49 protein-coding genes (1 of these 49 running past the window's edge) are annotated in these 55,835 nt (G+C 68.8%); 18 read left to right on the top strand and 31 right to left on the bottom strand.

Annotated features, from left to right (window positions below; all coding sequences use genetic code 11):
• Positions 1–140: 140 nt before the first annotated feature.
• A complete protein-coding gene (locus tag ACFOLG_RS04860; protein ID WP_386089008.1) occupies positions 141–2,117 on the top strand; it encodes a TniQ family protein in 1,977 nt (658 codons plus the stop codon).
• Between the two features lie 219 nt (positions 2,118–2,336).
• Here the strand turns inward: ACFOLG_RS04860 and ACFOLG_RS04865 are convergent, their stop codons facing one another.
• Positions 2,337–3,032, bottom strand: coding sequence for a hypothetical protein (locus ACFOLG_RS04865; protein ID WP_386089010.1), 696 nt, complete (start codon positions 3,030–3,032; stop codon positions 2,337–2,339).
• Between the two features lie 173 nt (positions 3,033–3,205).
• Positions 3,206–4,096, bottom strand: a complete 891-nt coding sequence (locus tag ACFOLG_RS04870; RefSeq protein ID WP_386089012.1) for a LysR family transcriptional regulator — start codon at positions 4,094–4,096, stop codon at positions 3,206–3,208.
• Between the two features lie 181 nt (positions 4,097–4,277).
• On the opposite strand from ACFOLG_RS04870, the gene ACFOLG_RS04875 reads away from it, so the two are divergent.
• Complete coding sequence (locus ACFOLG_RS04875) at positions 4,278–4,610, top strand: DMT family transporter (protein WP_386089014.1); 333 nt, start codon at positions 4,278–4,280, stop codon at positions 4,608–4,610.
• Between the two features lie 85 nt (positions 4,611–4,695).
• Here ACFOLG_RS04875 and ACFOLG_RS04880 read toward each other — a convergent pair whose 3' ends face one another.
• The gene (locus ACFOLG_RS04880) at positions 4,696–5,466 is read right to left on the bottom strand and encodes a class I SAM-dependent methyltransferase (RefSeq protein WP_386089016.1); all 771 of its coding nucleotides are present in this window, start codon (positions 5,464–5,466) and stop codon (positions 4,696–4,698) included.
• A gap of 190 nt (positions 5,467–5,656) precedes the next feature.
• Between ACFOLG_RS04880 and ACFOLG_RS04885 the strand changes: the two genes are divergently transcribed.
• The 3 genes from ACFOLG_RS04885 (at position 5,657) to ACFOLG_RS04895 (ending at position 12,115) form a co-directional block, all read left to right on the top strand.
• Positions 5,657–6,511, top strand: a complete 855-nt coding sequence (locus ACFOLG_RS04885; protein ID WP_386089018.1) for a DMT family transporter — start codon at positions 5,657–5,659, stop codon at positions 6,509–6,511.
• 67 nt (positions 6,512–6,578) lie between these two features.
• A complete protein-coding gene (locus ACFOLG_RS04890) occupies positions 6,579–8,297 on the top strand; it encodes an autotransporter assembly complex protein TamA (protein WP_386089020.1) in 1,719 nt (572 codons plus the stop codon).
• A gap of 8 nt (positions 8,298–8,305) precedes the next feature.
• Positions 8,306–12,115, top strand: a complete 3,810-nt coding sequence (locus ACFOLG_RS04895) for a translocation/assembly module TamB domain-containing protein (protein WP_386089023.1) — start codon at positions 8,306–8,308, stop codon at positions 12,113–12,115.
• Positions 12,116–12,778: 663 nt separating this feature from the next.
• Here ACFOLG_RS04895 and ACFOLG_RS04900 read toward each other — a convergent pair.
• Positions 12,779–16,045: a DNA translocase FtsK gene (locus ACFOLG_RS04900; protein ID WP_386089026.1), complete on the bottom strand. Its 3,267-nt coding sequence runs from the start codon at positions 16,043–16,045 to the stop codon at positions 12,779–12,781.
• A 133-nt stretch (positions 16,046–16,178) separates the two neighbouring features.
• Complete coding sequence (locus ACFOLG_RS04905) at positions 16,179–16,367, bottom strand: Lar family restriction alleviation protein (RefSeq protein WP_349584587.1); 189 nt, start codon at positions 16,365–16,367, stop codon at positions 16,179–16,181.
• Positions 16,368–16,456: 89 nt separating this feature from the next.
• On the opposite strand from ACFOLG_RS04905, the gene ACFOLG_RS04910 reads away from it, so the two are divergent.
• Positions 16,457–16,915, top strand: coding sequence for a hypothetical protein (locus tag ACFOLG_RS04910; RefSeq protein ID WP_386089029.1), 459 nt, complete (start codon positions 16,457–16,459; stop codon positions 16,913–16,915).
• A gap of 92 nt (positions 16,916–17,007) precedes the next feature.
• Here the strand turns inward: ACFOLG_RS04910 and ACFOLG_RS04915 are convergent, their stop codons facing one another.
• The 5 genes from ACFOLG_RS04915 to ACFOLG_RS04935 form a co-directional block, all read right to left on the bottom strand.
• Positions 17,008–17,514, bottom strand: coding sequence for a M48 metallopeptidase family protein (locus ACFOLG_RS04915; RefSeq protein ID WP_386089031.1), 507 nt, complete (start codon positions 17,512–17,514; stop codon positions 17,008–17,010).
• A 31-nt stretch (positions 17,515–17,545) separates the two neighbouring features.
• The gene (locus ACFOLG_RS04920; protein ID WP_386089034.1) at positions 17,546–19,099 is read right to left on the bottom strand and encodes a sensor domain-containing diguanylate cyclase; all 1,554 of its coding nucleotides are present in this window, start codon (positions 19,097–19,099) and stop codon (positions 17,546–17,548) included.
• Between the two features lie 192 nt (positions 19,100–19,291).
• Positions 19,292–20,299, bottom strand: a complete 1,008-nt coding sequence (locus ACFOLG_RS04925) for a class I SAM-dependent rRNA methyltransferase (RefSeq protein ID WP_386089037.1) — start codon at positions 20,297–20,299, stop codon at positions 19,292–19,294.
• Positions 20,300–20,477: 178 nt separating this feature from the next.
• Positions 20,478–20,825 (bottom strand): DUF1304 domain-containing protein, encoded by a 348-nt coding sequence (locus ACFOLG_RS04930; RefSeq protein ID WP_386089040.1) that lies wholly within the window; start codon positions 20,823–20,825, stop codon positions 20,478–20,480.
• Between the two features lie 18 nt (positions 20,826–20,843).
• Complete coding sequence (locus ACFOLG_RS04935; protein WP_386089043.1) at positions 20,844–21,296, bottom strand: acyl-CoA thioesterase; 453 nt, start codon at positions 21,294–21,296, stop codon at positions 20,844–20,846.
• 66 nt (positions 21,297–21,362) lie between these two features.
• Here ACFOLG_RS04935 and ACFOLG_RS04940 point away from each other — a divergent pair, with 66 nt between their 5' ends.
• Positions 21,363–21,953 (top strand): TetR/AcrR family transcriptional regulator, encoded by a 591-nt coding sequence (locus ACFOLG_RS04940; RefSeq protein WP_386089046.1) that lies wholly within the window; start codon positions 21,363–21,365, stop codon positions 21,951–21,953.
• On the opposite strand, the gene ACFOLG_RS04945 is transcribed toward ACFOLG_RS04940, so the two are convergent.
• The 4 genes from ACFOLG_RS04945 to pobA all read right to left on the bottom strand — a co-directional run bounded on the left by ACFOLG_RS04945 (position 21,938) and on the right by pobA (position 25,287).
• Positions 21,938–22,660, bottom strand: a complete 723-nt coding sequence (locus ACFOLG_RS04945; RefSeq protein ID WP_386089049.1) for a hypothetical protein — start codon at positions 22,658–22,660, stop codon at positions 21,938–21,940. The genes ACFOLG_RS04940 and ACFOLG_RS04945 overlap by 16 nt on opposite strands.
• Positions 22,661–22,706: 46 nt before the next feature.
• Positions 22,707–23,258 (bottom strand): YaeQ family protein, encoded by a 552-nt coding sequence (locus tag ACFOLG_RS04950; protein ID WP_386089052.1) that lies wholly within the window; start codon positions 23,256–23,258, stop codon positions 22,707–22,709.
• A 72-nt stretch (positions 23,259–23,330) separates the two neighbouring features.
• Positions 23,331–23,939 (bottom strand): FMN-binding negative transcriptional regulator, encoded by a 609-nt coding sequence (locus ACFOLG_RS04955; RefSeq protein WP_386089055.1) that lies wholly within the window; start codon positions 23,937–23,939, stop codon positions 23,331–23,333.
• Between the two features lie 157 nt (positions 23,940–24,096).
• Entirely contained in the window at positions 24,097–25,287 is a 1,191-nt protein-coding gene (gene pobA, locus ACFOLG_RS04960) for a 4-hydroxybenzoate 3-monooxygenase (protein WP_386089057.1), read from the bottom strand.
• Positions 25,288–25,427: 140 nt separating this feature from the next.
• Between pobA and ACFOLG_RS04965 the strand changes: the two genes are divergently transcribed.
• The 3 genes from ACFOLG_RS04965 (at position 25,428) to ACFOLG_RS04975 (ending at position 28,552) form a co-directional block, all read left to right on the top strand.
• On the top strand, positions 25,428–26,294 hold the full coding sequence (locus ACFOLG_RS04965) for a helix-turn-helix domain-containing protein (protein WP_386089060.1): 867 nt from the start codon (positions 25,428–25,430) through the stop codon (positions 26,292–26,294).
• Positions 26,295–26,383: 89 nt separating this feature from the next.
• On the top strand, positions 26,384–27,169 hold the full coding sequence (locus tag ACFOLG_RS04970) for a substrate-binding periplasmic protein (protein WP_386089063.1): 786 nt from the start codon (positions 26,384–26,386) through the stop codon (positions 27,167–27,169).
• Between the two features lie 57 nt (positions 27,170–27,226).
• Positions 27,227–28,552 carry an aminotransferase-like domain-containing protein gene (locus ACFOLG_RS04975; RefSeq protein ID WP_386089066.1) on the top strand — a complete coding sequence of 442 codons (1,326 nt, stop codon included), beginning with the start codon at positions 27,227–27,229 and terminating at the stop codon, positions 28,550–28,552.
• Here the strand turns inward: ACFOLG_RS04975 and ccoG are convergent.
• The 5 genes from ccoG to ACFOLG_RS05000 form a co-directional block, all read right to left on the bottom strand.
• Positions 28,549–29,913 carry a cytochrome c oxidase accessory protein CcoG gene (ccoG, locus tag ACFOLG_RS04980; RefSeq protein WP_386089069.1) on the bottom strand — a complete coding sequence of 455 codons (1,365 nt, stop codon included), beginning with the start codon at positions 29,911–29,913 and terminating at the stop codon, positions 28,549–28,551. The genes ACFOLG_RS04975 and ccoG overlap by 4 nt on opposite strands.
• 284 nt (positions 29,914–30,197) lie before the next feature.
• Positions 30,198–32,036 (bottom strand): diguanylate cyclase, encoded by a 1,839-nt coding sequence (locus ACFOLG_RS04985; protein WP_386089071.1) that lies wholly within the window; start codon positions 32,034–32,036, stop codon positions 30,198–30,200.
• A 143-nt stretch (positions 32,037–32,179) separates the two neighbouring features.
• Positions 32,180–32,809, bottom strand: a complete 630-nt coding sequence (locus tag ACFOLG_RS04990; RefSeq protein WP_386089073.1) for a LysE family translocator — start codon at positions 32,807–32,809, stop codon at positions 32,180–32,182.
• Between the two features lie 181 nt (positions 32,810–32,990).
• Positions 32,991–33,332 (bottom strand): GNAT family N-acetyltransferase, encoded by a 342-nt coding sequence (locus tag ACFOLG_RS04995; RefSeq protein WP_386089076.1) that lies wholly within the window; start codon positions 33,330–33,332, stop codon positions 32,991–32,993.
• A 318-nt stretch (positions 33,333–33,650) separates the two neighbouring features.
• A complete protein-coding gene (locus tag ACFOLG_RS05000; RefSeq protein ID WP_386089080.1) occupies positions 33,651–34,796 on the bottom strand; it encodes a GGDEF domain-containing protein in 1,146 nt (381 codons plus the stop codon).
• Between the two features lie 145 nt (positions 34,797–34,941).
• Here ACFOLG_RS05000 and ACFOLG_RS05005 point away from each other — a divergent pair, with 145 nt between their 5' ends.
• Positions 34,942–35,655 (top strand): pseudouridine synthase, encoded by a 714-nt coding sequence (locus tag ACFOLG_RS05005; protein ID WP_386089084.1) that lies wholly within the window; start codon positions 34,942–34,944, stop codon positions 35,653–35,655.
• Positions 35,656–35,718: 63 nt separating this feature from the next.
• On the opposite strand, the gene ACFOLG_RS05010 is transcribed toward ACFOLG_RS05005, so the two are convergent.
• From ACFOLG_RS05010 to ACFOLG_RS05030, 5 genes are all read right to left on the bottom strand, one after another.
• Positions 35,719–36,927 (bottom strand): heme biosynthesis HemY N-terminal domain-containing protein, encoded by a 1,209-nt coding sequence (locus ACFOLG_RS05010; protein WP_386089087.1) that lies wholly within the window; start codon positions 36,925–36,927, stop codon positions 35,719–35,721.
• Positions 36,924–37,955 (bottom strand): uroporphyrinogen-III C-methyltransferase, encoded by a 1,032-nt coding sequence (locus ACFOLG_RS05015; RefSeq protein WP_386089090.1) that lies wholly within the window; start codon positions 37,953–37,955, stop codon positions 36,924–36,926. Before ACFOLG_RS05015 ends, ACFOLG_RS05010 begins: the two co-directional genes overlap by 4 nt.
• Before the next feature lie 125 nt (positions 37,956–38,080).
• Entirely contained in the window at positions 38,081–38,809 is a 729-nt protein-coding gene (locus ACFOLG_RS05020) for a uroporphyrinogen-III synthase (protein ID WP_386089093.1), read from the bottom strand.
• A 1-nt stretch (position 38,810) separates the two neighbouring features.
• Positions 38,811–39,746 (bottom strand): hydroxymethylbilane synthase, encoded by a 936-nt coding sequence (hemC, locus tag ACFOLG_RS05025; RefSeq protein ID WP_386089096.1) that lies wholly within the window; start codon positions 39,744–39,746, stop codon positions 38,811–38,813.
• 151 nt (positions 39,747–39,897) lie between these two features.
• Complete coding sequence (locus ACFOLG_RS05030) at positions 39,898–40,791, bottom strand: AEC family transporter (RefSeq protein ID WP_386089099.1); 894 nt, start codon at positions 40,789–40,791, stop codon at positions 39,898–39,900.
• Positions 40,792–40,841: 50 nt separating this feature from the next.
• Between ACFOLG_RS05030 and ppc the strand changes: the two genes are divergently transcribed.
• On the top strand, positions 40,842–43,550 hold the full coding sequence (gene ppc / locus ACFOLG_RS05035) for a phosphoenolpyruvate carboxylase (RefSeq protein ID WP_386089102.1): 2,709 nt from the start codon (positions 40,842–40,844) through the stop codon (positions 43,548–43,550).
• Between the two features lie 152 nt (positions 43,551–43,702).
• The gene (locus tag ACFOLG_RS05040) at positions 43,703–44,290 is read left to right on the top strand and encodes a DUF1003 domain-containing protein (RefSeq protein WP_386089104.1); all 588 of its coding nucleotides are present in this window, start codon (positions 43,703–43,705) and stop codon (positions 44,288–44,290) included.
• Here the strand turns inward: ACFOLG_RS05040 and ACFOLG_RS05045 are convergent.
• Together ACFOLG_RS05045 and ACFOLG_RS05050 are read right to left on the bottom strand one after the other, a co-directional pair.
• The gene (locus tag ACFOLG_RS05045) at positions 44,287–44,622 is read right to left on the bottom strand and encodes a DOPA 4,5-dioxygenase family protein (RefSeq protein WP_386089107.1); all 336 of its coding nucleotides are present in this window, start codon (positions 44,620–44,622) and stop codon (positions 44,287–44,289) included. The genes ACFOLG_RS05040 and ACFOLG_RS05045 overlap by 4 nt on opposite strands.
• Positions 44,623–44,694: 72 nt before the next feature.
• Positions 44,695–44,835, bottom strand: a complete 141-nt coding sequence (locus ACFOLG_RS05050) for a hypothetical protein (RefSeq protein ID WP_386089110.1) — start codon at positions 44,833–44,835, stop codon at positions 44,695–44,697.
• A 94-nt stretch (positions 44,836–44,929) separates the two neighbouring features.
• On the opposite strand from ACFOLG_RS05050, the gene ACFOLG_RS05055 reads away from it, so the two are divergent.
• Together ACFOLG_RS05055 and rarD are read left to right on the top strand one after the other, a co-directional pair.
• Positions 44,930–45,826, top strand: coding sequence for a LysR family transcriptional regulator (locus ACFOLG_RS05055; RefSeq protein WP_386089112.1), 897 nt, complete (start codon positions 44,930–44,932; stop codon positions 45,824–45,826).
• 179 nt (positions 45,827–46,005) lie between these two features.
• A complete protein-coding gene (gene rarD / locus ACFOLG_RS05060; protein ID WP_386089115.1) occupies positions 46,006–46,902 on the top strand; it encodes an EamA family transporter RarD in 897 nt (298 codons plus the stop codon).
• 27 nt (positions 46,903–46,929) lie between these two features.
• Here rarD and ACFOLG_RS05065 read toward each other — a convergent pair whose 3' ends face one another.
• A complete protein-coding gene (locus ACFOLG_RS05065) occupies positions 46,930–48,123 on the bottom strand; it encodes a winged helix-turn-helix domain-containing protein (protein ID WP_386089118.1) in 1,194 nt (397 codons plus the stop codon).
• 241 nt (positions 48,124–48,364) lie between these two features.
• Here ACFOLG_RS05065 and ACFOLG_RS05070 point away from each other — a divergent pair, with 241 nt between their 5' ends.
• Positions 48,365–50,224, top strand: coding sequence for an ABC transporter ATP-binding protein (locus ACFOLG_RS05070; RefSeq protein ID WP_386089121.1), 1,860 nt, complete (start codon positions 48,365–48,367; stop codon positions 50,222–50,224).
• Positions 50,225–50,553: 329 nt separating this feature from the next.
• Entirely contained in the window at positions 50,554–52,377 is a 1,824-nt protein-coding gene (locus ACFOLG_RS05075) for a phosphoenolpyruvate carboxykinase (GTP) (RefSeq protein ID WP_386089124.1), read from the top strand.
• A 186-nt stretch (positions 52,378–52,563) separates the two neighbouring features.
• On the opposite strand, the gene ACFOLG_RS05080 is transcribed toward ACFOLG_RS05075, so the two are convergent.
• Together ACFOLG_RS05080 and ACFOLG_RS05085 are read right to left on the bottom strand one after the other, a co-directional pair.
• Complete coding sequence (locus ACFOLG_RS05080; protein ID WP_386089127.1) at positions 52,564–53,199, bottom strand: tetratricopeptide repeat protein; 636 nt, start codon at positions 53,197–53,199, stop codon at positions 52,564–52,566.
• Between the two features lie 116 nt (positions 53,200–53,315).
• Positions 53,316–54,923 (bottom strand): response regulator, encoded by a 1,608-nt coding sequence (locus tag ACFOLG_RS05085; protein ID WP_386089130.1) that lies wholly within the window; start codon positions 54,921–54,923, stop codon positions 53,316–53,318.
• 210 nt (positions 54,924–55,133) lie between these two features.
• On the opposite strand from ACFOLG_RS05085, the gene ACFOLG_RS05090 reads away from it, so the two are divergent.
• On the top strand, positions 55,134–55,409 hold the full coding sequence (locus ACFOLG_RS05090) for a hypothetical protein (protein ID WP_386089133.1): 276 nt from the start codon (positions 55,134–55,136) through the stop codon (positions 55,407–55,409).
• Between the two features lie 70 nt (positions 55,410–55,479).
• On the opposite strand, the gene ACFOLG_RS05095 is transcribed toward ACFOLG_RS05090, so the two are convergent.
• Complete coding sequence (locus ACFOLG_RS05095) at positions 55,480–55,695, bottom strand: YdcH family protein (protein ID WP_386089136.1); 216 nt, start codon at positions 55,693–55,695, stop codon at positions 55,480–55,482.
• A 76-nt stretch (positions 55,696–55,771) separates the two neighbouring features.
• Positions 55,772–55,835: the 3' end of a phosphorylase family protein gene (locus ACFOLG_RS05100; RefSeq protein WP_386089139.1), read on the bottom strand. The gene runs 572 nt beyond the window's last position; only the last 64 of its 636 coding nucleotides appear in the window; the start codon falls outside the window, past its right edge — the gene reads right to left on this strand; it ends in the stop codon at positions 55,772–55,774.

Below are 55,835 nucleotides of genomic sequence, written 5' to 3' on the forward strand. Positions count from 1 at the left end.
GAACCCGTTCCATCCAGAGTCACCGATACGGCCGTTGACGCAACCCGGAGAGGTTTTTTACCAGCATACGCGCAAAGATCCCGTCGGCTCACCCGTCGCCGTGAAACTCGGACTACGGGCAAACAAGGGAGGGACAAGCAATGCATGACAGTGCTACCCCACAACTACCAGTACCGACACTATTGATACGTCCTCATCCCTCGCGGACCGAGGGCCCCACTGGCTATCTGTTCAGACTGGCTGAAGCCAATTTCATGAATTTGCGCGACCTGGAGCAGATTGGCATTGCCTTCAATCCGGAAGCCCTGCAGCAACAGCAGCTGCTGCCGCATCCGCAGCTCTACCCGGAGCTACATGAGCAGGTGCGGTACGTGGCCAAGCTTCTGCAAGAGCAACCGGGTATCTGGAATCGGCAGCACGCCCGGTTTTGCCCATACTGCTTGGGGGAAGACCCGCGCTGGCGGCTTGGCTGGGAAGTTTTGCACTTTGACACCTGCCATAAGCATGGCGTGTGGCTGATCGACCAATGCTCAAGCTGTGGCGAACGCCTGACCTGGCAGCGGGATAGCCTGCTGCGCTGCAACTGTGGTGCGGATCTGCGGCAGGAAATTCCGGAGGATGCGCCCCCTGCAGGCATCCTGCTCGGCGAGGTACTAGAGCAGATACTGTTCAGACAGGACATCCGCTACCAGCATGGCTACCCATTCCAAGGGATGACGATTGCTCAAGTGCAATTGCTGATCCGATACTTGGGGGTGTATCTGGATCCGGCGGCCAGTCAGAAGCCGCTCAAGATCGCCAACTCTGGTGCGATGGTTGTGTCCTGGACCATTTCGTCACTGGCGGCAGAGATGCTGGTCTTTTGGCCTGAGAAGTTCCACCAGGCCCTCGACGTGCTGCAAAACACCGGCGGTGAGGCCAGGATCAGTCTGAAGGCCGTTTTCAAGGAGGCGTACCAGTACCTATATAAAGGAGGTTTGCGCGGAGGAGTCTACGGTCCGGTGCGGGAAGCCTTTGAACTGTGGGTCACCCATAACTGGAAAGGTGCGCTTGCCAAGCGCAACCGACGCCTGACCAACACCGTACTGGAGAACGTACAGTGGATTCCTGGCAAGGCAGCAGCTGATCGACTGGGTATCTCGATGGCCAGGCTGCGGTATCTCGTCCGCTCAGGGCAACTGGATGGCCAAGAGACGATCAGTGCCAAGAGCAGACACTTCCTGATGGTGCGGAAAGACCAGCTGGCACGAGTAGAGGAGGAGCTGGCGGGCGAGATCACCATGGCCAAAGCCATGGAAATCCTCGGGCTGGGCAAGGTCAGGCTGCGACGGATACTGAAGCTGCTTTTCCCATCTGCCAGGCGTGTGAACGACCAGCAGCACCTGCCATGGTGCATCTCCAGCACGGAGGTGTATCAGCTATCAGAACTGGGCGAGGAACTGCCACGTGTCTACTGCGTAGATGATGACGAGATTTCGCTCGCTGACGTGCTGCATTACTGGCAGTGGAACGCGGACGAGATTGTGTCGTTGGTGGAGGAGGTCAAGGCAGGGACGCTGGTGCTGACCCGGACGCTCATCGGCAAGGCCGGTATCAGCCGCTGGGTGTTCAAGCGCAAGGATCTGGTCCAGTGGCGAGCCGCCATGCAAACAGATCGGGTCAACTGGATTACGATTCCCGAGCTCGCGGAAGTGTTGGGGGTGAAACAGCAGGTGGCTTACTGGCTCACCCAGAACGACTACATCCGCTCTCACAAGTTAGGGAATAGTAAGCACCATGGCTCGCGGGTCCGTAAGATCGATGTGGACCGCTTCCTCCGACAGCACATCTTCGGCACTGAGATTGCTGACAGGATTGGTCACTCGCCCAGAAAGGCCATGCTCATGTTGAAGGCTGTATCGATCTATCCCCTTCGGGGGACCAGCATCGAAGCATGCCGCCAGCTGGTATATACTCGTTCTGAAGCGCTTGACCGGTTCCTCGCCAAGCACAGCGTCGGTGACCTGACGAAGTGGCACGACACGGTGAAGCGACGTGAGAAAGCCTGGGAGAGGATCATCTACGAAAATGGGACGCCAGTGCCCGATCCGTCCCACTTTCGACTAGAACCCCGTTGATTTGGCAAAGTCCCAAATCTAGATGGAAATGGGATCCTACAAATTTTTAAAAATCACAAAAATTCCTAGATATTTTTCATTACGCTAGAGTTTTTGGATTTTTCTTTCTGTAATCAGCTTAGCAAATGGCCTCCAGCTTTGGAGGCCATTTTTCATTTTCAGGCAGGACAGGCGATCCGTCGCATGCGCTGCCGCTTACCGCTTATCTCGCGATTCCGGCTAAAACGCCTGCCGCGAAATCTCCTGCGTCGGCAGGTTTCCCATGGGTTGCTTAATCAGGCTGACGATATGCCCCTTCAAATGCTGACCCTCCTGGGTGAAATTGAAGACGCTATTTGCCTCCATGAAGGTGGTCTGCGGGCCGAAAAAGTGCTCGCTGCCGTACCAGATTGGCCCATGGGCGTAGCGTAATTTATAAGCGCCTAGCGGCACGGTGCTGCGGTATTCCTGCGCCGGGAACACGAACAGGCTCATCACCGGCTGGTTGGTATTGGCATCTACCAGCTTCAGGTAGTAGCTGTTGCTGCCATCCGGCGTCTTGACAGTAAACGGTGCCACTCTGGGGGCCTGGGTCCACATTTCCTGATCGCCTTGCGTGATGGCGACAGGCGGCGGCAAGGGCGCTGCTGGGGTGGGGATGGCTTGGATGGCTTGCGGTGGCATGACTACCGCTGGCGGCTGCGCGGGTCTGGCGGTGTGCGGCCAGTTCTGCAGGCCCCAGATGAAGGCCAGGCCGCCCAGTGCCCACGGGGCAAGCCTGCCTATGGTCCAGTTGGACGGCTGCTCCTTGGCTGCTGGCGAGTAAACACGGCAACCGCAGTTGGGGCAGTAGCTGGCCGTTTTGCCGGCCATGGTGATGTGCGAGGTGTGACCGCAGCTGCATTGCACCCGTGTGGTCAGTTGTCTGTCCGGCATGGCTATCCACCTTGAATCGACCTAACTTGACTATGGCATGATACCGCGGCCATACAATTGTCGTGACCTGTCGGCGGTGGCGGATGGCGCTGCAGCGCAGCGCGGGATGCGGCCAACGTTGGCCGCAAGGCGGGCAGCGCATGTTCTACTGCTCGCTGCCGCACTTCCCCGCTTCAGCCCACACTGCGCGCAAACACCGCCCCCGCCAGGTAGCGCCGCAGCCAGCGCAGCAGCGGGGCGTCTTCCTGGCCGGCGCGCCAGTACAGGTGCACCTCCAGCGCCGGGAAGGCCAGGTCGCGGGCGTGGATTTCCACCAGCTGGCCGTTCAGCGTCGGGTAGCGCGCGATGTTCAGCGGCAGCACCGCCCAGCCCTGGCCCATGGCGGCCTGTTCGGCGATCACGTACAGGCTGTCGGTGCGCCACAGTTGCGGGCTGATGCGTTCGGCGGCATCGTCCTGCATCAGGCGTGGGGTGACCAGCAGCTGGCGGTGGCGCGCCAGCGTCTGGCGGTTGATGTCCGGCTCCTGCAGCAGCGGGTGGGTGCTGCCCACCACCAGCACGCGCGGCACGGCGCCGACCGGTTCCGAGGCCAGCGTGGCGTCGGCGGGGATGCGGCGGAAGGCCAGGCCGACGTCGGCGTGGCCGGCGCGCAGCCAGTCGGCGATGTTGGCCGCAGAGCCGTGGCACAGGGTGAGTTCCAGCTGCGGAAAGGCCTGGTCCAGCGCCTGCACCAGTTCCAGTTCGGCCGGGTAGGGCAGGCCTTCGTCCAGCGCCAGCGTCAGCTGTTCCGGCCGCCGGCTGCTCAGGCTCAGCGCGCGGTTGTCGAAATGGCGGCATTGCCGCAGCAGTTCGCGCGCCTCCGCCAGCAGCAGCGTGCCGGCGGGGGTGAGGCTGGGCAGGCGGCCGCCACGGTCGAACAGCTCGATATCGAGGCTGGCTTCCAGCAGGGCGATCGCGGTGCTGACCGCGGACTGGGCGCGGCCCAGCTGGCGCGCGGCGGCGGAGAACGACGGCGCTTCCGCCGCGGCGACGAAGGTGGCCAGTTGTTCCAGCGTCCATTTCATCTATCTGTCTTTCAGATGGTTTCTATCTTTAATGTACCTGATTACCAGATATAAGATGCGGCCAACTGTTTGCGGCTGTGCGGTTGTGGCCCAGCAAGCGGCGGGTGCCGGCGCTGAAGACGCGCCGGCACCCGCGCAGATTTCGAACAGGTTCCAAGGACGAGCCCACGGGAGGTGCAGGATGAACAACTATCTGATGCTGGCGATTGCCATCGTGGCCGAGGTGGTGGCCACCAGCAGCCTGAAGGCCAGCGACGGCTTTACCCGCCTGCTGCCCAGCGTGCTGGTGGTGGTGGGCTATGTGACCTCGTTCTACCTGCTGCCGCAGATCATGAAGACCCTGCCGGTGGGCATGGTGTACGCCATCTGGTGCGGGGTCGGTATCGTGGCGGTGGCGCTGGTGGGGCAGCTGCTGTACAAGCAGCTGCTGGATGGCCCGGCCTATCTCGGCATCGGCCTGATCGTGGCCGGTGTGGTGGTGCTGCAGGGCTTCTCGAAAACTTCCGGGCATTGACGCGGCTGCCGCGCGTAATGCGGTAGCCCGGCCATTGCACCGCCCCCGTTGCCGGGGGCGGTTTGCATTGCGCGCGCGGCGCCGCTCAGGCCGGCACCCGGCCCCACCACAGCCCGGTGGCGGTGCTGAAGCTGCCGTCGGCCTCCAGCTGCAGCGCGCTGGCCACTTCCTGCGGCGCCTCCTGCTGCAGCTGGCGCAGCAGCGCCACTTTTTCCGGCGGCGTGCGCATGCGCGCCACCCAGCTGGCGAACTCCAGCCGCAGCGGCCAGCTGTGGTGGGCGATGAGCTCGATGCCGCTGGCGGCGAACAGCTCGCGCCATTCGCGGTCGCTGCGGTTGCGCACGTGCGAGCGGTCGCGCAGCAGCTCCCAGCATTGCAGATGGGTGTCGGCCAGCGCGTCTTCCGGCGCCTGCACATCGATGAGCAGCACGTAGCCGCCGGGGGCGGTGACGCGGCGCATGTCGGCCAGGCCGGCGGCCAGGTCCAGCCAGTGGTGGGCGCTGTAGCGGCTGGCCACCAGCGCGAAGCTGGCGTCGGCAAACGGCAGCGCGCCGGCGTGGCCGGACTGGGTGGCGAGGTTATTCAGGCCGCGGCTGGCGGCGCTGGCGGCCACGGTGTCCAGCATCGCCGGCGCCGGGTCCAGCGCGGTGATGTGGCCCAGCAGCGGCGCCAGCTGGAAGGCGAGGTGGCCGGCGCCGCAGCCGACATCCAGCGCGCGGGCGTGGCCGGCAACGTTGGCCGCCAGCAGCTGGCAGGCCTGCGCCAGGTCGGGGCCGGCGGCGTGCACCGCGCTGGTGAGATAGGCTTGTGCCTGCGGGTCGAACTGCTGGGTGGTGGCTTGCTGGTGGGCTTGCATGGCGGGGCTCCGCGGGGTTGGATGCCGCCACCGTAACCGGGCTTGGATACCGGTACAAGCTGGGTAGTTATCCTGTTATAAACAGTAACAGCTTGCGCGCCAGCACCAAAGTCGCAGCCGCCGCGACCATGCCGGCGGCGAAATATGCGCTATGGTAGGGCCATCGCTATCGTCATTCCCGGAGCCGAGCATGCCCGTGTCGCCACACCGCCGTACCCTGCTGCTGACCTGGATCGCCATGCTGGCGTTTGCCGGCAACTCGCTGCTGTGCCGGCTGGCGCTGGCCACCACGCGCATCGATGCCGCCAGCTTTACCCTGCTGCGGCTGGCCAGCGGCGCGCTGGTGCTGGCGCTGCTGGTGCGCGGCCGCGACGGGCTGTGGACGAAGGCCGGCAGCTGGGCCGGCGCCGGCGCGCTGTTCGGCTACGCGGCGGCGTTCTCGTTCGCCTACCGCCACCTGCCCACCGCCACCGGCGCGCTGTGCCTGTTCGGCGCGGTGCAGGCCAGCATGATCGGCTACGGCCTGTGGCAGGGCGAAAGGTTGGCCGCACGGCAGTGGCTGGGCTTTGCCTGCGCGCTGGGCGGGCTGCTGCTGTTGCTGCTGCCGGGGGTGTCGGCGCCGCCGCTGGACGGCATGCTGCTGATGCTGCTGGCCGGCGTGGCCTGGGGCGTGTATTCGCTGCTGGGGCGCGGCGGCGGCGACCCCACCCAGCTCACCGCCGGCAACTTCCTGCGCGCGGTGCCGCTGGCGCTGCTGCCGCTGCTGCTGTGGCCGCCGGCGCAGCTGCCGGCGTGGGACGGCGTCGCCTACGCGCTGGCGTCCGGCGCGCTGGCCTCCGGCATCGGCTACGCCATCTGGTACACCGCGCTGCGCGGCCTGGGCGCCGCCACCGCGGCCACGGTGCAGCTGAGCGTGCCGCTGCTGGCGGCGGTGGCCGGCTGGCTGCTGCTGGGCGAGGCGCTGGGCTGGCGCACCGGGCTGGCGGCGCTGGCGATCCTCGGTGGCATCGCGCTGGTGATCGCCGGGCGCGCGGTGCGCGCCTAGCCGGCGGTGGCTGACGCTGCCGCGGCATCTGCACTACCATAGCGCGATTCACCCCGGATATTCCTTGATGCGCTATTTGCCCCTGTTGCTGCTGTGCCTGCCGCTGCCTGTCCTGGCGCTGGATTATCAGGTCGAGATCGACGCGCCGCTGCTGCTGCAGCCGCTGCTGGAGGAAAACCTCGACCTGGTGCAGCTGCGCGCCGACGACACGCTGCAGGAGCGCGACCTGGCGGCGATGCTGGAGGCCACGCCGGCCGAGGTGAAGACGCTGCTGGAAACCGAGGGCTATTTCGCGCCGGAGGTCAGCGTGCAGCGTAACGGCCAGCAGGTGCGGGTCAGTGTGCGCCCCGGGCTGCCGGTAACGGTGGCGCAGGTAACGCTGCAGTACCGCGGCGCGGTGACGCAGGAGGCCGATTACGCGCGCTTCGTCGCCGACGCCGAGGCGGGCTGGAGCCTGCCGCAGGGCGCGGTGTTCCGCCAGGGCGACTGGGACGACAGCAAGAAGGCCGCGCTGCGCCCGCTGTTGCTGGAGCGCTTCCCGCAGGCGCGCATCGTCGCCTCGCGCGCCGAGATCGATCCGGCCAGCCGCCGCGCCACGCTCAGCGTCACCATCGACAGCGGCCCGCGCATCCGCTACGGCGCATTGGTGGTCAGCGGTGCCGCGCGCTACCCGGAAAGCGTGATCCGCGGCCAGGCCAACTTCAGCGCCGGCAGCGATTTCCGCCAGCAGGACATCCTCGACTACCAGAGCAGCCTAGAAAAAGACAGCCACTACAGCGGCGTGGTGGTGGCGCCGCTGTGGGAGCAGCTGCAGGACGGCAGCGTGCCGATCGGCGTCAGCGTCAGCGAGGTGCAGCGGCAGAAGCTGGACCTGGGCCTGAACTACAGCACCGGCGACGGCCCCGGCGTGCGGCTGGGCTACGAGCACTACAACCTGTTCCGCCGCGGCTATACCGGCTCGGTGGTGCTGGACTGGAAGCGCGACAAGCAGCAGCTGGACCTGGGGCTGGGCTTCCCGCGCGAGGTGGGCGGCTATTCGCACGCCATCAACCTGCACGCCAGCCGCGAGGACAGCAACGGCGTGCTCACCGACGGCCGCGAACTGGGGGTGTTCCGCATCCGCCAGAACGGCAATGTCGAATCGCGGCTGGGGCTGGAATACGTGCTGGAGCAGGAGCACGAAAACGACGTGCTGACCCGCGACAGCAAATCGCTGATCGCCTCCTACGGCTGGACGCAGCGCGCCATCGACAACCTGCTGCGCCCCAGCAGCGGCTACCTGCTGGAGGCACAAGTGGCGGCCACGGTGGGCGACCTGGGCTCGGACACCCGCTTCCAGCGCGGCTATGTGCGGCTGGCCAATTACTGGTCGCCTAACTGGCTGCGCGGCACGCTGGTGTCGCGGCTGGAAGGCGGCCAGGTGTTTGCCGCCGATACCACCGAGGTGCCGACCTCGCGGCTGTTCAAGGCCGGCGGCGTCAACAGCGTGCGCGGCTACGAATACCAGAGCCTGGGGGTGGAGGAGAGCGACGGCAGCATCAGCGGCGGCCGCGTGCTGACCACCGCCAGCGTGGAATACCAGTACCCGCTCACACAGAACTGGCGCGCGGCGGTGTTCGTCGATGCCGGCGACGCCGCCCAGTCGTGGCAGAAACTCAACCTGGCCACCGCCTACGGCGTCGGCGCGCGCTGGCTCAGCCCGCTGGCGCCGCTGGCGTTCGACATCGCCCACGGCAACCGCGACAAGCGCTGGCGCTGGAACCTCAACCTGGGTCTGGCGTTCTGATGCCGCAGATGACTCCGCCCGAACTCGATCCCGCCACCGAAGCCGCCACCGCGCCTGCGCCCGCGCCGCGCCGCCGCTGGTGGCCGTGGCTGCTCGCTACGCCGCTGTTGCTGCTGCTGGCCGCCGCCGTGTTGTTGGCCTGGCTCAGTGCCACCCCGGCCGGCTTCGCCACCCTGTGGCGCTGGGCCGACAGCGTCAGCGGCGGCAGCCTCAAGGTTGGCCGCAGCGATGGCACGCTGTGGCAGGGCTTTACCCTGCAGCAGCTGTCCTGGCAGCACGCCGGCACGCGGCTGGACATCAGCCGGCTGCGGCTGGACTGGCAGCCGGCGGCGCTGTGGCGCGGCCAGCTGCATATCCGCCAGCTGGCCATCGGCGACATCCGCTATGCCGGCAAGCCGGCCGCCAGACCGGCCGCGCCGCCGCAGGTACCGCGCTCGCTGGCGCTGCCGCTGCCGGTGCGGCTGGATGCGCTGGCGATCGACAGCTTCAGCCAGCCGGGGCAACCGCTGCTGGCGGCGCTGCGCGCCACCTACCGCTACGACGGCGGCCGCCACCGGCTGACGCTGCGCCAGCTGGACACGCCGTGGGGCGGCGCCACCGTCGGCCTGACGGTGCGGGACGCGGCGCCGTTCCAGCTGGCCGGCCAGCTGCGCTATCAGGGCGAGCTGGAAGGCGTGGCCGCGCGCGGGCAGCTGGCGCTGGCCGGCTCGCTGCTGCAGCCGCGGCTGGCCGGCGAGATCGCCGCCCGCGGCCTGCTGATCAAGCTGACGAGCGAACTGCAGCCGTTTGCCGCGGTGCCGCTGCAGCGGCTGCGGCGGCTGGACGCGCGCGTCGGCGGCGTCAACCCGCAGGCGCTGCTGCCGGGGCTGCCGCAGGCGCGGCTGGCGCTGGCGGTCAGCGTGGAGCCGCAGGACGCCGACTCGGTGCGCGGCGGCATCTCGCTGCTCAACAGCGCGCCGGGGCCGGCCTCGGCGCAGCAGATGCCGCTGTCGCTGCTGTGGGGCGAGTTCCGCATCGATGGCGACACGCTGCGCCTGCCCGGCCTGCAGGCACAGCTGGCCGGCGGCGAGCTGACCGTCAGTGGCAGCGCCGCGCCGGACGCGCTGGCGCTGGACGCGCAGCTGCGCCATATCGACAGCCGCCAGCTGCACGCCGCGCTGCCGTCGCACCTGATCGACGGCGAGCTGCATGCCGCCGGCCGCGCGCGGCTGCCGCAACTGCGCATCAAGCTCAGCAGCGGCGAGCTGGGGCTGGATGGCCGCCTGCGGCTGGCCGAGGCGCCGCGGCGGCTGGAAGTGGCGGAACTGGCGCTGCGCACCGGCCTCGGCCGGCTGCAGGGCGAGGGCAGCTGGCAGTTCGACAGCCGGCAGCTGGCGTTTGCCGGCCGGCTGCTGGGCTTCGACCCGGCCCGCATCGACCCACGTTGGCCGCATGGCAGCATCAACGGCACGCTGGTGAGCCACGCCAATCTGGCCGCCGCGCCGCAAGGGGACGTGGCGCTGCAACTGGCCGGCAGCCAGCTCAGCCGCGCGCCGTTGGGCGGGCAGCTGCGCCTGCAGTGGCAGCCGCAACGGGTGACGCAAGTCCTGGCCGACCTGACGCTGGGGCGCAACCGGCTGCAGGCCAGCGGCGGCTACGGCCGCGCCGGCGATACGCTGGCGCTGCAGCTGGCGGCGCCGCAGCTGTCGCTGCTGGGGCCGGCCTTCGGCGGCGAGCTGAACGCCAGCCTGCAGCTGGCCGGCACCCCGGCGCGGCCGGACGTGGCCGGCAAACTGGCGGCGCAGGCGCTGCGGCTGCCGGGCGGCGTCAGCATCGGCAGCCTGCAGGGCGAGGGCAGCAGCGGCCTGCAGCAGGACAGCCCGTTCCGCCTGCAGCTGAACGGCCACGAGCTGCAGGCTGGCGGTCAGCGGCTGGACAATCTGCAGCTGAGCGCCAGCGGCAACCGCGCCGCGCACCAGCTGCAGCTGGAGGCGCGCGGCCAGCTGGGCGACAAGCCGCAGAGCATCGGCCTGGCGCTCAGCGGCGGGCTGGCACCGCAAAGCCTGCGCTGGCAGGGCCGCCTCAACAGCCTGCAGGCGGCCGGCGGCGTGGCGCTGCGGCTGGAGGCGCCGGTGGCGCTGCAACTGGCCGCCGATAGCGTGGCGCTGGGCGCCAGCCGCTGGCAGGCGCTGGGCACGCAATGGCAGCTGGAGGACAGCGGCTGGCAGCGCGCCGCCGGCTGGCACAGCAGCGGGCGGGTGAACGGCCTGGCGCTGACGGCGCTGGCGCCGTGGCTGAAGCTGCCGCTGCAGCAGGATCTGGTGCTGGCCGCCGACTGGGCGCTGGCCGGGCAGCAAGGTTGGCCGCAGGGCCGCCTCAACCTGCGCCGCGAGCGCGGCGACGTGCTGCTGCCGCAGCGGCAGCGCGGCCCGCAGGCGCTGGGGCTGAGCCGCGCCGAGCTGCAGCTGGGGCTGGGGCCGGCGGCGCCGCTGAAGCTGGCGCTGGACAGCCGCTTCGGCCGCCTCAATGGCGAGGGCACGCTGCAGCTGCCGGCCGGCGGCACGCTGGCGGCGGCGCAGATTGCCGCCCGGGTGCAGCTGGCGGTGCCGACGCTGGGTGTTTTCCAGCAATGGCTGGGCAATGGCTACGACCTGGACGGCGCGCTGACTGCCGACGTGCGGCTGTCCGGCCCCTTGCTGGCGCCGCTGTACAACGGCGACATCAACGGCCAGCAGCTGCGCTTTAGCGAGCGCAAGAACGGCATCCGCCTGGAAGACGGCGTGCTGCTGGCGCGGCTGCAGCAGCGCGCGCTGCTGGTGGACAAACTGAGCTTCGGCAAGCAGGGCGAGCTGCAGGCCAGCGGCAACCTGGCGCTGGACGGCGACCAGCCGGGGGCGGCGATCAACCTGCGGCTGGCGCGCTTCGCGCTGATCGAGCGCCCGGGGCGGCGGCTGACGGTGTCCGGCAACAGCCGCATCACCCTGGAGCAGGGCAAGGTGTTCCTGCGCGGCGAGCTGGGGGTGGACCAGGCGCGCATGGAGCTGCCCAAGCTGGGCGGGCCGCGGCTGTCGTCCGACGTGAGCGTGGTCGGGCGCGAGGTGGTGGTGGACGGCGACAGCACGCTGCCGCTGGGGGTGGACCTGAACATCGCGCTGGGCAAGGATTTCCGCTTCAGCGGTAACGGGCTGGATGCCTGGCTGGGCGGCAATGTGCGGCTGCTGGCCGAGCCTGGCGGCGCGCTGCAGGCGCGCGGCCAGGTGCGGGTGGACAAGGGCCGCTTCAAGGCCTACGCCCAGGATCTGGACATCGACAAGGGGCTGATCACCTTCAACGGCGCGCTGGACAACCCGTCGCTGGACATCCGCGCCACGCGGCGCAATTCCAGCGTCGGCGCCGGGGTGGAGATCGGCGGCTCGGTGCTGCTGCCGTCGGTGACGCTGGTGGCGGACGAGGCGATGTCGGAGAAGGACAAGCTGTCGTGGCTGGTGCTGGGCCGCGCCGCCACGCTGGGCGACAGCAGCAACGGCATGGGCGGCGCCGCCTCGGCCGGCGGCCTGCTGGCCGGCATGCTCAACGACCGCGTCGGGCTGTTCGACGACGTGGGGGTGCAGTCGCGCGCCGCCAGCACCAGCAGCGACGGCACGGTGAACCCGGCCGAGCAGGTGGTGACGCTGGGCAAGCAGCTGACGCGCGAGCTGTACGTCGGCTACGAGTACGGGCTGAAGAGCGCCGAGCAGGCGGTGCGCATCAGCTACCAGTTGTCGCAGAAGCTGTCGCTGATCGCCCGCGCCGGGCGCGAGGCGTCCAGCGAGTTGCGTTACACGCTGCGCTTTGATTGAGGCTGCCTGGGCAGGGCGTTTCGCCGCGATGCGGCCAACCTTGCGCGGGTCTGGTCCGAGGCCAACCCGCCCTACACGGGGTGATCCACCTCCGCCGCCAGCGGGCGGTAGGTGGGGTCGAGCGCAGCGAGGCCCAACGTTTACCGCGTCTGGTTTTGTATCCGCTGCGCGGATGCTATTTGAAATCGCCGGTTCCGCCCGGCGTACGGGGAGGGGGGCGTGCCGCCGCCCCCCTCCACCCCCGCTCGCCCCTTATGGTCCGCGAAACCCCGCCAAAAACGGCAGCCGCAAGGCGCGGCCGAACTCGCCGCGCGCTAACGTCGCGCGGCTCAGACAAAGCGGCCGCTTAAAACCTTGCGGATACCGTTTTTGCCGGCGCTCCCCGTGGGGCAGTTTGGGTGCTACACAACGTTGGCCGCATGTTGTGGGCGTGGGTTGATGTGGCCAACGTTTTTGTTCCGTATGTTGTAGGGCGGGTTGAACCAGCGGTTCATACCCGCGCAAGCCGCCAACGTCGCGCGGGTATGGCCTGCGGCCAACCTGCCCTACGAGGTTAGGCACACTAAGCGCCCACCTGCATCGGGCTTCCGCCCTACCGTGTACGGTCCAAAAACATGCCGCCCACCTTGCGGTTGGGCGGCATGTTTGCCTGGCGGGTCGGGTTCAGTAATCCCGCTGCGGTACCAGCACCGTGCGGTTGCCGTTGCTTTCCATCGCCGAGACGATGCCGGCGGCCTCCATGTCCTCGATCAGCCGTGCGGCGCGGTTGTAGCCGATGCGCAGCTGGCGCTGCACCGAGGAGATCGATGCCTTGCGGGTGCGCAGCACGATCTCCACCGCCTCGTCGTACAGCGGGTCGGCCTCGCTGCCGGCGGCCGCCTTGCCCTTGGCCTCCAGCTGCTCCTCGTCGGCTACCGATTCGCCGGTGAGCAGGCCTTCCACGTAGTCCGGTTCGCCCCACTGCTTCAGGTACTCCACCACCGCGTGCACTTCCTCGTCGGTGACGAAGGCGCCGTGCACGCGCTGCGGGTAGCCGGTGCCCGGCGGCAGGAACAGCATGTCGCCCTGGCCCAGCAGGCTTTCGGCGCCCATCTGGTCGAGGATGGTGCGGCTGTCGATCTTGCTGGACACCTGGAACGCCACGCGGGTGGGGATGTTGGCCTTGATCAGGCCGGTGATCACGTCCACCGACGGCCGCTGCGTGGCCAGGATCAGGTGGATGCCGGCGGCGCGTGCCTTCTGCGCCAGGCGCGCGATCAGTTCCTCGATCTTCTTGCCGGCCACCATCATCAGGTCGGCGAACTCGTCCACCACCACCACGATGAAGGGCAGCGTGGTTAGCGGTTCCGGGGTTTCCGGCGTCAGCGTGAACGGGTTGGTCAGGCGCAGGCCGGCGGCCTCGGCGGCGCGCACCTTGTCGTTGTAGCCGGCGATGTTGCGCACGCCGAGGTGGCTCATCAGCCGGTAGCGCTTTTCCATCTCGCCCACGCACCAGTTCAGCGCGTTGGCGGCCAGCTTCATGTCGGTGACCACCGGTGCCAGCAGGTGCGGGATGTCGTTGTACACCGACAGCTCCAGCATCTTGGGGTCGATCATGATGAAGCGCACTTCGTCCGGCGTGGCCTTGAACAGCATCGACAGGATCATGGCGTTGACGCCCACCGACTTGCCGGAGCCGGTGGTGCCGGCCACCAACAGGTGCGGCGCCTTGGCCAGGTCGGTGACCACCGGCGCGCCGGTGATGTCCTGTCCCAGCGCCAGCGTCAGCTTGGAGGCGTTGCCGGTGAACACCTCGGCGCCGAAGATCTCCGACAGGCGGATCATCTGCCGCTGCGGGTTGGGTAGCTCCAGCCCCATGCAGGTCTTGCCGGGGATGGTTTCCACCATGCGGATCGAGGCCAGGCCCAGCGCGCGCGACAGGTCCTTGCTGAGGTTCACCACCTGGCTGCCGCGCACGCCCACCGCCGGTTCCACCTCGTAACGGGTAATCACCGGGCCGGCGTAGGCATCCACCACCGCCACCTTGACCTTGAACTCGGCGCACTTTTCCTCGATCAGGATGCCGCGCTCGATCAGGTAGTCCTCACTCTGCACCGCCTTGCTGGTTTCCGCCGGTCGCAGTAGTTCCAGCGACGGCAGCGTCACGTCGCCGTACACCACCGGGATGTGGCGCGGCGGTGGCATCAGCGGCAGCTGCTGCGCTGGCGCTGACCACGGCGTGGCGGCCAAGGTGGCGGGTTCGGCGCTGTCCGCATCAGGCGGCTGGCGGCGGTCATCGTCGCTGTGCGTGTCGGTGGCGTCGGCGCTGCTGCTGTCGGCAACGGCGCTGTCGTTCAGTAGCTGCCACGGCAGCGCCGGCTTGGCTGCCGGGCTGGCGCTGTCGGTCGCATCGTCGCTGGCGTCCAGCACATGCCAGACCAGGTCGCCGCTGCGCGACGGCTGTTGCTGCCAGCCGCCGGCGGGCGCGGCCTGCTCCCACGGCGCCGTGGTGGCTGCCGGCGGCGAGGGTTCGCCGGCGACCGTGGCGGGTTCGGGCTGTGCGCTGCTGGCCTGCGTGGCGCTGGCCGGGCGCGGTTCGACTACGGCGTCGTCATTGCTGCCGTGTTCCGGTTGGTGATGTGCCGTGCTGTCGGTGGCGGCCGCTACGCTTGCCACGCTGCTGAAGTGGCTGGCGGCTTGCGGCGCGGCGTGCCAGCTGCCCGCCTGGCGCTGCTGCCAGGGCGAACGCGGCGCACGGCTGGCCGCCGGCAGGGTTAGCGGCGCTGCCGGCTGGCTGGCGGGCAGAGTGGGCGCGGGGTCTGCGGCGTGAGCTGGCGCCGGCGCTAGCTCGGGCGTGGCGCTGGTCGCGTAGTCGGCAACGCCGATGGTGGTTGCCGCGTGCTGTGCGGCCAGGCTGGCTGCGGCCGGTGGCGTGCTTTCCTCGGCCGGTGGTAGTGCCGCAGGCGCGCGGTCCGGCACAGGCTGGGCCTCGGTCGCGGTGTACGACGGCCACGGCTGCGCGGCCAGGCTGGCTGCGGCCGCTGGCGCGCTTTCTACGGCCGGCGGCAGTGCCGCGGGTGCGCGGTCTGGCACGGGCTGGGCCTCGGTCGCGGCGTGCGGTGGCCACGGCTGGGCGGCCAGGCTGGCGGCGGCCGCTGGTGCGCTTGCCACGGCCGGCGGTAGTGCCGCGAGTGCGTGGTCCTCTAGCGGCAAGGCTTCGATCTCGGTCTCGGTCTCGGCGGGCAGCGGCTCGCGCCCGGCGCTGAAGCGCGATTGCGGGCCGAACAGTGCGGCGGCGGCGCGTTCGCGTTCGTCCTGCGGCAAGGGCGCGGTGAAGCTGGGGGCCGGGTCCGGCGGATAGTACGCTTCGCTGGCGGCCACGGGCTTGCCGGCGGCTGGTGCTGCCGGGCGGCTGCCGGCGGCGGGCGACGGCTTGCCGTGCAGCTGCTGCAGGCTGGCGCGCACTTCGGCCGGATCGATCAGCGGCAGGTCGCGCGCGGGCTTGGCTTGCGGCGGCTGTGGCTGGCCACGTTGGCCGCGGCGTTTGAGATCGCGCTGCAGGTTGTGCTGCACCTCGTCCAGCCCGATCACCGGCAGCGGCGCCGCCGGCGGCGGTGTGGCGCTGTGCTTGTAGCGCGGCAGCTGGCTGGGCAGCTCGCGGATGATCTCGGGCTGCGGCGCAGGCGGCGCCAGCGGCTTGGGCTGCCGTGGCGGCAGGGTGATGATTTCCGGTGCCGGTGCCGGTGCGGTCGCGGCGGGTTCGCTGGCGGCCGGGGCGGCGTCGGGCATCTCGCTGAGCAGGTTGCGGCGGGGTTTGGCGGCCGGGCTGGCGCTGGGGGCGGGCTCGGCGGCCGCGGGCGCGGCCGGCTGGTCCACGCCGTCGCCTTCTTCCATGCTCAGGGTGTCGCGCACACGTTGTCCTAGCGTGTGCAGCAGTTTGAACAGCTCCATGCCTGTGTTCGCTTCCGGGGGCGGGCCGCGCGGCTGCGGGCGGCCCGGTGCTGGTTTCTGGGGTGGCCGTCGGCGGCGCTGCTAGTCGCCGGGCAGCGCGCGGCGCAGCCGTAGGCCGGAAGACAGACCGCGTTTAGCGGATCTTGTTCCAGCCGGCGACGGCCTCTTTCTTGTTGTCGGCCTGCGGGCCGATGGCGCTGCAGTTGCCCTGGCCGGCGTAGCGCGTGCACTGCACCCAGAAGCGCCGCGAGCCGGCTTTGACCAGCTCGGCGGGGGCGCCGCATTTGTAACAGGGTTTCGGGCTGGCGCTGGTGTCGCTCATGGCGGCTCTCCTCGATGGCAAGGGGCAGATGATACCGCAAAGGTGTGGCCGGGTTTGAGCCGTGGCGGCGCTTTTGGCTACACTGCAGCATGACTTTTGCTGATGGCGCGACGACGATGCAGGCTCATGGCGACTACCGCATCCACACGGCCGGCCGCGTGCTGTGGATCGTGGTGTCCGGCGGTATCAATTACCAGTTCGCCTGCAATTACCGCGACGCGGTGCGCGCGGCGGCCGAGGCGCTGGGGCCGGGGCCGTGGCTGCGGGTCAACGATATCCGCCACTGGCAGCTGGGCGGGCCGGAGGTGATCCCGCCGCTGCAGGAGCTGATGCAGTGGTGCGAGGCGCATGAGCTGGCACACAGCATCAATATCGTGTCGATGGTCAATCTGCAGAAACACATGCTGGACCGGATGATGGCCGGCGTGGCGCGCCACTCGCAGCGCCATCTCACCCACGGCGTGGATGACACCTGCCAGCTGCTGCTGCAACTGGCGCCGACGCTGGAGCTGGCGCCGTTGCTGGCAGCGGTCTACCCGGCGCGCTGACCGCCCGCCCTGCCCCGCCCTGCCCCGCCCTGCCCCGCGCTGGCGCCGCTTTGCCGCGCCAGGCGGCAAGGTTGGCCGCAGCGGCTGCGTCATCAGCCGCTGGCGCCGTCGCCCTGCTCGCGCGCCAGCAGCCACAGCCGCAGGTCGAATTCCAGCTGGTGGTAGTGCGGCTCCATGTGGTTGCACAGCTGGTAGAAGGCCTTGTCGTGCTCCTTCACTTTCAGGTGCGCCAGCTCGTGCACCACGATCATGCGCAGCAGTTGCGGCGGGGTGTCGCGGAACAGCGTGGCGATGCGGATCTCGTTCTTGCGCTTGAGCTTACCGCCCTGCACCCGCGACACGAAGGCATTGCTGCCCAGCGTGCCTTTCACCGGGTGCAGGGTGTTGTCGTACTGCACCCGCGCCAGCGCGGCGGTGTTCTTCAGGTAGCGCTGCCTGAGCTCGCTGACGTAGTCGTACAGCGCGCGGTCGGTCTGGATGTCGTGGCGGTCCGGGTAGCGCCGGGCCAGCCAGCTGCCCAGCTGGCCGCTGTCCAGCAGCGCCGCCACTTGTTGCAGCAGGGGTTCCGGGTAGCCGGCGAGGTATTTGATCTGGAGCATGGCCGCATTGTAACGCGCGGCAGGCCGCCGGCTACTCGTCGGCCTGCAGGCAGCGGTTGCGGCCGGCCAGCTTGGCGGCGTACAGCGCCTGGTCGGCGCGCGCCAGCAGGGTGTCGATATTGTCCTGCGGCGACAGCATGCCGGCCACGCCGATGCTGACGGTGAGCTGGATCATGCGCTCGTGCCAGCTCAGCTCCAGGTTGGCGATGGCGTCGCGCAGGCGGTTGGCCAGCTGCAGCGCGCGCTCGCCGTCCTCCTGCGGCAGCAGGATGCAGAATTCCTCGCCGCCCCAGCGGGCGATCTGGTCGGTGTCGCGCAGCTGCTGGCGCAGCAGCTGGGCAATTTCGCACAGCACGTAGTCGCCGGCGGCGTGGCCCAAGCCGTCGTTGATCAGTTTGAAGTGGTCCAGGTCCAGCATTAGCACGCTGAAGCTGGTCTGGTAGCGCTGCAGCAGCTGCAGCGCGCCCTGGCAGCGTTCGAGGAAGGCGCGGCGGTTGGCGAGGCCGGTGAGCGGGTCGATGCTGGCCTGGCGCGCCAGCTCGGCCTCGGCGGCGTGCCGCGCCAGCTCCAGGTCGCGCACGTGCAGCAGCGAGCCGATGGTGTCGGCCAGGGTGGACAGCTGCGCCACCAGCTCCGGCTCGTAGCCGCCGGGGCGGTCGGCCAGCACCATCAGCCCCTTGACCGTGCCGTGGCAGAAGCAGGGAATCGCCAGCAGCGAGGTGAGCTGCGCCAGCCGGGTGTCCTCCTCGGCGAACAGCCGCGGCTGGTTGATCACCAGCGGGTCGCCGTCGCTGAGCGCCGAGGCCAGGATGTGGTCGAAGCCGTACAGCCGGTAGCTGCTGTCGTGCTTTTGCAGCAGCGGCAGCAGCCAGGCCATGGCGATGGCGTCGTTCTGCGCCAGCCCGAGGATGTCCAGGTACAGGTTGCCGTCGTGGTCCAGCTGGCAGCTGGCGATGAAGCCCAGCCGGCTGCCGCTGCTTTCCAGCAGCGGCGCCAGGATGGTCTGGCTGGCGGGCTCCATATTGCGGTCCAGCAGAAAGCCGGCCTGCGCCTGGTTGACGCTCACCAGCCGCTCGCATTGCTGGGCGATGGCCTGCTGCGTCATGCGCGTGCGCAGCAGCTCGCACACGGTATCGGCCAGCAGCTGCAGCTGCTGCTGCTCGCTGGCGCCGAACGGCCGCGGCCGGCGATCGTTGATGCACAGCGTGCCGATGGTGTGGCTGCCGTCCAGCCGCAGCGGCGCGCCGGCGTAAAAGCGCAGCCCCAGCTCGGTGACCAGCGGGTTGTCGGCAAAGCGCGGATCCTGCAGCGTGTCTTCCACCACCAGCATGCTGCCGCTGGCCACCACGTGGCCGCACAGCGACACCTCGCGCGGCGTCTCGTGCAGCGCCATGCCGTGGCGCGCCTTGAACCACTGCCGGTCGTGATCCACCAGGCTCAGCAGCGCGGTGGGCGCATCGAATATGGCGGCGGCCAGGCTGACGATACGATCCAGCTCCGGCTCCGGCGGGGTATCCAGCAGCGCGGTACGCTGCAACAGGGCGAGTCTGGCCTGCTCGCCGGCAGGTGTGGGGGGAGCTTGCATGGGCTTTCTCCGGGTACCAGTCTTAAGTGTAGGAAACCCGTGGCCAATCATGAAGTTGACTGTGGCATGCCCTGCCCGCGACCGGCCGCCGCCGCGGCGGCGCGGCCATGAAAAATGCCGTCCACCGGTGACGGTGAACGGCATTGCTGGCCGGCCGGCAATGCGGCCAACCTTTGCCGGCGCGACGCCGGCTCAGACGTGCAGCAGCACCATCTTCAGCGGCGGCTGGCCGTCGAAGCTGGGGAAGTCGTCTTCCGGCGTAATCCACTCCGCATCGCGCACCGGGCGGCCGGCTTTTTCGGCGCTGCGCTTGAGCTGTGCCAGCCAGGCCTCGCGGTCCACCTGCGCCACATTGTTGCAGCAGATCAGCACGCCGCCGGGCGCGGTGGCCAGCAGCGCCGGCTTGAACAGCGCCGGGTAGTCGTTGATCAGGTCCACCACGCCGAACGGGCTCTTGGCGTAGCGCGGCGGGTCGAGGAACACCACGTCGAACTGGCGTGCTTCCAGCACCGGGAACGGCGGCATTTTCTTGCCGCGCACCACCTTGGGCTGGCCGATGCCGGCCAGCTGGCGCAGCGCGGCAAAGCAGTCGCTCTGCACGCAGCGCGGGCGGGTGGCCAGCGCGTTGAGCTTGGCGTTGGCGCGTGCCACCTGCAGGCTGGATTCGGCGAAGTCCACGTTCATCACGAAGCTGGCGCCGGCCTTGGCGGCGGCCACGCCCACGCCGCCGGTGTAGGCGAACAGGTTGAGCACGCTCTTGCCGGCGGCCAGCTGCATCACGCGGCGGCGGCCGGCGCGCAGGTCGAGGAACAGCCACGGGTCCTGGCCCTGGTGCCGCGCCTGGAAGTGGTAGTTCACCCCCAGCTCGCTGACGGTGCGCGGCAGCTGCGCCTGCTCCAGCTGTTCCGGCGGCAGGCGGTTGCCGATGCGCGAATTGGCGCCGCTGCGGTCGTTGTACACCGGCAGCAGGTCCAGCGGCGCGTAGTGCGCCACGATCGCCGCGTACTCGTCGTCGGACAGCGGGGTGTGGAAGGTCTGCAGCAGCAGCACATCGCCGTAGCGGTCGATGGTCAGGCCGGGGCGGCCTTCGGCGCTGCCGTGGAACAGGCGGTAGGCGGTGGTGTTTTCTGCCGCCAGGCGGGGCAGCAGCGCGGCGCGATGGCTATCGGCGGTCTGCAACAGTTCGGTGAGGGTGGACATGGCTTCTTTCCGGAAAAAAGGGCGGCCGGTAGCACAGGCTCCGGCCGGATGGCGGCATTGTACGCGTTTGCCCGCCGCCCTGCCGCTTATGCTGTCACCCCCCGCCGCGGCCAGGCACCGCACGATGCTGACGGCTGCGCCTGCCGCCGGGCCGTTGCGGCCAACGTTGGCCGCAGCGCTACAGCAGCAGCGCCAGCGCGATGGCCGCCGGCAGCGCCTGCACATACAGGATCTTGCGGCTGGCGGTGACGGCGCCGAACACCCCGGCCAGCAGCACGCAGCCGAGGAAGAACGGCGCGATGCCGGCCGGGCTGCCCGGCAGCAGGCTCCACAGCAGGCCGGCGGCCAGGAAGCCGTTGTACAACCCCTGGTTGGCGGCCAGCACGCGGCTGTCGGCGGCGAACTGCGGCGTCAGGCCGAAGGCGCGGCGCCCGGCCGGGCGTGTCCACAGCAGCATTTCCAGCACCAGGATATAGACGTGGATCAGCGCCACCACGGCGATGGCGATCATGGCTGCAACAGGCATGGCGAGACTCCGGCGGGGTTACTTGTAGACCGGCTGCGGCAGCAGCGCAAAATCGGCGCTGTGGCTCAGCTCGGCCAGCAGCGGCTGCAGTGCGGCCGGCGGCGGAATCAGCTTGCGCGCCGCCAGGCTCATCCAGGCGCCGGTGACCTCGTGGATGGCGGCCAGCTGGCCGTCCGGCTTGTACAGCTCGTGGCGGAAGGTCCAGCGGCCGTTGTCCGGGCTGGCGGCGGCCAGGCTCAGGCGGATGTCGATGCGCTCGCCGAGGTGGATTTCGCGGCGATATTCGGTACTCTCGCGGAACAGCACCGGGCCGAACGCCAGCGCCTGGAACTGCTGCGGGCCGAAGCCGGCCGCCTGCAGCCATTCGATGCGGCTGTGCGCGCACAGGTCGGCATAGGCGCTGTGGCGCAGGTGCTGGTTGGCGTCGATGTCCGCCCAGCGGATTTCCACCTGTTTGTGGAACACGGTCATGATGGGTGCTTCCAAAAAAGTACGATCGTGCTATTTTGCACGTAAACCCCGGCAAGGCAAGCAGCAATGAGTAAAAAAGCGGTTACCCGAGAGGCAATCCTGCAACAGGCGCTGGCGCTGGCCAGCCAGAGCGGCATTGCCGCGCTCACCATCGGCGAGCTGGCGGCGGCCAGCGGCATGTCGAAAAGCGGGCTGTTCGCCCACTTCGGCAGCAAGGAGGCGCTGCAGCTGGCGGTGGTGGAGGCGGCGCAGGCGCAGTTCGTCGCCGAAACGCTGCAGCCGGTGCTGGTGCTGCCGCGCGGGCTGGCGCGGCTGAACGCGCTGTTCGATGCCTGGGTCGGGCGGCTGGAGGGCGGGCGCTACCCCGGCGGCTGCCCGCTGCTGGCGGCCTGCTACGAGTTCGACGACCAGCCGGGCATGGTGCGCGAGGCGCTGCTGGCCGGCCAGGCGCGGCTGCGCGACTCGCTGCAGCGCATGCTGCAGGATGCCGCCGACAACGGCGAGCTGCCGGCGGGCAGCGATCCGGCGCTGCTGGCCTTCATGCTGTTCGGCCTGGTGCAAAGCGCACACCACGACCGCCAGCTGCTGGGGCGCGGCGACGGCGGCCAGCTGGCGCGGCGCGGCCTGGCGCTGCTGACCGCTCAGCGCAGCGTCTGACGCTGCCGCGCCTGGTGCAGCGGCACTTCCGCCTGCGCCACGATGCGCTGGATCTCGCCGCGCTGCCGCATGGCGCGCAGCACGCGGCTGATGCGCGGCAGCAGTGCGGCGTGGCGGCGGTGCAGGTAGTGGTACAGCGTCATGTGCAGCAGCGGCGGCGCCAGCAGGCGCAGCGGCCCGCCGTTGGCCGCATCGATGGCCAGCCAGGAATACTGGCTGAACAGCGCCACCTGGCAGCGGCCGGCGCGCAGCATCGCCAGCGACTGCAGATCGCTGTTGGCGGCAAAGCGCGTCAGGCCGGCGGTGTAGTCATCGGTGGGCTGGATGCCGCGGCGGATGCACAGGCTGTACGGCGCCAGGCTGGCGCGGCCGCTGATGGCGAAGCGTGGCCCGGTGGTCACCGCCGACACCTGCAGCTGCATGATGGCCACCGGCACCCGCAGCAGGTTGCGGTTGTCGCGCTCGATGTCGGGATAGCGCGCCACGTCGCCATCGGTGTCGCCGCCGTTGGCCGCCGCCAGCGCGCGGATGGCCGGCAGGTGTACCAGCTCGGGCTCGATGCCCAGCTGGCGGTAGGCCCGCTGCAGCACGCGGAAGGCGGTGTCGCCCACCGGCTCGTGGCTGATGGTGGATAGCCGCAGGATGCGCGGCGCGGCCGCCGTGGCGTGCGCGGCCAGTAGCAGCATCAGCAGCGCAAGCAGGCGCATGGGGGCACCGTGGCGGTGGCTCAGGGCAGCGGCGTGATCGCAGCGGCTAGCGTTCGCCGCCGCCGTACAGCCGCTGCGGCGTCACGGTGACGCTGCCCTGCTCGCTGGACAGCCACAGCGCGCCGTCCTGGATGGTGGCGGTGAGCTGCATATTGCGCTGGCACAGCGTGGTCAGCTCGGTCAGCGTGTCCGGCGCCACGCTCATGATGTTGAGGTGGTCGAAGCGGCTGGCCTTGCCGGCCATGCCGTCCCACCAGATGTCGGCGGCGCGGCCGCCGTAGCTGTAGATCCATACCGCCTCGGCGCGGCCGCACACCTGGCGCAGGCGCTTCTCGTCCGGCTCGCCCAGCTCGATCCACTGCTCCACTTCGTCGCCGTAGTTCTTGCGCCACAGGTCCGGCTCGTCGTCGGCGCTGATGCCCTTGCTGAACGCCAGCCGTTCGTCGGCGTGCAGCGCGAACACCGCCAGGCGCAGCATCATGCGCTCCAGGGTTTCCGACGGGTGCTGCGCCATTGTCAGGTTGTGGCTGGCGTAATAGCCGCGGTCCATGTCGGAGATGGCGAGGTCGGCTTTGTAAATGGTGGCTTTCAGGGCCATGGCGGGCTTTCGGCAAAGGCTGGGAAGGCCGGCAGTATAGACCCGCGGCCCGGCGACGGCACCTTTGCCGTGTCAACCGCCGCTGGCGGCCAACATGCGCGCGGCCAGCTGTTGCTGCCCGGCATCGCCGGCCTGCAGCGTGGCGATCACCGCGGCCACGTCTGCCGCGCTGCGGTTCTGGCTGAGCTTTTCCTTCACCTCCCAGCGGCTGACCCGCAGCCGGAAGCCGACGATGCCGCGCTGCATCGCCGCCAGCGCGGCGGCCGGCAGTTGCGCCGGCGACCAGCCATCGGCGCCTTCGAAGCGCGCCGCCAGCTGCGTCAGCAGCGAGCTCAGCTCGTCGCCGCTCACCGCTTCGGCCTGGCCGTGGGCATGCGCCACGCGGTAGTTCCAGGTCGGCACCATGCCGGCGCTCACGTACCAGCGCGGCGAGATGTAGTCGTGCTCGCCGTGAAAGATCGCGATGCTAGGCGCTTGCAGCAAGGCCTGGCTGTGGCCGTTGGCGGCGGCCAGGTGGCCGAGCAGGCAGTCCGGGTCGCTCGGGTCCGGCAGCAGCAGCAGGTGGCTGAGCCACGGCGTGTCCGGCTGCTGGGTGAGCAGGGTGGCAAACGGGAAATCATGGGCCAGGCTGCGGCCAACGTTGGCCGCAGCGGCAAAGGACGGGGGCTGGTAGAACGGCATGCATCGCTCCTGGGCGGACAAGGACATGGCGTGATGCTGCCGCACGGGTGGCTCCCTGGTAAGTGCCACTTTTCCGGCGGTAGGGGGAACCAATAAAAAAGCCAGCGCCGGCGGGTGCCGGGCTGGCCAAGGCGTGGGGAACGCGGAAAGAGAGGTCTTAGTCCACTTCGTCGAACGGCAGGCCGACGTAGTTCTCGGCGATGGTTTTGCGGCCGGCCGGCGAGCCGGTGTAGTAGTCGTAGTCGCTGCGCTGCATGCGCTGGTCGAAGGCATCGGCACCCGGGAAATCGTGCAGCAGCGTGGTCATGAACCAGGAGAAGCGCTCGGCCTTCCAGATGCGGCGCAGCGCCAGCTCGGAGTATTTCTCCAGCAGCTCGGTGCGGCCCTCGCGGTACACCTTCACCAGGATGCGGTACAGGTAGCACACGTCGGAGGCGGCCAGGTTCAGGCCCTTGGCGCCGGTGGGCGGTACGATGTGCGCGGCATCGCCGACCAGGAACAGCTTGCCGTACTGCATCGGCTCCACCACGTAGCTGCGCAGCGGCGCGATGCTCTTTTCCAGCGACGGGCCGGTGACCAGCTTGGCGGCCACGTCCTGCGGCAGGCGGGTCTTCAGTTCGTCCCAGAAGCGCTGGTCGGACCAGTCTTCCACCTTGTCGGTCAGCGGCACCTGCAGGTAGTAGCGGCTACGGGTGGCCGAGCGCTGGCTGCACAGCACGAAGCCGCGCTCGTGCTGCGCGTAGATCAGCTCGTGGTTCACCGGCGGGGTGTCGGCCAGCAGCCCCAGCCAGCCGAACGGGTAGACGCGCTCGTAGTGCTTCAGCACCTCGGCCGGGATGCTCTGCCGCGACACGCCGTGGAAGCCGTCGCAGCCGGCGATGTAGTCGCAATCGAGGCGCACGCTTTCGCCGTTGTGCTCGAAGGTGATGTAGGGCTGCTCGCCCTTCAGCTCGTGCGGCTGCACGTTGGCCGCCTGGTAGATGGTGACGGCGCCGCTGGCGGCGCGCGCTTCCATCAGGTCGCGGGTGACCTCGGTCTGGCCGTACACCACCACGGTGTCGCCGCCGGTCAGTGCCTTCAGGTCGATGCGGTCGCGCTTGCCGTTGTAGATCAGCTCGATGCCCTCGTGCACCAGGCCCTCGCGCTCCATGCGCTCGGCCACGCCGGCCTCGCGCAGCATGTTGACCATGCCCTGCTCCAGCACGCCGGCGCGGATGCGGCCCAGCACGTAATCCGGGGTCTGACGCTCTAGGATGATGTTGTCGATGCCGGCCTTGTGCAGCAGCTGGCCCAGCAGCAGGCCGGACGGCCCGGCGCCGATGATGGCGACCTTGGTTTTCATGTTCATGCTGACTCCTGTGTGTGTCCCGTTTTGTAGTGGCGCAGTTACGTGCCGCGCTGTGACAGTATTTTTCGACAGTCACCGCAGACAAAACAGGCAATATCGCGTACAAAAACAGGACTTTTGGAAACCAGCGGGAGCGTGAGATGCAGGCAGGACTGGCCGGGGTGCCGGTGTTCAAACTGTATGGCGAAGGCAGCGACTGGCCGACGGTGGACCTGCTGCATTGCGAGACCATCTCCAGCCGCAGCCAGCTGTACGGCTGGGAGATCGAGCGCCATCGCCACAGCGATCTGTGGCAGCTGCTGTACGTGCGCCGCGGCCCGGCCGAGCTGTATGTCGAGGGCCAGCACGTGCGGCAGGAGCAGCCGGCGATCCAGCTGGTGCCGGCGCTGTGCGTGCACGGCTTCCGCTTTCCTGCCGACATCGAGGGCTATGTGCTGACGCTGGCGGCGCCGCTGGTGAGCTGGCTGCAACAGGAGCTGGGGGTGTGCGCCAGCGTGCTGCAGCAGCCGCACTGCTACCCGGTGGCACATGGCGGCCGCTACCTGGACACGCTGTTCGCCGCCATCGCCGAGGAATACGCCAAGCCGGCGCCGGGGCGCGACGTGCTGCTGCGCTCGCTGGTGTGCGCGCTGCTGGTGTGGCTCAGCCGCCAGCTGCCGCAGGGCGAAGGCCCGGCGGCGCGCCCGGAGCGCGGCAGCCAGCACCTGCAGCGCTTTGGCGCGCTGCTGGAAAAACACTACCGCGAACACTGGGCGGTGAGCCGCTATGCGCACCAGCTGGGGGTGTCCACCGCCTACCTCAACGGCGTCTGCCGCCGCCAGACCGGGCAGAGCGCGCTGCAGCTGCTGCACCAGCGCCTGCTGCTGGAGGCCAAGCGGCTGCTGGTGTACACCACGCTGAACGTGAACCAGATCGCCGACCAGCTGGGCTTCTCCGAGCCGGCCTACTTCATCCGCTTCTTCAAGCGCCTCACCGGGCAGACGCCGCGCAGCCTGCGCCAATCCTAGCCAGCGCACCTGTCCGCTTGTGGTTTGTGCCCCTGCCTGCCGGCGGTTTACGCTTGCGCTATAAAAATAGCGGTAACGAGGGGAGCACTATGTGGCGCAAGGTCTTGCTGGCCTGGCTGGGGCTGCTGCCATGGGCGGCGCAGGCGGCGGAGGCGCCGCTGAGCGTGCATTTTTCCAATGCGGAATACGCGCCGCTGATCGGCGAGAAGCTGCGCTACGGCGGCATCATGAGCCGGCTGGTGAGCGAGGTGTTCCGCCGCGGCAACGTCAAGGTGCGCTACAGCTGGTACCCCAACAACCGCGCCATCCAGCTGGCGCGCAACGGCGACGTGGACGGCAGCGTGGGCTGGACGCCGAACGAGGACCGCCAGCGCGACCTGCTGTTCACCGACGAGATCCTGCCGTTCCGCATGGTGCTGTTCCAGCGCCGCGGCGAACGCTACCTGTGGCAGACGCTGGCCGACCTGTCGCGCTACCGCTTCGGCATCACCGCCGGCAATTTCTACTCCGACAGCTTCACCCAGCTGCAGGACAAGGGCGTGCTGCGGGTGGACGTGGTCGGCGACGACATCAGCAATCTGCGCAAGCTGGCCGCCGGCCGCATCGACCTGTTCCCGATGGAAAGCGAGGCCGGCATGCTGAGCACCCTGCTCTACCTCAGCCCCGGCCAGGCAGCGCGCATCGTGCCGCAGGAGCGCGCCTACTGGAGCACGCCGCTGTGCGTGGCGATCGCGCGCCAGCACCCGCGCGCGGCGGAACTGGCGGCGCGCTTCAACCGCGAACTGAAAAAGATGCGCGACAGCGGCGAATTCGCCGCCTTGCTGGCGCGCACCCGCCAGGAAGTGTATGCCGCGCTGGCGAACCGCCAGCGCTGATTCCCCGCCCCGCCGTGCGCACGGCATAATCGGCCTTTTGCGGGTGGAAGACACAGCGTGAGCAAATACGGCCAACTGGTGCAGGGCATCATCAGCGCGATTGAGCGCGGCGACTACCGCCGCGGCGACGCGCTGCCATCGCTGCGGCAGCTGGTGCAGCAGCACGCCGTCAGCCTCAACACCGCGCGCCGCGCCTACTACGAGCTGGAACGGCTGGGCTTCGCCGAGGCGCAGCCGCGGCGCGGCTACGTGGTGGCCGCCGGCGCCGGCAGTGCCGACGACCAGCTGATCGCGCCGCTGGGCGCGCCGTTCCCGCACCCGGCGCTGTACGACACCCGCGCGCTGAGCCACGCCTTCGTCGGCGCCATGCGCCACTACCATGAAGCGCTGGCCGAGCCGGCGCTGGCCGGGCTGCCGGCGCTGCGCCGCCAGCTGGCGCGCGAGGCGGCGACGGAAGGCTGGGAGCTGCATGCCGACGAGGTGCTGATCACCTGCGGCGGCATGGAGGCGCTGTCGCTGGCGATCGCCGCCGTCACCCACGGCGTGGTGCGGCCAACCCTGGCGGTGCTGCTACCGGCCTTTCCCGGCCTGCTGGGCTGGCTGGCCGAGCACGGCGTGGCGCTGCTGCCCTTGCAGCTGGCGGTCGATGGCAGTGTGGACTGCACCGCGCTGCAGGCGGCGCTGGCGCGCGGCGCGGTGCAGGGCATCGCGCTGATGTCGGCGTTCGCCCACCCGCACGGCCGCAGCCTGCCGGCCGCCACCCGCCAGCAGCTGCTGGCGCTGGCCGCGCAGTACGATGTCGCCATGATCGAAGACGATGCCTACCGCCAGCTGGGTTTTACCGAGCAGGCCCCGCTGCCGCTGCGCGCCGCCGACAGTGCCGGCCGCGTGCTGCTGTGCGGCACCTTTTCCAAGTCGCTGGCGCCGGGCTACCGCGTCGGCTGGTTGCTGCCCGGCCGCTACGCCGAGCTGGCGCGGCGGCTGAAAGTGGCGCAGACCCTGGCCAGTCCGCTGCCCAACCAGCTGGCGCTGGCCGAGCTGCTGGCCGGCGGCCGCCACCTGCCCGGCCTGCGCCGGCTGCGGCAGCAGCTGGCGCAGCGGGTGGGCGCGCTGGAGGCGGCATTGCGGCCAACGTTGCCGGCTGGTTGCGAGCTGCTGCCGGCGGAAGGCGGCTACTTCGTGTGGCTGGAACGGCTGCCGGCCGACTGCGTGGCACTGGCGGCCGAGGCGCAGCAGCACGGCATCCAGCTGGCGGCCGGCACCTTGTGCCAGCCGGGCGAGGCCGGCCGCCACGCGCTGCGGCTGAACGCCAGTTATTTCGATGCCGCCAGCCAGCAGCCGGCGCTGGACTGGCTGGCGCGCGCGCTGCGCCGCGGCGCTTAGGGCATCAGCAGCCGCGCGGCTTCGCGCACCTGCAGCCGCGGGTTGGCCGCATCCTGCAGCAGGAAGGTGACCTCGTGGCTGCCGCGCGCCAGCACATTCGGGTCTGCCGCCACGGTAACGATGAAGCTGCGTTCGCCGTCGGCCGGCACGTGCAGCGGCTCGGCCGGCTGCGCCGCCACCACGCCCTCGCCGCTCACCGCCAGCCGGTACTGCCGCGCGTCCGGCAGGGTGTTGAAGATGCGCACGGTGTAGGCGTTCTCGATATTGCCGTCCTGGGTTTCGCGCGCCATCACCGCGCGGTCGCGCAGGATGTCGACGCGGAACGGCTGCCGCAGCCACAGGCTGGTGAGCATCGCCAGCGTCACCGCGGCGATCAGCCCGCCGTACACCAGTGCCCGCGGCCGCTGCCACAGGGTCGGCCGCCGGCCCTGCTCCAGCGCGTGCTGGGTGGTGAGGCGGATCAGCCCGCGCGGTGCGGCCAACTTGTCCATCACCTCGTCGCAGGCGTCGGCGCACAGGCCGCAGCCGATGCACTCGTACTGCAGCCCGGCGCGGATGTCGATGCCGACCGGACACACCTGCACGCACAGGCCGCAATCGACGCAGTCGCCCTGGGTGGCAAGGTTGGCCGCCTCCTTGCGCCGCGCGCCGCGCGGTTCGCCGCGGGCGCTGTCGTAGGCCACCAGCAGGGTGTGGTCGTCGAACATCGCGCCCTGGAAGCGCGCATACGGGCACATGTGCTTGCACACCTGTTCGCGCAGGTGGCCGGCCAGCAGCCAGGTAAAGCCGGCGTAGCTCAGCGCGAACAGCGCCTCCCAGGTGCCGATGTGGCCGGCAGCCAGGTTGGCCGCCAGTTCGCGCAGCGGGGTGAAGTAGCCGACCAGGGTCAGGCCGGTCCACAGCGAAAACAGCAGCATCAGGCTCTGCGTGCCGCCCTTCTTCAGCAGCTTTTCCGCGCCCCACGGCGCGGCGTCCAGCTTGCGGCGCGCGTTGGGCGGGCCTTCCACCCAGCGCTCCAGCCACAGCATGATCTGGCTGTACACCGTTTGCGGACAGGAAAAGCCGCACCACAGCCGGCCGGCCAGCATGGTCCACAGGAACAGGCCCAGCGCGGCGATGATCAGGCTGCCGGCCAGGTAGATCAGGTCCTGCGGCAGCAGCGTCAGGCCGAACAGGTAGCCGCGCATGCTGGCGAAATCGAAGCGCACCGCCTGGCGGCCGCCCCATTGCAGCCACGGCAGGCCGAAGTACAGCAGCTGGGTGACGACGACGAAGGCGATGCGCCAGTTGTTGAAGTGGCCGCTGGTTAGCCGCGGGTAGACTTTGCTGGAAACGAAGTGAATGGGGATAACGGTGGCCATGATCTGCGCCCGGAGTGTTGACTGCCGCCGAGCTTAGGCAGCGCGGCACGGCAGTGACAGGCACAGATCGGCGGCAAATGGCGGACACAGCCCGGCGCAGGGCCGGCAGGTGGCCAGGGTTTGCGCTGACGCAAACTGCGGCGCTCCGGCGCGGGTGTGCGCTTGGCGCATGGCGGCCGTGCCCGGGCTGGCGGTGAGGCGCTGCGACCAACGTTGCCGCCGCTGCCGGGTGGCCGTGGCCACGGCGGCGAGCGCGACGCGGCGACGGCTGCTAGCGGAAGCGCTTAGCCGGCGCGCACCAGGTTGCGGCCTTCCTGCTTGGCCAGGTACAGCGCGGCGTCGGCGCGCGCCATCATCGGCGTGGCGGTGGCGTCGCCCGGATACAGCTCGCTGATGCCGATGCTGACGGTGAACTGCACCGGCTCGCCGCCCAGCGGGTTGTTCAGCTCCAGCGCGGCCACCGCTTCGCGCACCCGTTCCATCACCTGGCTGGCGCTGTAGCGGTCGGTATCCGGCAGCAGGATGGCGAACTCTTCGCCGCCCAGCCGGCCGCAGACATCCTCCAGCCGCACCGTGGTCTGGCAGCAGGCGGCAAAGCGGCGCAGCACCTCGTCGCCGAACGGGTGGCCGTAGCGGTCGTTCAGCTGCTTGAAGTGGTCCAGGTCCAGCATCGCCAGCGTCAGCGGCCGCTCCCAGCGATGGCTGCGGGCGATTTCCTCGCTGGTGCGCAGCATGAACTGGCGGCGGTTATACAGCCCGGTCAGTTCGTCGGTATTGGCCAGCCGCTGCAGTTCGGCCTGCAGCAGCTTGGCGTTGCTGATGTCGTGCTTGATCGCCACCATGTGCTGCACGCGGCCTTCCGGCGACAGCACCGGCGCCACCGATACGGTTTCCTGGTACGGCGTGCCGTCGCGGTGCTGGCTGGCCAGCTCGCCGCGCCAGGTCTCGCCGGCCTGCAGCGCCTGCAGCAGCTTGTCTTTCAGCTCCGGGTGCTCTCCCAGCAGCAGCGCGTCCAGCGTGGCGGTGCCTTGCACGTCGTTATTGCGGTAGCCGGTCATGCGCTCGAACGCCGGGTTGGCGTATTCCACCACGCCGCTGGCGTTGGCGATCACGATGGCTTCGGCGGCGTGGTCGATGGCCACGCTGCGGATCGCCAGCGCATCGGCCAGCTGGGTGTTGTGCAGGTAGCGGCGGATGCCGTAGCCCAGCAGCAGATTGAGCAGCAGCCAGGTCAGCAGGAACAGCCAGGTCTTGTTCCACCACGATTGCAGCAGGGTGCTCTTGTCCAGCCCGACGCTGACCAGCAGCGGCAGGTGCTCCACCTTGCGGGTGGAGTGCAGCCGGGTGCGGCCATCCAGCGGCGATACCAGCTCGTAGCTGTCTTCGCTGTCGCTGCCTTGCAGCAGCGCGCGGGCGTGGGGGTCGGCCAGTGGCGTGCTGGGCAGCGTGGACAGCGCCGGCAGGCGCGCCAGCAGCTGCTGGCGGCTGTCAGTAAAGCTCATGGCGTCGTAGCGGCCGCTGACCACGGTGCGGTCCAACAGCTGCTGGAAGTGGCTGGCGCGGATCACGGTGCCGATCAGGCCGATCACCCGGCCGTTCAGGCCGCGCACGCGCTGGGTGGCCACCACCACCGGCTCGCCGCTGGCGCCCTGGAAGCGCGGGCTGACAAAGCGGTCCTCGCGGGTGGGGGTCTGCATGGCGTTGCAGTAGCCGCCTTCGTTGGCATCGAAGCCGGGGGAAATCTTGAACGACAGCACCAGCCGGCAGCGGTTGTCCACCAGGATCATGTCGTAGGCCTGCGGCACGCCGCGCATGGCGCGCACCAGCCGGCTTTCCAGCGCGGTGCGCTCGGCGCCGTCGCGGATGGTGAAATCCTGCTCTTCCAGCTGCTCGGCCAGCATGTTCTGCAGCAGTTCCACCTCGCGGAAATCCTGCTGCATCCACTCGGCAAACAGCAGGCTGTCGATGCGCGCCTGGTTATAGCCCTGTTCCAGCGTGCTGCGGTAGGAGCTGAACAGCTCCATGCCGCCGACGAGCAGCAGCAGCAGGCTGATCACAATGCCGAAGGCGGTGATCTTCAGGCGTTGGCCGTGACCGCGGGCCGGTGGTTGGGGTGGGAGCATGGTTTGGCGTGCAAATGGCGATTCTTAAGCCATTCTGGCATGAAGATGGCGTGGCGGCATGGCTGGCGTTGGCTTTGACCCGCTGGCAGCGCAATTTATGCAACTGCAATGACAAGGTGTCGCTTTTGCCGATGCCGGCCGCCTCAGCGCGCCACCATCAGGCGCAGCCCCAGCGCGATGAACACCGTGCCGGCCAGGCGATCCAGCCACATGCCGCGCCGCGGCGAGGTGTTCAGCCAGCTGCCGGCATGGCCGGCAAAGTAGCCGAGGCTGGCAAACAGCAGTGCCGCCTGCAGGGTGAACAGCACGCCCAGCTGCAGGGTCTGCCAGCCGGCGCTGCCGCTGCTGCTGATGAATTGCGGCAAAAAAGCCAGGAAAAACAGAATTACCTTGGGATTGACGGCATTGGCGCACAAACCCTTGCCGAACAGGCGCCACAGCGACGGCACCGGCTCTGCCGGCTGGCCGCCCTGCAGCGTGCTGCCGGCGCTGTGCAGCGCCTGCCAGCCCAGCCACAGCAGATAGCCGCCACCCAGCAGCTTCAGGGCCTGCAGTGCCAGCGGCGAGGCGGCCAGCAGGGCGCCGATGCCCAGCGCCGCCAGCGCGGTATGGCTGAGGCAGCCCAGCGCACAGCCCAGCCCGAACACCATGCCGGCGCGGCGGCCGCGGGCGATGCCCAGGCTCAGCACCATCAGGTTGTCCGGGCCGGGCGACAGGGTGATCAGCACTGCAGCGGGCAGAAAGGCAAACAGCTGTTCCGGGCTAAGTAGCATGGGTGCTCCTGAGGTAAGTGACGGGTTTTGTGGCAAAAATCCGGCAACAGCCGTTAACGGCTGCTATCAAGAATAGGGCGCCAGCTTTGTGCCCGGAATGATCAGGCAGCGGCGCACGCCATCCAGCTCCGCCGCTGGCGGCAGGTTGGCCCACGCGGCAAAGCCGACATGCTGGCACAGTTTAATGCTTGAAGCATGGAGGCCAAAGAAGAGGCCACGCGGAGGTGTCCACGCCGTCGGCAGGCGCGCGCTCGATGGCCTCCTGCAGCAGGCGGTGGCCCAGGCCGCGACCGCGACAGTTCTCGTCTCGGTAAATGCTGACTTCCGCGGTGCCGTTATAGGCCGGGCGGCCGTAGAAATCGGACAGCCTGATCCAGCTCGGCATGGCCATCCTGCTGGCCACCCACAGCGGGCGACGCTGCGGATTGTGGGCGGCAAACCAGTCTTCGCGACTGGCAACCGATGCCGGCTCCAGGTCGGCGCTCAGCATGCGCCCGGCGATGGTGCTGTTGTCGATGGCCACAATGCCGGACAGGTCGGCACGGTGGCCAGGCGCAGGCTGATGGCGGGCATGGCGTTTTCCCGTGGCTGGATGAGCTGCTGCTGCGGCACACGCCATGCCGCATTGTGCATGGTCTGCTGCCGGCTTGGAAACCTGCTGCGTCGCGGGTTGGCGGCCGGGATTGGGGCTGGTTTTTCCGGGGCGGTTTAGTTGTGCTGCTGGATCGTGCTGGCGCCGCTGGTGCTGAATCGTAATATCTTTACGTTTTACATTTATTTATTACGTAAATATTCAACAAAAAACCCCGCGCTGCGGGGTTTGTCGTTTCTCGGGGCCGGTTCAGGCATCGCACCACACCAGGCGGTCGCGGCCGGCATGTTTGGCGCGGTACAGCCGCTGGTCGGCCTGCTCGAACAGTTGCGGCCAACTCTGGGCGCCGGCGGGCTGCAGGCTGGCCAGGCCGATGCTGGCGCTCAGGCTGCTGGCCGGTTCGTGCGCCAGCACCCGCACGCTGCGGATGTGCATCGCCAGCTTGCCGGCGACTTCGCGGCCGCCGGCGGTGTCGGTGTGCGGCAGCAGCAGGCAGAATTCTTCGCCGCCAATACGCCCGAACAGGTCGCTGCTGCGGGTGTGCTGCGCCACGATGGCGGCCATATTGCGCAAGGCGCTATCGCCGTGGCTATGTCCATAGCGGTCGTTGATGCGCTTGAAGTGGTCAAGATCGATCACCAGCAGGGCCAGGGTCTGGCCCTGGCGTGCATGCAGCGCGCACATGCGCCGCGCCTGCTCTTCGAAGCTGCGGCGGTTCAACAAGCCGGTCAGCGGGTCCTGGCTGGCCTGGCGCCGCAGGCTGCGCAGCTCGCGCTCCCGCCCCAGGCACAGGAAGCACAACGGCAACAACCAGGCGGCCAGCAGCAAAGGCAGGGCCAGGGCCGGGCCGAAGCGCAGTTGCAGCGCACCGTCCTGCATCGCCGCCAGCAGGTACAGCAGCTGGTAGCCGGCCAGTGCCGCCAGGCAGCCACCCGCCAATGTCTGCGCGGCAGGGCGCGGCCGCGGGCGCAGCAACTGCCAGGCCAGCTGCGCATTGATGCCGATGCCGAGCAACAGCGGCAGTGCCAGCGCCAAGGCCGGGCCGGCCGGCAGTAGCAGGCTGGCCAGCAGGGTGAACGCCAGCAGCGGCAGCCCGTGCGGCCACTGCAGCAACAGCGGCCGCGGCAGCTCGAGCAGGTGGCGGAACGCCGCCAGCAGCAGGCCGCCCTTGGCGAGCAGCAGCAGGTTGAGCAGTAGCGCCTGCTGGTTGGCGGACCAGGGCAGCGGCAGCAGGGTGCTGCCGAACAGCAGTGCGGAAGTCAGGCTGTAAGCCAGCCAGTAGTGCTGGGCGCGTTGCCCGGCGCCCGGCGCGCGCAGCAGCCACAGCAGGGGGCCGCACAGCAGGTGGCACAGCGCCAGGCAAAACATGAGCGTGGTGGAATCGAAGAAATCCATTGCTAATAAAGCGGTAACTATTTGATTTTTGTTATAAATGAGAAATATTACCACGCGGGGCGGAATAAATATGTGCAGCGCACCATGCCGTGTGGCTGAACTGCCGGCCACGCGGCCAGTGCACCGACAATGCTAAAATGGCGCGATGGAACTGTACCGATTGCTGCAACAACAAGGCTTTGGCAGCCGCAAGGAATGCCGGCAACTGATCGACTATGGCCTGGTGGCCATCGACGGCGTCGACGCCAGCGACTGGCGCCAGACGGTGGATGCGGCCAACATCCGCACCCTGACGGTGGACGGCCAGCACTGGCCGCTGCTGAGGCTGCCGCTGTACCTGCTGCTGCACAAGCCGGCGGGCTACGAGACCTCGCACAAGCCGCTGCACCACCCCAGCGTGTACCGCCTGCTGCCGCCGCAGCTGGGCAATCTCGACATCAGCGCGGTGGGGCGGCTGGACGTGGACACCACCGGGCTGCTGCTGTTCAGCACCGACGGCCAGTTCGTGCACGCGCTGACCTCGCCGAAGAAGCTGGTGCCCAAGCTGTACCGCGTCACCACCAAGCACCCGCTGAGCGCCGAGCTGCTGCAGCGGCTGCGCGACGGCGTGCTGCTGCACGACGAGAACGAGACCCTGGCTGCCGACAGCGTCGAGCAGGTGGCCGACTGCGTGCTGGACATGGCGATCACCCAGGGCAAGTACCACCAGGTGAAACGCATGGTGGCCGCCGCCGGCAACCGCGTGGCGCAGCTGCACCGGCTGGCATTGGGCGCGGTGGCGCTGGGCGAGCTGCCGCCAGGGCAGTGGCGCCACCTGACGGCCGCAGAGTTGGCCGCCTTGGGTTTCGCGTCCGCCTGAGTGGCTGCCGCAGGCAAGAAAAAACCGCCCAGCCGGGCGGTTTTTTCATGGCAGCGCGGCGGCTCAGCAGCCTTGCTTGAGCGCGATCTCCAGCGCCAGCGCCTGGTGCTGCGCCGCCTTGTCTTCGCGGCCGATGGTGGCGAATAGCTGGTGCAGTTCGGCGTGGGCGCACAGCGTGGCCTGCAGTGACAGGCTGGCCTCCAGGTAGCTCTGCGCCTTGCCCCACAGCTGCTCGGCGCGCGCCAGCCGCCCCAGTGCCAGCAGCAGCAGGTGGTCGTGCGGGCGCGATTTCAGCCAGTTTTCCGCATCGCGCATCAGCGTCAGGCGGCGCTGGCTGTCGATGTGGCCGGCCAGCATGCCCAGCTCGCGCGCCAGCTCCGGCGTCGCCTGCTCGTCGTTGGACAGCGCGCCGGCAATCAGCTCGGCGGCCTGGCCATAGGCTTGCAGCGCGATCAGCTGCTTGGCGGTGTCGGACACCAGATCTGGGTTCTGCCGCTCCACCTCGGGAATGCGCTTCAGCCAGCTGCGAATCTCCTGCTCGCCGGTGAAGCTGGCCAGCTGCTGGCGATAGGCGGCCAGGCGATAGCGGCGCGCCTGCTCGGCGTCCAGCGCATCGGCTTTCAGCAGTTTTTCGGTCAGCTGCAGCACCTGTTCCGGCTGTTTCAGCATCAGGCGGATCTTCAGCTCCAGCCGCAGCGCCGAGGTGAGGTTGCTGCTGATGGCGCGGGCGCGCTCGATGGCGGCCAGCGCTTCCAGCGGCTGCTTGGCATCCATGCGGATCTGTGCCTCCACCATGTGGCGCGCCAGCTGGCTGCGTTCCGGCATGCCTTCCAGCCGTGCCAGGTAGCCGTCGCGCTTGGCGTTGTCGCCGACGCTGGCGGCGGAGCGGGCGGCGATCAGCAGCGCCAGCGCCTGGTTGTCGCTGGAATACTCATCGTCGATCGACTTCAGCGCCTCGCGCTCGGCGCGCTGGTAGCGGCCTTCGAACATCGCCAGCGCCGACTCGCGCAGCGCGTGGCGCGCGGCTTTCAGCTTCTTCTGGCGCTGGAAGGTGCGCACCTCGGCCGGCAGGTTGGCCGCAATGCCGACCAGGCGCAGCGCGCCATAGGCCAGCAGGATCAGCACCACGATGGCGACGATCAGCAGGTTGAACGACACCTCCATGCGATACGGCGGCACGAACAGGATGGCGTAACCGGTGTTGAGGGTGGAGGCGAGGCCGATCAGCACCGCCAGGGCAAACAGCCCGACAATCCAGAACACGAATCTCACGGCGCGCTCCCGCTGGTGCCTTGCGCATCACGCACGGCTTTCAGGCTGGCGGACAGGTCCGGCAGGGTGACGTTGAGCTGCGCGGCGGCCAGCTCGCCGAGCGTGGCCTGCCATTTCTGCGTTGCCGGCGCGTCGCCGTCGAAGTAGCGCTTGGCGTACTGGCCGGCGGCGGCGAGGTCAGCCTGGTAGGTGGCGCCGTCGCGCTGGGTCAGCGCCAGGCGCGCATCCAGCAGCCGCAGCTTGAGGTTTTCGCGCAGGAAGAACGCCTGCTCCGGCGCCAGCAGCAGCGCTTCCGGCTTGTCCATGCGGCGGATGCGCACCATCTCGCCCAGGCTGTGGCTGACATCGGCCAGCAGCCGCTCCCACCACGGCGCATCGGCCGGCAGGCTGCCCGGAGCGCTGTCGCTGGCCAGGCGGTGGTGGTCGATCACCAGCGGCAGCGTTTCGGCGCCCAGCATCAGGGTGTCCAGCTTCACCGTCAGGCCCACGCTGTCGAGGTAGGGCAGCGCCTTCAGCGTTTCCAGGTCCTTGGCCACGGTCTTTTTCACCGGGATCAGCGCCGGGTTGTCGAAGCGGCCGAGGCGGTCGTCGACCATTTCCAGCGCGGTAATGGCGCCGCTGACGTTGCCGGCCAGCTGCAGCTGCTGGCTGGCGATGGCCAGCGTGTGCTCCACCTCGGACAGCAGCCAGTCGCTGCGATTCTTGGTCAGCTCCTGGTACATGGCGCCCAGCGTGGCGTACTGGCCGGCGGATTCGTTGACCCGCGCCTCCAGCAGCGCCAGCTTGGCCTCGGCGGCGCGGGTGGCGGCCAGCGCCTGCTCGGTCTGGATCTGGATGGCCTTGGTGCTGCCGCCGCTTTCGGCCAGGCGGCTGGCCAGCGCGGTCTGCGCCTCGGTCAGCTGCTGGCGGGTCTCGAAGAATTGCCAGCCGGTCACGCCCAGCGCCGCGATGGCGATGATCAGCGCCAGGTTGACGGATTTCTTGGCGGGCAGGGCACTGCCGCTGTTGACGGAATTGGCTTCGCTCATGGGATACAGGTAACCGCAAGTTGGCCGCATGGCGCGGCCGGGTTAGCAAGGTGGCGCATTACGCCAGAAACTGTGGGGCATTGTAACGCCCAAGCACAGGCCCTGCCAGAATTGTGCGCAGCCGTTCAGGCCAGCAGCATGGCGGCCAGCGTCGCGCTGCTGCCGTCGCACAGGCGGATGTCGCCGGCGCCCAGTTGCCGCAGCCGCGCGGCGATGCGCGGGTGCAGGGTGAAGAACGGCTGGGCGGCCAAGCTGCCGATGCCGGCCGCGGCGGCGGCGGCAAACAGCGCGTCGGCGGCCTCGCTGGAGGCGACCAGCAGCCCGGCCAGCTGCCCGTGCTGCTGCAGGCGGGCGAACAGCGCCCAGTCCAGCGGCCGGGCGGCGCGGCGGTAGATGTCGGCGTAGGCGACGGCAGCGCCGCGGCTGGCAAGGGTCTCCCCCAGTTGCGCGCGGCCGTCCGCTCCGCGCACGATCAGCCACTGTTGTCCGGCCAGCTGTTGCAGTGCCGGCAGTGCCAGCAGCGCGGCGCTGTCGTTGCCTTCGTCCGGCGCGATGATGGTGCGGCCGCTGGCGGCGGCCAGCCGCGCGGCGCTGCCGCGGCCGACGCAGGCCAGCCGACAGTGCGGGGCGAGCTGGCCGGCGATGGCCGGCCAGCCGAGGTCGATGGCGGACGGGCTGACGAAGATCACGCCGTCGCTGGCGGCGGCCTGCTGCGGCAATGCGGCCAACGTTGCGGCGTCGGCCACGGTGTCCAGCGCGCAGAACGGCAGGCTGGCCACGCCCAGCGCCGCCAGCTCGGCCTGCTGGCGCAAGGCCTGCGCCTGCGGCCGGACCAGTAGCAGCGTGGCGGGCATCTTACTTGTTGGCCTGTTCGGCGATCACCGCGGCGATCAGCGGGCCGGCATCCTGCTCCAGCAGCTGCTTGGCCACCGCGCGGCCCAGCGCGTCGGCGTAGTCGCGCGGCGCGCTGGCGCTGGCGGTGAGCATCACCGAGCCGTCCGGGTGTGCGACGAAACCGCCGAGGGTGATTACGTCGTCAGTGATGGTGGCGAAGCCGCCGATCGGAATCTGGCAGCTGCCGCCCAGCACGCGCGACAGCGAGCGCTCGGCGGTGACGCAGGCGGCGGTGTCGGCATGGTTCAGCGGCGCCAGCAGCGCGGTCAGATCGTCGCGGTCGGCGCGGATCTCGATGCCCAGCGCGCCCTGGCCGACGGCCGGCAGGCTTTCCGACGGTGCCAGCTCGGCGCGGATGCGCTCGCTCAGCTCCAGCCGTTTCAGGCCGGCGGCGGCCAGGATGATGGCGTCGAACTCGCCGTCGTCCAGCTTGCGCAGCCGGGTCTGTACATTGCCGCGCAGCGGCTTGATGGTGAGGTGCGGGAAGCGGGCGCGGATTTGCGACTCGCGGCGCAGGCTGGAGGTGCCGACCACGGCGCCGGCCGGCAGCTCGTGCAGGCTGGCGTAGGTGTTGGAAACAAAGGCGTCGCGCGGGTCTTCGCGCTCGCAGATGGCGGCCAGCGCGAAGCCTTGCGGCAGGTTCATCGGCACGTCCTTGATGGAGTGCACGGCGATGTCGGCGCGGCCGTCCTGCAGCGCCTGTTCCAGCTCCTTCACGAACAGGCCCTTGCCGCCGATCTTGGACAGCGTCTTGTCCAGAATCTGGTCGCCCTGGGTGGTCATGCCGAGGATCTCCACGGCAAGCTGTGGGTACAGCGCCTCCAGGCGGGCCTTGATGTGTTCGGCCTGCCACATGGCGAGTTTGCTTTCGCGACTGGCGATGACGAGCTTGTTCATGACTGGCGGTCCTGCGGCTAAAAAAGGGATGGTCGCGATTCTAGCATGGCCGCTACGCGCCACCTTGACGCAGGGCAGTGTGTGTAGCTGCAACAGTACGTGTAGTTTAACTACACGAAGCCGGCTTTTTGCGGCAGGATGGACAACGCCCTCACGGCAGCCAGGACAGCAGCAGCGGCATGGTCAGCATCGCCGCCAGCGTGGAGGTGGTGACCACCGCCGCCGCCAGCCTGCCGTCGCCCAGCATGCGCACGGCGAGGATGTAGGCCGAGGTGGCGGTGGGCAGCATGCTCATCACCAGCAGCGTCTGGCGATACAGGCCGTCGATGTGCAGCAGCCGGGCCGCCAGCAGCGCGATCAGCGGTGCCGCCAGCAGCTTGATGGCGTTCCAGTACACGAGCGGCGCGGCGAAGCGGCGCAGCGATTCGAAGCGCAGGCCGGCGCCGACGGTGATCAGCCCCAGCGGCAGCGCGGCATCGGCCAGGTGGCTGACGGCGGCGAACAGCGGCGCGGGCACATGCAGGCCGGCAAGGTTGGCCGCCAGGCCGCTGGCGATGCCCCAGATGATGGGGTTGCGGATAAGCTCGTAGCGCATGCCGCGCCCGCTGCCGTGCGCCAGCTGCCACACGGCGAACAGGTTGACCACCGGCACCATGGCGCCGCACAGCAGCGCGATGGTGGCGATGCCCGGCTCGCCGGCCAGGCTGCCCATCACCGCGAACGCCACATAGCTGTTGAAGCGGTAGGCGCCCTGGTTGCCGGCGGCGAACGACGCCTGCGGCAGCTTGAACAACGGTTTGGCGCCGCAACCGAGCAGGAAGGCGGCGACGGTGAACAATAACCCGGCGGCCAGCATCGGCACGCTGGCGGCAAAGTCCAGCTGCGCACGCGCCAGGGCGCGGAACAGCAGCGGCGGGAACAGAATGAAATAGATGAAGCGCTCCGCTTCGGCGAGAAAGGCGGCAGAGATAAAGCCGCTGCGCCGCAGCGCGAAGCCGCACAGGATCAGCAGGAAATCTGGCAGTAACACGAGTGCTGGATGCATGCGCCGATTCTGCAGGGATTCGATGACAATGACTATCGGGAAACACGGAAATGACTGATCTGGACAAGGACTTGCCGCTGCGCGAAGACCTCGCGCGCCTTAACCGCCTGCTGGAGGCGCTGCTGCGCGAACAGGCCGGCGACGACGTGGTGGACGAAATCCGCGCCATTCCGGCCGGCGCGCTGCAGCACGACCGCCGCGCCGACGAACTGGTGCAGCGCCTCACCCCGGCCGCCACCAGCGCGCTGGTGCGCGCCTGCGGCCTGTATTCGCAGCTGTTCAACATCGCCGAAGACCTGCACCACGCCCGCCGCCGCCGCGCGCACCAGCGTGCCGGCAGTGCGCCGCAGCGCGGCAGCCTGTCGCGCGCCTTGTCCACCATTCACGAGGCCGGCGTGCCGTTCGCCGCGCTGAACGCCGCGCTGCAGGATGCCAGCGTCAGCGCCGTGCTCACCGCCCACCCCACCGAAGTGCAGCGCCAGAGCGTGCTGGACGGCCACCGTGCGGTGCGCAAATTCCTGCAGCAGCTGTCGTCGCCGGAGATCACCCCGGAAGAAGACCAGGAGCTGGAAGCCAAGCTCACCCGCGTGATCCACGCGCTGTGGCAGACCACCGAGATCCGCCCGTTCAAGATGACGGTGGCGGACGAGATCGAAAACGGCGTCGCCTACCACCCGCTGTCGTTCTTCCAGTCCATCCCGGCGCTGTACGACCGCCTCGGCAAGCAGATCCGCGAACTGTGGGGCGAGCAGGCCGACATCCCGTCCTTCCTGCGCGTCGGCAGCTGGATCGGCGGCGACCGCGACGGCAACCCCAATGTCGATGCCGGCGTGCTGCGCCACGCCATCACCCGCCAGGCCGAGGTGGCGTTCAAGCATTACTTCTACGAGCTGGCCGGCCTGTACCGCGAACTGTCGCTGTCGCAGCGCCACGTGCGGGTGTCCGCCGGCGTGCAGCGGCTGGCCGCCGCCTCGCCGGACGCCGCCATCAGCCGCCAGGAGGAGCCGTACCGCCTGGCGCTGGCCAGCATCGAGGGCCGGCTGTCGGCCACTGCGGCCAACCTTGGCCTGCCGCTGCGCGGCCGCTGGACCGCCGGTGCGGCGTACGCCAGCGCCGTCGAGCTGCAGGCCGAGCTGCAGACGCTGATCGATTCGCTGGTCGAGCACGGCAGCGCGCTGCTGGTGGACGGCCGCCTCGGCAAGCTGCTGCGCGCGGTGGACGTGTTCGGCTTCTACCTGATGCCGCTGGACCTGCGCCAGCACGCCGAGAAGCACGCCGGCGTGGTCAGCGAGCTGTTCGCCCACGCCAACCTGGAACAGTACGACGCGCTGGACGAGCCGGCGCGGGTGCGCGTGCTGCTGCGCGAGCTGGCCACCCCGCGGCTGCTGTACTCGCCGTTCCTCAGCTACAGCGCCGACAGCGAGAAGGAGCTGGCCATCTTCCGCGAGGCGGCGCTGGTGCAGCGCCAGTTCGGCGACGGCGCCATCGCGCAATGCATCATCTCCAACTGCGCCAGCGTGTCCGACATCCTGGCGCTGGCCTTGCTGTGCAAGGAATGCGGCCTGCTGCGGCTGGATGGCGGCGTGCCGGCCATCAGCCTGAACCTGGTGCCGCTGTTCGAAACCATCGCCGACCTGGACGCCTCCGCCGCCATCATGCAGCAACTGTTCGCGCTGCCGTGGTACCAGCAGCTGCTGAAGAGCCGCGGCGGGGTGCAGGAGGTGATGCTGGGCTACTCCGACAGCAACAAGGACGGCGGCTACCTCACTAGCCAGTGGCAGCTGTACCAGGCCGAGCAGCGCCTGGTGCGGGTGTTCGACCAGGCCGGCATCAAGATGCGCCTGTTCCACGGTCGCGGCGGCTCGGTCGGCCGCGGCGGCGGCCCGTCCTACGAGGCGATCATGGCGCAGCCGGCCGGCACCGTGGTTGGCCGCATCCGCATCACCGAGCAGGGCGAGGTGATCACCGCCAAGTTCGCCGACCCGGACAACGCCACCCGCAACCTGGAGGCGCTGGTGGCGGCGACGCTGGAATCCACCCTGGCGCACGGCGACAGCCGCATCACCGACGAAAGCGCGGTGGCCGAGCTGTCCGGCCACGCCTTCAACACCTACCGCGCGCTGGTGGAATCCGACGGCTTCATGCAGTACTTCATGGAAGCCACTCCGATCGGCGCCATCGCCAAGCTCAACATCGGCAGCCGCCCGGCGTCGCGCAAGACGCTGGCCAGCATCAAGGACCTGCGCGCCATCCCGTGGGTGTTCTCCTGGTCGCAGTCGCGGGTGATGCTGCCGGGCTGGTACGGCTTCGGCAGCGCGGTGCGCGCCTTCCTCGACGCGCACGGCGAAGCGGCCGGGCTGGCGCGGCTGCAGGAACTGTACGCCGGTTCGCCGTTCCTGCAGGTGATGCTGTCCAACATGGAGCAGGTGCTGGCCAAGGCCGATCTGCAGATCGCGCGCCGCTACGCCGCGCTGGTCGGCAACGAGGCGCTGGCCGACCGGCTGTTCGGCCGCCTGCAGGCCGAGTTCGATGCCACCTTGGCCGCCTTCTTCGCCATCACCGGCCAGGACAAGCTGCTGCAGGGCAACCCGACGCTGGCGCGCTCGCTGGACACCCGTCTGCCCTACCTGGACGCGCTCAACCTGCTGCAGGTGGAGCTGCTCAAGCGCCTGCGCGACAAGCCGGACGACGAGGATGCGCTGTACGCCATCCACCTCACCATCAACGGCATCTCCGCCGGGCTGCGCAACAGCGGTTAACACCAGTCTGCTCGCGTGCAACGGGCCGCCCATTGGGCGGCCCGTTTTGTTTGTTGCTGTGGCTACAAGTGGACACATGCAGATACAGCCGCCCGCGCGGCAATGGCGGGACAATGGCGGCAGAATCCATTCCATCCGCGCGGAGGTGCCACATGAACCCCAGCAGCAAAGACATCAAATACCTGGCCGAACACCTGCTGCACACCGGCGTCGGCGGGCTGGCCGAGCGCGAGCTGCAGGCGCTGATGCGCATCTCGCGCAAGCTGCAGTCGGTGCGGCCGGAGCAGGCGCTGCCGGACAAGGGCGCCACGCTGGGCGAGCGGCTGGCCGACCGGGTGGCCGAGTTCGGCGGCTCGTGGACCTTCATCATGATTTTCGGCAGCTTCCTGGTCAGCTGGGCGTTCATCAACAGCGAGCTGCTGGGCAGCAAGGCATTCGACCCCTACCCGTACATCTTCCTCAACCTGATGCTGTCGATGCTGGCGGCGATCCAGGCGCCGATCATCATGATGTCGCAGAACCGCCAGACGGCACGCGACCGCATGACCATGATCCGCGACTTCGAAGTGAACCTGAAGTCGGAGGCGGCGATCGACGGCCTGCACAAGCGCATGGATCACCTCACCTGGGAGCTGCTGTCCGACCTGGACCTGATCAAGCAGGGCCAGCGCCAGCTGCTGCAGCAGGGCAAGCAGCCGCCTGCCGCGGCGGGCGGCGCCGGCCAGGCGGCCGGCGACTAGCCGCGCGACAGCGTCTCCAGCTTCAGCGGCAGCGCCTCGCCCAGCCAGCGGGCGGCGCCGGTGTGGCCGTACAGATCGTCGGCCAGCTCCGGGTGCAGCAGCACCGGCAGCGGACCGCGCTGCTGCTCCAGCAGCGCCTCGACCGCCGGCAGCAGCGTGTCGGCGAAATTGATCTCGAACATCGGCCGGGTGTGCGGCCCCACCTCGCGGTGGATCAGCTGCCCCAGCCAGCAGCCGGGCGGCAGCTGTGCGGCCAACGTGGCGCGCAGTTCGGCGGCGAAAGCGGCCTGTGCCGGCAGAAAATAGACGTGGGCGTGGTAGACGAGCGGCATGAGAAAGCATCCGGCCAGAAAAACGGCATTGTAGCCGCCGGACGGCAGCACTGGCTGCCGTCCGGATGGCCATTACATCCAGCGGCCGCGGCTGAGGCTGTCGGCCTGATGGCGCAGTTGTTCCAGCGTGCGCTCGGCGCAGGACAGCTGGCAATCCGGCAGCAGCGACCAGCGGCTGGACCAGTAGGCGACAAGGCGGCGTAGCAGTTTCATGATGCCCTCACTGTTGAGCGGTTACGACAGTTGTCAGCCTAGTCTGCTATGGTTCCAGGATAAATCGCCCTTTCCTTGATGGTTTGTCGAGAAAATGAAAACAATCCCGTCGCCAGACGATGTGCTGGCCTTCGAGGCGCTGGCGCGCTGCGGCAGCTTTACCGCCGCCGCCGAGCTGCTGGGCTGCACCAAGAGCATGGTCAGCCTGCGGCTGAAGGCGCTGGAAAAGCAGCTGGGCGCGGTGCTGGTGTTGCGCACCACCCGCCGGCTGGCGCTGACCGAGGCCGGCCAGCGGCTGCTGCCGCACGCGCAGGCGCTGCAGCAGAGCCTGCTGCAGATGCAGCCGGCGGTGGACAGTGCGCAGTGCGCGGTGGAAGGCCCGCTGGTGGTGAGCGCCTATGTGTCGGTGTCGCAGCTGCTGAGCCCGATCCTGGCCGATCTGGCGCGCGAGCAGCCGGGGCTGCGGCTGCGGCTGGAGGTGAACAACCGGCTGCAGGACCCGATCGCCGACGTACTGGATTTCTGCGTGCGCTCGCGCCAGGTGCACGACGAAGCGCTGGTGGCACGGCCGCTGGGCTGGGTGCAGGAGGCGCTGTACGCCACGCCGGACTACCTGGCGGCGCAAGGTTGGCCGCAGACGCCGGACGCGCTGGCGGCGCACCGGCTGATCGTCGACGGTGCCGGGCTGACGCTGTGCCGCGGCGAGGAACTGCGGCCGCTGCCGCTGGCGTCGCCGCTGCTGGACTGCAACCTGTACCAGAACAACCTGACGCTGACGCTGCAGGGCCGCGGCATCGGCGCGCTGCCGGATTTCCTGGCGCAGGATGCGCTGGCCGCCGGCCAGCTGCGGCGGGTGCTGCCGGACTGGTACAGCGACCGCTGGCCGGTGTTCCTGGTGCACCCCTACCGCCAGCCGATGCCGCGCAAGTACCAGGTGTTCCTCGACTTCGTGCTGCCGCGGCTGCGCGCGGCGTTGCAGCCGGCGCCCTAGCCGCGCAACCAGCACCACGGCGCCGCGCGATGCCGCGTGCTACTGCCCGCGCCCGCGCCGCGGCGGCCTCCGCCCCAGCTCCCGCCCGGCGCGTGGCGAACACAGCGTCCGGGCAGGGTGCTTGCCGCTGCCGGGCGACGCAGGCAGGATAAGGCCCCCCGCTATCGAACGGTTTTGTCATGTCCCACCCCTCCGCCCCGTCGCCGCGCGGCATCGCACTGTCGCTGCTGGCCTCGTCGCTGTTTGCCACCCTGCCGGGCTACGTCACCTGGCTGGCGCCGCTGGACAGCGTCGCCATCTTCGCCTGGCGCATCGTCTGCACCCTGCCGGGCATCCTGTTGATCCTGCAGTTGTCCGGCAAGATGCCGCTGTTTGTCGACGCCTGCCGCCGCTTGCGCGAACCCAGGCTGCTGTTGCTGGTGCCGCTGATGGCGGCGCTGATGGGGGTGCAGCTGTGGCTGTTCCTGTGGGCGCCGTTCCACGGCCAGGTGGTGGCGGTGTCGCTGGGCTATTTCCTGGCGCCGCTGGTGATGGTGCTGGTGGGCCGCCTGCTGTACGGTGAAAAGCTGTACCGGCTGCAGGCCATCGCGGTGGCGCTGGCGCTGCTGGGCGTGCTGCACGAGATCTGGCTCACCCGCGGCCTGGCGTGGCCGACGCTGCTGGTGGTGCTGGGCTATCCGCCGTATTTCGTGCTGCGGCGCCTGACCGGGCTGGACGCGGTATGCGGCTTCGCGCTGGAGATGGTGGTGCTGCTGCCGCTGGCCATCCTGCTGCTGGCCTGGCAGGAGCCGTCCGGCTGGCTGGTGCTGCACGAGGTGAAGTACTGGCTGCTGCTGCCGGGGCTGGGGCTGGTCAGCTCGGTGGCGCTGCTGTGCAATATCGCCGCCAGCCACCTGCTGCCGATGGGGCTGTGGGGCCTGCTCGGCTACGTGGAACCGGCGCTGCTGTTCGTGCTGGCCATCGCCGTGCTGGGCGAGCCGGTCACCGCCGGCAGCCTGCTGACCTATGGCCCGATCTGGGGCGCCATCATCCTTACCGGCATCCACACCCTGCGCCAGCAGCGCCGGCTGGGGTGATGCCTGCGGCCAACGTTGGCCGCAGGCTTACCAGCCGGCCGGCAGCTGGCCAAAACGCAGCTGCGGCGTGCCGTGCCAGTCGGCCACGCGCTGCAGCGCCTTGAGGGTGTCGTCGCGCAGGCGCTGGCTCAGCCGCACGCCTGGCTCCAGGTACAGCGCCTTCACCTCGAACACGCCCTGTGCGCGGTGCGCCTTGGCGTCCAGCCGCCCCACGAGCCGGCCGCGCAGCAGCAGCGGCAGCACGAAGTAGCCGTACTGGCGTTTGGGCGCCGGGGTGTAGCACTCGATGCGGTAGTCGAAGCCCCATAGCTCGCTGGCGCGCTTGCGGTCCCACACGATGGGGTCGAACGGCGACAGCACGCTGCAGGCGCTGGCGGCGAGTTGCTCGTCTGCGGCCAACGTCAGCTGCGCTTGCAGGCTGTGGTGCACGAAGAAATCGCCCTTCAGCCCGTCCACCCGCACCGGCAGCAGCTCGCCGGCATCGGCCAGCGCGTGCAGGCTGGCGCTGTCGTTGCCGCGGCGCAGCCGGTAGTAGTCGGCCACCCAGCCGGCTTTCACCAGCCCCAGCGCGCGGCAGCTGGCGCGGATCATGTCCAGCCGCGCCTCGTCGTCGCCGGGCAGGTGCTGCGCGTCGTCCCACTCCGGCAATACGCGCTCGGCGATGTCGTACACGCGCTGGAAGTTCTGCCGCTCGCGCACCATCAGCCGGCCGCTGGTGAACAGCACCTCCAGGTGGCGCTTTTCTGGCTTCCAGTCCCACCAGCCATTGCCCTTGCCGCTGCGGCGCTCGAAATCGCGCGAGCGCACCGGGCCGTTGTCGCGGATGTGGCCGATGAGCTGCTCGATGTCGGCCTGGTGCTTCTTCATCCACTCCACCGAGAACTTCCAGCCCATCGCCGCCGGGTTCAGCATGCGGTGGCGCAGCAGGCGGTAGTCCTCGCGCGGCACGAAGCAGGCCTCGTGCGCCCAGTATTCAAACAGCGCGCCCTCGGCCAGCAGCTCGTCCAGCCAGGCCGGGTCGTAGGCGCCCAGGCGGCTGAACAGCACCAGGTAGGGGCTGCGCGCCACCACGCTGATGGTGTCGATCTGCAGCAGCGCCATGCGGCGGATGGCGGCCAGCACGTCGGCCTTGGCCGCCTTGCGCCGCGGCGTGGCCAGCATGCCTTGCGCGGCCAGATGCAGCGCGCGGGCGGCGGGGAGGGACAGCAGCGTATGGCTCATGATGACGTCCGGATGAAAACACTGTGTGCAGCATAACCCAGGCGGCAGAACACGTTGGCCGCAGTAAAATTCAGAGTGGGCCGGCGTGTGCGCGCTGTCGGCACCATGCCGCAGCGTGGCGCCGGCGCGGTACTGGCCGATAGGCCGGGGCGCGTTGCAAGTCATTGATGCCAATGTTATTTTCGCTACCCCGATAACCTGCCCGCGCTGGCGATCCCGCCGCGGCATAGGAGTGTTCTTTATGTTCTCGTGGTTCGAACGTCGTATCGATCCCTACCCCGATACCCCGCCGGCGCAGCCGCCGGCCGGCCTGCTGTCTTTCGTGTGGGCCGCCACCGACGGCCTGCGCGGCCTGATCCTGGCGATGACGCTGTGCACCGCCGGCATCGGCGCCTTCGAGGCGCTGCTGTTCTCCATGCTCGGCTCCATCGTCGACTGGCTCAGCCACGTGGCGCCGGGCGAGCTGTGGAGCAAAGAAAAGCACAATCTGCTGCTGCTGGGCGGCATCCTGCTGGCCAGCCCGCTGCTGATCGCGCTGCAGGCGCTGTGCAAGTACCAGGGCCTGGCCGGCAACCTCCCGATGCGCCTGCGCTGGCACTACCACCGCCACCTGCTGGGCCAGAGCATGAGCTTCTACCAGGACGAATTCGCCGGCCGCGTGTCGGCCAAGGTGATGCAGACCGCGCTGGCGGTGCGCGACACGGTGATGATCGTCACCGACATCCTGGTGTTCGTGATGATCTACTTCGTCACCATGGTGGCGGTGGCCGGCAGTTTCGACCGCCTGCTGCTGTGGCCGTTCGTGGCCTGGCTGGCGCTGTACGTGCTGACGCTGCGCTTCTTCGTGCCGCGGCTGGGCAAGGCCGCCAAGGCGCAGGCCGATGCGCGCAGCCTGATGACCGGCCGCGTCACCGACGCCTATACCAATATCGCCACCGTGAAGCTGTTCTCGCACAGCGCGCACGAGGCCGGCTTCGCCCGCAGCGCGATGCGCGAATTCATGGCCACCGCCTACCGCCAGATGCGGCTGGTCAGCGGCTTCGAGATCGTCAACCACATCCTCAGCATGGGGCTGATCGCCAGCACCGCCGGCGCCACGCTGTGGCTGTGGAGCCGCGGCGAGGTGGGCATCGGCGCGGTGGCGGCGGCCACCGCCATGGCGCTGCGGCTGAACGGCATCTCGCACTGGATCATGTGGGAGATGTCCAGCCTGTTCGAGCACATCGGCACGGTACAGGACGGCATCAACACCCTGGCGCGGCCGATCGCCATCACCGATGCTGCCGGCGCCGTACCGCTGAAGGTTGGCCGCGGCGAGATCCGCTTCGACAATGTCAGCTTCGCCTACGGCGGCAGCCGGCCGGTGGTGGAGCATCTCAACCTCACCATCCGCCCCGGCGAGAAGATCGGCCTGGTGGGCCGCAGCGGCGCCGGCAAGTCCACCATCGTTAACCTGCTGCTGCGCTTCTACGATGTGGAGGCGGGGCGCATCCTGATCGACGGCCAGGACGTGCGTGAAGTGACGCAGGACAGCCTGCGCGCGCAGGTGGGCATGGTGACGCAGGACACCTCGCTGCTGCACCGCTCGGTGCGCGACAACCTGCTGTACGGTCGCCCGGATGCCAGCGAGGCGGACATGGTGGCCGCGGCGCAGAAGGCCGAGGCGCACGAGTTCATCCAAGAGCTGACCGACCCGCACCACCGCCGCGGCTACGACGCGCATGTCGGCGAACGCGGGGTGAAGCTGTCCGGCGGCCAGCGCCAGCGCGTGGCCATCGCGCGGGTGATGCTGAAGGACGCGCCCATCCTGCTGCTGGACGAGGCCACCAGCGCGCTGGATTCCGAGGTGGAAGCGGCGATCCAGGGCAGCCTGTACCGGCTGATGGAAGGCAAGACCGTGGTGGCGATCGCCCACCGGCTGTCCACCATCGCCGCCATGGACCGGCTGATCGTGCTGGACAAGGGCCGGGTGGTGGAAGAGGGCGACCACGCCAGCCTGCTGGCGCGCGGCGGGCTGTACGCGCGGCTGTGGGCGCACCAGAGCGGCGGTTTCCTCGGCGAGGAGCTGGACCCGGACGAAGAGGCGGAACTGGCCAGCTGAGGCGGCCCATTGCTGCACAGCCCGGCCGTGGCCGGGCTTTTTTGCGGCCAACATCCGCGGGACGGCGGCGTTTTTCGCAATAAAGTAGTTTGTATACTACCGGCGAGCGGCAAAAGGCCGCGCAATTGCGCGCTTTGCGCAACAAAAAGCCGTGCGCTATGCATAAAAAGCGTCGTGCCGCGGCATATTTCGGTCGGGCCTGAACCTGTGCGACTACATGTCGGCGATAATGCCGCACCCCTACCAGGGCGACCTACCAGACCTGACCTGGCCGCCGTCAGCCAGGCGGGTTTTGTCGGTTGCTCTGCCATTCAATCGCAGAGGTAAACATGTCCTTGCAAGTACCTTCCTACGTCCAGCACCCGCAACTGATCGCCTGGGTGGCCGAAGTCGCCGCCCTCACCAAGCCGGCCGCCATTCACTGGGTGGATGGCTCCGACGCCGAAAACCAGCAGCTGCTGGCGCAGATGGTGGCCGCCGGCACCCTCAAGGCGCTGAACCCGGAAAAACGCCGCAACTCCTACGCCGCCTTCTCCGACCCGTCCGACGTGGCGCGGGTGGAAGACCGCACCTTCGTCTGCAGCGAAAAACGCGAAGATGCCGGCCCCAACAACAACTGGCAGGCGCCGGAAGAGATGCGCGCCACGCTGAACGGCCTGTTCGACGGCTGCATGGCCGGCCGCACCATGTACGTGATTCCGTTCAGCATGGGGCCGCTGGGCAGCCCGATCGCCCACGTCGGCATCGAGATCACCGACTCGCCGTACGTGGTGGCGTCGATGCGCATCATGACCCGCATGGGCCGCAATGTGTACGAAGTGCTGGGTAGCGACGGCGACTTTGTGCCCTGCGTGCATTCCGTGGGCGCACCGTTGGCCGCCGGCGAGGCCGACAAGCCGTGGCCGTGCAACCCGGACACCAAGTACATCGTGCACTTCCCAGAAAGCCGCGAGATCTGGTCCTACGGCTCCGGCTACGGCGGCAACGCGCTGTTGGGCAAGAAGTGCTTCGCGCTGCGCATCGCCTCCACCATGGGCCGCGACCAGGGCTGGCTGGCCGAGCACATGCTGATCCTGGGGGTGGAAAACCCGCAGGGCGAGAAATCCTACGTCGCCGCCGCCTTCCCCAGCGCCTGCGGCAAGACCAACTTCGCCATGCTGATTCCGCCGGCGAGCTACGGCGGCTGGAAAGTCACCACCGTCGGCGACGACATCGCCTGGATCAAGCCGGGCGCCGACGGCAAGCTGTACGCCATCAACCCGGAAAACGGCTACTTCGGCGTGGCGCCGGGCACCTCGGAGAAATCCAACCCCAACGCCATGGCCATGCTGCGCGAGGATGTGATCTTCACCAACGTGGCGCTGACCGACGACGGCGACGTGTGGTGGGAAGGCATGAGCAAGCAGGCGCCGGCGCACCTGATCGACTGGCAGGGCAATGACTGGACGCCGGAAATCGGCAAAGCAACCGGCCGCAAGGCGGCGCACCCCAATGCGCGCTTCACCGTGTCCGCCAAGCAGTGTCCGTCGCTGGACGCGGCGTGGAACGACCCGGCCGGCGTGCCGATCTCGGCCTTCATCTTCGGCGGCCGCCGCTCCAGCACCGTGCCGCTGGTGTTCGAAGCCGCCAGCTGGGAAGAAGGCGTCTACCTGGCCGCCACCATGGGCTCGGAAACCACCGCCGCCGCCTTTGGCGCGCAGGGCGTTACCCGCCGCGACCCGTTCGCCATGTTGCCGTTCTGCGGCTACCACATGGGCGACTACTTCAACCACTGGCTGCAGATGGCCGGCAAGGTGGCACATCTGCCGCGCATCTTCTGCGTCAACTGGTTCCGCACCGACAAGGACGGCAACTTCCTGTGGCCGGGCTTCGGCGACAATATGCGCGTGCTGGAGTGGATGGTGGGCCGCGTGCAGGGCCAGGCCGAGGCACAGCGCAACGCGCTGGGCTGGGTGCCGGAATACCAGCATCTGAACTGGGCCGGGCTGGACGGCTTCAGCGCCGAGCACTTCGCGCAGCTGATGGCGCTGGACGCGCAGGCCTGGCAGCAGGAGCTGGCGGCGCACGACGACTGGTTCGCCAAGCTGGCCGACCGCCTGCCGCCGCAGCTGGCCGCGCATCGCCGCAAGCTGGCCGCCGCGCTGGCGGGCTAAGCCGCCGCCGCAGCAGCAAGGCCGCCCACGGGCGGCCTTTTTTTCTGGCCGCTCAGGCTGCGGCCAACCTTGGGCGCCAGGCTGTGGATAAGTTTATCCACAGCCGCGGGCGCAAAACGGCGCTGCCGCTAGTTTCGTGACGGCTGTCGGTGTCACGGTTTGGCAAGTAATTGAGCAGCAACGGTTTTATTGCGCCGGGCTGACCCGGCGTGCCAGCGCGATCGCCTTCAGGCTGGCGGCGACATCGCCCTGCACCCCGGCGCGCGCATACCAGCGGATGGCGCTTTCCAGGTCCTGGCTCACGCCGTCACCATGCTCGTACATGCTGGCGATCAGGTACTGCGCGCCGGCATCGCCCTGCTCGGCGGCCTGCTGGTACCAGTACGCCGCCATGCGCAGGTCCTGCTTCACGCCGCGGCCCAGGTAGTACTGGGTGCCCAGGTCCAGCTGTGCCACGCGGTAGCCCTGCAGCGCCGCGCGCATGAACCAGTGCGTGGCCTTGGGCTGCGAGCGTGGCACGCCGTCGCCGTTCTCGTACAGCAGGCCCAGCGCGTACTGCGCGTGCGGCAGCTGCTTGTCCGCCGCCACCCGCAGCCAGCGTAGCGCCTTGTCGCGGTTCACCGGCACCGATTCGCCGCGCCAGTGCATGATGGCCAGGTTGAAGGCCGCCACGCGGTTGCCATCGGCGGCGGCGCGCTGGAAGCGGTCGCGCGCCTGCTGCCAGCGGCCGGCCTGATAATCCTGCCAGCCTTCGAGATCGGGCAACGGGGTGGCGGCCGACGCCAGGCCGCTGAGTAACAGTAACAACCAGGGCAGTCGCATGATCGCTCCTTCCATGACCGTTGGCGGGTGCCAGCCGAGCGCAGGTGCTGCGGCCAACGTTGGCCGCACACTTGCGGGTTTGGACAGCCACGGCGCGGAAAAGTCGCGGCTCGCCGCTATTCCTCGGCGATTTCGGCGGCGCTGCTGGCCTTGTGCAGCTTGTCCAGGGTGCGCTGGAAGCCTTGCACCCGTTCGTGCTCCAGCGGCAGCCAACCCATGATTTCGTGTACCCGCGCCACGCTTTCGGCGTCGCCCTGCTGCAGCAGCAGCGCACAGGCGTTCATGCCCAGACGCTCGTTGAGCGTTTCGCGCGCGGTGTCGTACAGCAGCTGCGCGGCGGCGGCCTTGTTCTTGTCCTTGGTCAGCGCCACCGCCTCGTCGTTGGTGACCTGCAGCTTGGCGTAGGCGTCGTGGATGGTCTGCGCCAGTGCCTCGCGCTTGCGCGTCATCGCCGACAGCTGTTCCACGTCCTGGTGGGTGCGCACGAAGCGCATCGCCAGCTGGTGTATCCACGCCGCGCCGCTATAGCCTTCCAACTCCGGTGGCAGCCGCGCCACCGCCTCCAGGAAGCGCACGCCGCTGCGCCACGCCAGGCGGCCTTCGCCCAGCAGCGCGGCGGCCTGGCGCAGCGATTCCTGCGCCTCGGCATAGGCCTGGCGCCCGAGCAGGCTGAGGGCGCGGCAGACGTGCGGCAGGAAGGCGTCCTGGCCGTTCTTGAACATGTTCGACAGCTGGTTGGCCACCTGGTCCATCTTGTCGGTATTGCCGGCCTCGCTGTGCGCCTGCAGCAGGTCCACCAGCACGTCCGGGCCGAAGCCGCTGTTGTTGCGGCCAACCTGTACCGCCTTTTCCAGGAATTGCGCCGCCTTGGCCGGGTCGCCGGCGTTCAGCGCGCTTTCGCCAGCCAGGCACAGGCGGCGGAAGTTGCGCGGCGACAGCGATACCGCCTTTTCCAGCACCGCCAGCGATTCGGCGAACTGGCCGCAGCGCGCCAGGTTGTGCGCCAGCGTGTCGTAGGCATCGGTGTAGTGCGGCGCTTCCTCGATGATTTCCTGCAGCAGCGCCGAGCTTTCCTCCGGCTTGTCCTGCGCGTGCAGGATGCGCGCCATGCCCATCTTGGCCCACGGGATCACGCGCAGCTGCATGATCTCGCCGTAGCGCTTGGCGGCGGCGTCGTACTGTTCCTGCGCCAAATGGGTTTCCGCCAGCAGCCGCAGCACGTCCAGCTTCTTCACCATGGTGTCGGCCTTGGGCAGCAGCTCCTGCAGCAGCTCGACGGCCTCCTTCTCGCGGCCGCTCATCAGCGCCTCGTGCGCCGGGCGCAGGAAGAACTTGCGGTTGAACGCCAGCTCCATGCGGTCCAGCAGCATCTGGCTGGAGAACGGCTTGAGGATGTAGTCGTCCGGGGCGACCTCGGCGGCGGCCACCACCCGCTCGTAGCTGCGTTCGCCGGTGATCATGATCCACACCGAGGTCAGCGGAAACGAGCCGGAGGAGCGCAGCTGCTCCAGGATCTCCTGGCCGTTCATGCCTTCGCCGAGGTGGTAATCGCACAACACCACGTCGAACTGGCGGTTTTTCAGCCGGCTGAGGGCGTCGGCGGCGTTGGCGCACACCTCAGAACGGGTAATGTCCACATTGCCCAGCATGGCGCGCAGCGACTGGCGGATGGTCAACGAGTCATCGACGATCAGGACAGTGGTTTTTTCGTTCAACTCACTCACGAGCGCTCATTCCCAATAATCTGTGTGGAAGTGCCGGCGGAATGGCCTGTGCGCGGCCGGCGGTTCTATAAACTATAAGCTATTGTCAGCTTGTAAATGATTAAGTCATCTGCAAGTTATGACTTCAAGATATCAACGGGCGGCAAATTGTCGCCAAACTGACATAAACCGCTACAGTTATCGGCGGCATTGTTTCGGGGACAGCAGAGCATGCACTACGACACAGTCGAATCCGGCCACTTCCTGACGCTGCGCAAGACCCCGTTTCCGCACGCGCTGATCGAGCAGCGCCTGCTGGGCATGGCCGGCGGCGGGCCGGCCGGCATGGCGTTCCGCAACCAGGTGCTGGCGGCCGCAGGTTGGCCGCATGACGGGCTGACGCCGTTTGCCAAGTACCCGGACAAGGCGGCGGCAGCCTTCAACCGCATCGGCCGGGCGCTGGCCGACGACCCGGACTGCGCGCAGCTGCTGGCTGCGCTGGCCTAGCGCCGCGGCGCCAGCATGCAAAAACCCGCCAGCGGGCACGCCTGGCGGGTTTTTTGCTGCCGCGGCCGCCTTAGACGGTGGCGGCTTTCAGGATCAGGTACAGCTCGTCCTTGAGCTTCAGCTTTTCTTTCTTCAGGTTCTCGATCTCGACCGGCGACGCCGCCTCGATGCGCGCCTCCATGTTCTTGATCTGCTGGTCCAGTTCGTTGTGGCGCTCGAACAGGCGGGCAAAGTGGGCGTCGTCGGTTTTGAGCTTGCTGATCAGATCGCGGAATTCCGGAAACATGATGACTCCTTGGCTGGGTTGCTAACGTGTACGTGTCAACATCATGCTATGGCTGGCTGCGCGCGCTTACTTTGATCTAGGGCACGAAACCACCCGGCATAAGCGGCGGCTGGCTGGCCGGCTCGGCCAGGCTGTCCAGC

This window comes from Vogesella facilis (assembly GCF_042648525.1).
GTDB classification, from domain to species: Bacteria; Pseudomonadota; Gammaproteobacteria; order Burkholderiales; family Chromobacteriaceae; genus Vogesella; species Vogesella facilis.

Coding starts and splice junctions, on each gene's coding strand:
- ACFOLG_RS04860 (WP_386089008.1), top strand. CDS start 141: ATGCATGACAGTGCTACCCCACAACTACCAGTACCGACACTATTGATA.
- ACFOLG_RS04865 (WP_386089010.1), bottom strand. CDS start 3,032: ATGCCGGACAGACAACTGACCACACGGGTGCAATGCAGCTGCGGTCAC.
- ACFOLG_RS04870 (WP_386089012.1), bottom strand. CDS start 4,096: ATGAAATGGACGCTGGAACAACTGGCCACCTTCGTCGCCGCGGCGGAA.
- ACFOLG_RS04875 (WP_386089014.1), top strand. CDS start 4,278: ATGAACAACTATCTGATGCTGGCGATTGCCATCGTGGCCGAGGTGGTG.
- ACFOLG_RS04880 (WP_386089016.1), bottom strand. CDS start 5,466: ATGCAAGCCCACCAGCAAGCCACCACCCAGCAGTTCGACCCGCAGGCA.
- ACFOLG_RS04885 (WP_386089018.1), top strand. CDS start 5,657: ATGCCCGTGTCGCCACACCGCCGTACCCTGCTGCTGACCTGGATCGCC.
- ACFOLG_RS04890 (WP_386089020.1), top strand. CDS start 6,579: ATGCGCTATTTGCCCCTGTTGCTGCTGTGCCTGCCGCTGCCTGTCCTG.
- ACFOLG_RS04895 (WP_386089023.1), top strand. CDS start 8,306: ATGACTCCGCCCGAACTCGATCCCGCCACCGAAGCCGCCACCGCGCCT.
- ACFOLG_RS04900 (WP_386089026.1), bottom strand. CDS start 16,045: ATGGAGCTGTTCAAACTGCTGCACACGCTAGGACAACGTGTGCGCGAC.
- ACFOLG_RS04905 (WP_349584587.1), bottom strand. CDS start 16,367: ATGAGCGACACCAGCGCCAGCCCGAAACCCTGTTACAAATGCGGCGCC.
- ACFOLG_RS04910 (WP_386089029.1), top strand. CDS start 16,457: ATGACTTTTGCTGATGGCGCGACGACGATGCAGGCTCATGGCGACTAC.
- ACFOLG_RS04915 (WP_386089031.1), bottom strand. CDS start 17,514: ATGCTCCAGATCAAATACCTCGCCGGCTACCCGGAACCCCTGCTGCAA.
- ACFOLG_RS04920 (WP_386089034.1), bottom strand. CDS start 19,099: ATGCAAGCTCCCCCCACACCTGCCGGCGAGCAGGCCAGACTCGCCCTG.
- ACFOLG_RS04925 (WP_386089037.1), bottom strand. CDS start 20,299: ATGTCCACCCTCACCGAACTGTTGCAGACCGCCGATAGCCATCGCGCC.
- ACFOLG_RS04930 (WP_386089040.1), bottom strand. CDS start 20,825: ATGCCTGTTGCAGCCATGATCGCCATCGCCGTGGTGGCGCTGATCCAC.
- ACFOLG_RS04935 (WP_386089043.1), bottom strand. CDS start 21,296: ATGACCGTGTTCCACAAACAGGTGGAAATCCGCTGGGCGGACATCGAC.
- ACFOLG_RS04940 (WP_386089046.1), top strand. CDS start 21,363: ATGAGTAAAAAAGCGGTTACCCGAGAGGCAATCCTGCAACAGGCGCTG.
- ACFOLG_RS04945 (WP_386089049.1), bottom strand. CDS start 22,660: ATGCGCCTGCTTGCGCTGCTGATGCTGCTACTGGCCGCGCACGCCACG.
- ACFOLG_RS04950 (WP_386089052.1), bottom strand. CDS start 23,258: ATGGCCCTGAAAGCCACCATTTACAAAGCCGACCTCGCCATCTCCGAC.
- ACFOLG_RS04955 (WP_386089055.1), bottom strand. CDS start 23,939: ATGCCGTTCTACCAGCCCCCGTCCTTTGCCGCTGCGGCCAACGTTGGC.
- pobA (WP_386089057.1), bottom strand. CDS start 25,287: ATGAACATGAAAACCAAGGTCGCCATCATCGGCGCCGGGCCGTCCGGC.
- ACFOLG_RS04965 (WP_386089060.1), top strand. CDS start 25,428: ATGCAGGCAGGACTGGCCGGGGTGCCGGTGTTCAAACTGTATGGCGAA.
- ACFOLG_RS04970 (WP_386089063.1), top strand. CDS start 26,384: ATGTGGCGCAAGGTCTTGCTGGCCTGGCTGGGGCTGCTGCCATGGGCG.
- ccoG (WP_386089069.1), bottom strand. CDS start 29,913: ATGGCCACCGTTATCCCCATTCACTTCGTTTCCAGCAAAGTCTACCCG.
- ACFOLG_RS04985 (WP_386089071.1), bottom strand. CDS start 32,036: ATGCTCCCACCCCAACCACCGGCCCGCGGTCACGGCCAACGCCTGAAG.
- ACFOLG_RS04990 (WP_386089073.1), bottom strand. CDS start 32,809: ATGCTACTTAGCCCGGAACAGCTGTTTGCCTTTCTGCCCGCTGCAGTG.
- ACFOLG_RS05000 (WP_386089080.1), bottom strand. CDS start 34,796: ATGGATTTCTTCGATTCCACCACGCTCATGTTTTGCCTGGCGCTGTGC.
- ACFOLG_RS05005 (WP_386089084.1), top strand. CDS start 34,942: ATGGAACTGTACCGATTGCTGCAACAACAAGGCTTTGGCAGCCGCAAG.
- ACFOLG_RS05015 (WP_386089090.1), bottom strand. CDS start 37,955: ATGAGCGAAGCCAATTCCGTCAACAGCGGCAGTGCCCTGCCCGCCAAG.
- ACFOLG_RS05020 (WP_386089093.1), bottom strand. CDS start 38,809: ATGCCCGCCACGCTGCTACTGGTCCGGCCGCAGGCGCAGGCCTTGCGC.
- hemC (WP_386089096.1), bottom strand. CDS start 39,746: ATGAACAAGCTCGTCATCGCCAGTCGCGAAAGCAAACTCGCCATGTGG.
- ACFOLG_RS05030 (WP_386089099.1), bottom strand. CDS start 40,791: ATGCATCCAGCACTCGTGTTACTGCCAGATTTCCTGCTGATCCTGTGC.
- ppc (WP_386089102.1), top strand. CDS start 40,842: ATGACTGATCTGGACAAGGACTTGCCGCTGCGCGAAGACCTCGCGCGC.
- ACFOLG_RS05040 (WP_386089104.1), top strand. CDS start 43,703: ATGAACCCCAGCAGCAAAGACATCAAATACCTGGCCGAACACCTGCTG.
- ACFOLG_RS05045 (WP_386089107.1), bottom strand. CDS start 44,622: ATGCCGCTCGTCTACCACGCCCACGTCTATTTTCTGCCGGCACAGGCC.
- ACFOLG_RS05050 (WP_386089110.1), bottom strand. CDS start 44,835: ATGAAACTGCTACGCCGCCTTGTCGCCTACTGGTCCAGCCGCTGGTCG.
- ACFOLG_RS05055 (WP_386089112.1), top strand. CDS start 44,930: ATGAAAACAATCCCGTCGCCAGACGATGTGCTGGCCTTCGAGGCGCTG.
- rarD (WP_386089115.1), top strand. CDS start 46,006: ATGTCCCACCCCTCCGCCCCGTCGCCGCGCGGCATCGCACTGTCGCTG.
- ACFOLG_RS05065 (WP_386089118.1), bottom strand. CDS start 48,123: ATGAGCCATACGCTGCTGTCCCTCCCCGCCGCCCGCGCGCTGCATCTG.
- ACFOLG_RS05070 (WP_386089121.1), top strand. CDS start 48,365: ATGTTCTCGTGGTTCGAACGTCGTATCGATCCCTACCCCGATACCCCG.
- ACFOLG_RS05075 (WP_386089124.1), top strand. CDS start 50,554: ATGTCCTTGCAAGTACCTTCCTACGTCCAGCACCCGCAACTGATCGCC.
- ACFOLG_RS05080 (WP_386089127.1), bottom strand. CDS start 53,199: ATGCGACTGCCCTGGTTGTTACTGTTACTCAGCGGCCTGGCGTCGGCC.
- ACFOLG_RS05090 (WP_386089133.1), top strand. CDS start 55,134: ATGCACTACGACACAGTCGAATCCGGCCACTTCCTGACGCTGCGCAAG.
- ACFOLG_RS05095 (WP_386089136.1), bottom strand. CDS start 55,695: ATGTTTCCGGAATTCCGCGATCTGATCAGCAAGCTCAAAACCGACGAC.